This window comes from Terriglobales bacterium (genome assembly GCA_035561515.1).
Taxonomy (GTDB): Bacteria; Acidobacteriota; Terriglobia; order Terriglobales; family Acidobacteriaceae; genus DATMXP01.
The window spans coordinates 1-57,671 of sequence record DATMXP010000058.1 but is presented as its reverse complement, the minus strand read 5'-3'; the positions used below and the strand labels follow the sequence as shown (position 1 = coordinate 57,671).

General features: G+C 56.7%; 49 protein-coding genes and 1 tRNA gene (1 of these 50 running past the window's edge). 33 read left to right on the top strand and 17 right to left on the bottom strand.

The features are described from left to right. On the bottom strand, positions 1–1,373 hold the 5' portion of the coding sequence (locus VN577_24110) for a PLP-dependent aminotransferase family protein (protein HWR17935.1). The gene continues 184 nt to the left of window position 1, outside the view; 1,373 of the gene's 1,557 nt are visible here — the first part of the coding sequence; its start codon is at positions 1,371–1,373; its stop codon lies off the left edge, out of view. On the opposite strand from VN577_24110, the gene VN577_24105 reads away from it, so the two are divergent. The 4 genes from VN577_24105 to VN577_24090 all read left to right on the top strand — a co-directional run bounded on the left by VN577_24105 (position 1,372) and on the right by VN577_24090 (position 5,360). Beyond that, positions 1,372–2,505 (top strand): hypothetical protein, encoded by a 1,134-nt coding sequence (locus VN577_24105; GenBank protein HWR17934.1) that lies wholly within the window; start codon positions 1,372–1,374, stop codon positions 2,503–2,505. The two genes, VN577_24110 and VN577_24105, sit on opposite strands and share 2 nt — an antisense overlap. Beyond that, positions 2,502–2,816 (top strand): NIPSNAP family protein, encoded by a 315-nt coding sequence (locus VN577_24100; GenBank protein HWR17933.1) that lies wholly within the window; start codon positions 2,502–2,504, stop codon positions 2,814–2,816. Before VN577_24105 ends, VN577_24100 begins: the two co-directional genes overlap by 4 nt. Positions 2,817–3,036: 220 nt before the next feature. Further along, positions 3,037–3,561 carry a hypothetical protein gene (locus VN577_24095; protein ID HWR17932.1) on the top strand — a complete coding sequence of 175 codons (525 nt, stop codon included), beginning with the start codon at positions 3,037–3,039 and terminating at the stop codon, positions 3,559–3,561. 275 nt (positions 3,562–3,836) lie between these two features. Then, positions 3,837–5,360, top strand: a complete 1,524-nt coding sequence (locus tag VN577_24090; protein ID HWR17931.1) for a PQQ-dependent sugar dehydrogenase — start codon at positions 3,837–3,839, stop codon at positions 5,358–5,360. 184 nt (positions 5,361–5,544) lie between these two features. Here the strand turns inward: VN577_24090 and lon (VN577_24085) are convergent, their stop codons facing one another. Further along, complete coding sequence (lon, locus tag VN577_24085) at positions 5,545–7,992, bottom strand: endopeptidase La (protein HWR17930.1); 2,448 nt, start codon at positions 7,990–7,992, stop codon at positions 5,545–5,547. Positions 7,993–8,345: 353 nt separating this feature from the next. Here lon (VN577_24085) and VN577_24080 point away from each other — a divergent pair, with 353 nt between their 5' ends. Beyond that, positions 8,346–10,040: a hypothetical protein gene (locus VN577_24080; GenBank protein ID HWR17929.1), complete on the top strand. Its 1,695-nt coding sequence runs from the start codon at positions 8,346–8,348 to the stop codon at positions 10,038–10,040. Here VN577_24080 and pheA read toward each other — a convergent pair whose 3' ends face one another. After that, positions 10,041–10,850 (bottom strand): prephenate dehydratase, encoded by an 810-nt coding sequence (gene pheA, locus VN577_24075; protein ID HWR17928.1) that lies wholly within the window; start codon positions 10,848–10,850, stop codon positions 10,041–10,043. Between the two features lie 175 nt (positions 10,851–11,025). On the opposite strand from pheA, the gene VN577_24070 reads away from it, so the two are divergent. Both VN577_24070 and VN577_24065 read left to right on the top strand, forming a co-directional pair. Then, entirely contained in the window at positions 11,026–11,178 is a 153-nt protein-coding gene (locus tag VN577_24070; GenBank protein ID HWR17927.1) for a lmo0937 family membrane protein, read from the top strand. A gap of 49 nt (positions 11,179–11,227) precedes the next feature. Continuing rightward, positions 11,228–11,464 carry a CsbD family protein gene (locus VN577_24065; protein ID HWR17926.1) on the top strand — a complete coding sequence of 79 codons (237 nt, stop codon included), beginning with the start codon at positions 11,228–11,230 and terminating at the stop codon, positions 11,462–11,464. A 67-nt stretch (positions 11,465–11,531) separates the two neighbouring features. Here the strand turns inward: VN577_24065 and VN577_24060 are convergent, their stop codons facing one another. From VN577_24060 to VN577_24040, 5 genes are all read right to left on the bottom strand, one after another. Further along, positions 11,532–13,007: an ATP-binding protein gene (locus VN577_24060; GenBank protein ID HWR17925.1), complete on the bottom strand. Its 1,476-nt coding sequence runs from the start codon at positions 13,005–13,007 to the stop codon at positions 11,532–11,534. A 121-nt stretch (positions 13,008–13,128) separates the two neighbouring features. After that, positions 13,129–13,884, bottom strand: coding sequence for a hypothetical protein (locus VN577_24055; protein HWR17924.1), 756 nt, complete (start codon positions 13,882–13,884; stop codon positions 13,129–13,131). Positions 13,885–13,896: 12 nt separating this feature from the next. After that, on the bottom strand, positions 13,897–14,379 hold the full coding sequence (locus VN577_24050) for an N-acetyltransferase (protein HWR17923.1): 483 nt from the start codon (positions 14,377–14,379) through the stop codon (positions 13,897–13,899). A 34-nt stretch (positions 14,380–14,413) separates the two neighbouring features. Then, positions 14,414–14,983: a type 1 glutamine amidotransferase domain-containing protein gene (locus tag VN577_24045; GenBank protein HWR17922.1), complete on the bottom strand. Its 570-nt coding sequence runs from the start codon at positions 14,981–14,983 to the stop codon at positions 14,414–14,416. A 68-nt stretch (positions 14,984–15,051) separates the two neighbouring features. Beyond that, positions 15,052–17,340, bottom strand: coding sequence for a tetratricopeptide repeat protein (locus tag VN577_24040; protein ID HWR17921.1), 2,289 nt, complete (start codon positions 17,338–17,340; stop codon positions 15,052–15,054). A gap of 138 nt (positions 17,341–17,478) precedes the next feature. Here VN577_24040 and VN577_24035 point away from each other — a divergent pair, with 138 nt between their 5' ends. Together VN577_24035 and VN577_24030 are read left to right on the top strand one after the other, a co-directional pair. Then, entirely contained in the window at positions 17,479–17,721 is a 243-nt protein-coding gene (locus VN577_24035) for a hypothetical protein (GenBank protein ID HWR17920.1), read from the top strand. A 191-nt stretch (positions 17,722–17,912) separates the two neighbouring features. Next, entirely contained in the window at positions 17,913–19,016 is a 1,104-nt protein-coding gene (locus tag VN577_24030; protein ID HWR17919.1) for a TIGR03118 family protein, read from the top strand. A gap of 12 nt (positions 19,017–19,028) precedes the next feature. Here the strand turns inward: VN577_24030 and VN577_24025 are convergent, their stop codons facing one another. Both VN577_24025 and rlmN read right to left on the bottom strand, forming a co-directional pair. After that, on the bottom strand, positions 19,029–19,991 hold the full coding sequence (locus VN577_24025; GenBank protein ID HWR17918.1) for an aldo/keto reductase: 963 nt from the start codon (positions 19,989–19,991) through the stop codon (positions 19,029–19,031). A 41-nt stretch (positions 19,992–20,032) separates the two neighbouring features. Beyond that, positions 20,033–21,160 (bottom strand): 23S rRNA (adenine(2503)-C(2))-methyltransferase RlmN, encoded by a 1,128-nt coding sequence (gene rlmN / locus VN577_24020; protein HWR17917.1) that lies wholly within the window; start codon positions 21,158–21,160, stop codon positions 20,033–20,035. A gap of 122 nt (positions 21,161–21,282) precedes the next feature. Here rlmN and VN577_24015 point away from each other — a divergent pair, with 122 nt between their 5' ends. From VN577_24015 to rimO, 4 genes are all read left to right on the top strand, one after another. Then, a complete protein-coding gene (locus VN577_24015; protein HWR17916.1) occupies positions 21,283–22,617 on the top strand; it encodes a pitrilysin family protein in 1,335 nt (444 codons plus the stop codon). A 309-nt stretch (positions 22,618–22,926) separates the two neighbouring features. Further along, entirely contained in the window at positions 22,927–23,418 is a 492-nt protein-coding gene (locus VN577_24010; protein HWR17915.1) for a prepilin-type N-terminal cleavage/methylation domain-containing protein, read from the top strand. 193 nt (positions 23,419–23,611) lie between these two features. Further along, positions 23,612–25,243 carry a tetratricopeptide repeat protein gene (locus tag VN577_24005; GenBank protein HWR17914.1) on the top strand — a complete coding sequence of 544 codons (1,632 nt, stop codon included), beginning with the start codon at positions 23,612–23,614 and terminating at the stop codon, positions 25,241–25,243. A gap of 43 nt (positions 25,244–25,286) precedes the next feature. Further along, positions 25,287–26,798, top strand: a complete 1,512-nt coding sequence (gene rimO / locus VN577_24000) for a 30S ribosomal protein S12 methylthiotransferase RimO (GenBank protein HWR17913.1) — start codon at positions 25,287–25,289, stop codon at positions 26,796–26,798. A 58-nt stretch (positions 26,799–26,856) separates the two neighbouring features. On the opposite strand, the gene VN577_23995 is transcribed toward rimO, so the two are convergent. After that, the gene (locus tag VN577_23995) at positions 26,857–27,222 is read right to left on the bottom strand and encodes an iron-sulfur cluster assembly accessory protein (protein HWR17912.1); all 366 of its coding nucleotides are present in this window, start codon (positions 27,220–27,222) and stop codon (positions 26,857–26,859) included. A gap of 266 nt (positions 27,223–27,488) precedes the next feature. Here VN577_23995 and VN577_23990 point away from each other — a divergent pair, with 266 nt between their 5' ends. The 5 genes from VN577_23990 to VN577_23970 all read left to right on the top strand — a co-directional run bounded on the left by VN577_23990 (position 27,489) and on the right by VN577_23970 (position 33,644). Then, on the top strand, positions 27,489–27,764 hold the full coding sequence (locus VN577_23990) for a hypothetical protein (protein ID HWR17911.1): 276 nt from the start codon (positions 27,489–27,491) through the stop codon (positions 27,762–27,764). Between the two features lie 251 nt (positions 27,765–28,015). Beyond that, positions 28,016–28,771, top strand: a complete 756-nt coding sequence (locus VN577_23985; protein ID HWR17910.1) for a lipid-binding SYLF domain-containing protein — start codon at positions 28,016–28,018, stop codon at positions 28,769–28,771. Positions 28,772–29,094: 323 nt separating this feature from the next. Beyond that, on the top strand, positions 29,095–29,976 hold the full coding sequence (locus tag VN577_23980) for a universal stress protein (protein ID HWR17909.1): 882 nt from the start codon (positions 29,095–29,097) through the stop codon (positions 29,974–29,976). Between the two features lie 130 nt (positions 29,977–30,106). Further along, entirely contained in the window at positions 30,107–32,920 is a 2,814-nt protein-coding gene (locus tag VN577_23975; GenBank protein ID HWR17908.1) for a cation-translocating P-type ATPase, read from the top strand. Positions 32,921–32,945: 25 nt separating this feature from the next. After that, on the top strand, positions 32,946–33,644 hold the full coding sequence (locus VN577_23970; protein HWR17907.1) for a VIT family protein: 699 nt from the start codon (positions 32,946–32,948) through the stop codon (positions 33,642–33,644). A 31-nt stretch (positions 33,645–33,675) separates the two neighbouring features. Here the strand turns inward: VN577_23970 and VN577_23965 are convergent. After that, positions 33,676–33,760, bottom strand: a tRNA-Leu gene (locus tag VN577_23965). A 221-nt stretch (positions 33,761–33,981) separates the two neighbouring features. Between VN577_23965 and VN577_23960 the strand changes: the two genes are divergently transcribed. From VN577_23960 to VN577_23950, 3 genes are read left to right on the top strand one after another with little or no spacing between them, the layout of a single operon-like run. Beyond that, on the top strand, positions 33,982–34,281 hold the full coding sequence (locus VN577_23960; GenBank protein ID HWR17906.1) for a DUF3467 domain-containing protein: 300 nt from the start codon (positions 33,982–33,984) through the stop codon (positions 34,279–34,281). A 6-nt stretch (positions 34,282–34,287) separates the two neighbouring features. After that, a complete protein-coding gene (locus VN577_23955; protein ID HWR17905.1) occupies positions 34,288–35,934 on the top strand; it encodes a glycosyltransferase family 39 protein in 1,647 nt (548 codons plus the stop codon). Positions 35,935–35,994: 60 nt separating this feature from the next. After that, the gene (locus VN577_23950; GenBank protein HWR17904.1) at positions 35,995–36,138 is read left to right on the top strand and encodes a hypothetical protein; all 144 of its coding nucleotides are present in this window, start codon (positions 35,995–35,997) and stop codon (positions 36,136–36,138) included. 1 nt (position 36,139) lies between these two features. On the opposite strand, the gene VN577_23945 is transcribed toward VN577_23950, so the two are convergent. Next, the gene (locus VN577_23945; protein HWR17903.1) at positions 36,140–36,826 is read right to left on the bottom strand and encodes a uracil-DNA glycosylase; all 687 of its coding nucleotides are present in this window, start codon (positions 36,824–36,826) and stop codon (positions 36,140–36,142) included. 318 nt (positions 36,827–37,144) lie between these two features. Beyond that, positions 37,145–38,545: a rhomboid family intramembrane serine protease gene (locus VN577_23940; GenBank protein ID HWR17902.1), complete on the bottom strand. Its 1,401-nt coding sequence runs from the start codon at positions 38,543–38,545 to the stop codon at positions 37,145–37,147. A 195-nt stretch (positions 38,546–38,740) separates the two neighbouring features. Here VN577_23940 and VN577_23935 point away from each other — a divergent pair, with 195 nt between their 5' ends. Next, positions 38,741–40,330, top strand: coding sequence for a hypothetical protein (locus VN577_23935; GenBank protein ID HWR17901.1), 1,590 nt, complete (start codon positions 38,741–38,743; stop codon positions 40,328–40,330). A gap of 111 nt (positions 40,331–40,441) precedes the next feature. Here the strand turns inward: VN577_23935 and VN577_23930 are convergent, their stop codons facing one another. Next, entirely contained in the window at positions 40,442–40,741 is a 300-nt protein-coding gene (locus VN577_23930) for an antibiotic biosynthesis monooxygenase (GenBank protein ID HWR17900.1), read from the bottom strand. A 143-nt stretch (positions 40,742–40,884) separates the two neighbouring features. Here VN577_23930 and tig point away from each other — a divergent pair, with 143 nt between their 5' ends. The 6 genes from tig (at position 40,885) to lon (VN577_23900) (ending at position 49,310) form a co-directional block, all read left to right on the top strand. Next, the gene (gene tig, locus VN577_23925; protein ID HWR17899.1) at positions 40,885–42,171 is read left to right on the top strand and encodes a trigger factor; all 1,287 of its coding nucleotides are present in this window, start codon (positions 40,885–40,887) and stop codon (positions 42,169–42,171) included. A 94-nt stretch (positions 42,172–42,265) separates the two neighbouring features. Next, a complete protein-coding gene (clpP, locus tag VN577_23920; GenBank protein ID HWR17898.1) occupies positions 42,266–42,874 on the top strand; it encodes an ATP-dependent Clp endopeptidase proteolytic subunit ClpP in 609 nt (202 codons plus the stop codon). Positions 42,875–42,972: 98 nt separating this feature from the next. Beyond that, complete coding sequence (gene clpX, locus VN577_23915; GenBank protein ID HWR17897.1) at positions 42,973–44,247, top strand: ATP-dependent Clp protease ATP-binding subunit ClpX; 1,275 nt, start codon at positions 42,973–42,975, stop codon at positions 44,245–44,247. 173 nt (positions 44,248–44,420) lie between these two features. After that, entirely contained in the window at positions 44,421–46,064 is a 1,644-nt protein-coding gene (locus VN577_23910; protein HWR17896.1) for a sialidase family protein, read from the top strand. A gap of 71 nt (positions 46,065–46,135) precedes the next feature. Beyond that, positions 46,136–46,663: a YbhB/YbcL family Raf kinase inhibitor-like protein gene (locus VN577_23905; protein HWR17895.1), complete on the top strand. Its 528-nt coding sequence runs from the start codon at positions 46,136–46,138 to the stop codon at positions 46,661–46,663. Between the two features lie 232 nt (positions 46,664–46,895). Beyond that, positions 46,896–49,310, top strand: coding sequence for an endopeptidase La (gene lon / locus VN577_23900; GenBank protein ID HWR17894.1), 2,415 nt, complete (start codon positions 46,896–46,898; stop codon positions 49,308–49,310). Between the two features lie 51 nt (positions 49,311–49,361). Here lon (VN577_23900) and VN577_23895 read toward each other — a convergent pair whose 3' ends face one another. Beyond that, positions 49,362–49,925: a GNAT family N-acetyltransferase gene (locus VN577_23895; protein HWR17893.1), complete on the bottom strand. Its 564-nt coding sequence runs from the start codon at positions 49,923–49,925 to the stop codon at positions 49,362–49,364. 43 nt (positions 49,926–49,968) lie between these two features. Between VN577_23895 and VN577_23890 the strand changes: the two genes are divergently transcribed. From VN577_23890 to VN577_23880, 3 genes are all read left to right on the top strand, one after another. Further along, positions 49,969–50,865 (top strand): LysR substrate-binding domain-containing protein, encoded by an 897-nt coding sequence (locus tag VN577_23890; GenBank protein HWR17892.1) that lies wholly within the window; start codon positions 49,969–49,971, stop codon positions 50,863–50,865. 93 nt (positions 50,866–50,958) lie between these two features. Next, the gene (locus VN577_23885; GenBank protein ID HWR17891.1) at positions 50,959–52,359 is read left to right on the top strand and encodes an IgA Peptidase M64; all 1,401 of its coding nucleotides are present in this window, start codon (positions 50,959–50,961) and stop codon (positions 52,357–52,359) included. A 76-nt stretch (positions 52,360–52,435) separates the two neighbouring features. Then, positions 52,436–52,618 (top strand): hypothetical protein, encoded by a 183-nt coding sequence (locus VN577_23880; GenBank protein HWR17890.1) that lies wholly within the window; start codon positions 52,436–52,438, stop codon positions 52,616–52,618. Here VN577_23880 and VN577_23875 read toward each other — a convergent pair whose 3' ends face one another. After that, complete coding sequence (locus VN577_23875) at positions 52,619–52,948, bottom strand: hypothetical protein (GenBank protein ID HWR17889.1); 330 nt, start codon at positions 52,946–52,948, stop codon at positions 52,619–52,621. Positions 52,949–52,991: 43 nt separating this feature from the next. On the opposite strand from VN577_23875, the gene VN577_23870 reads away from it, so the two are divergent. Together VN577_23870 and smc are read left to right on the top strand one after the other, a co-directional pair. Next, positions 52,992–53,273 (top strand): SemiSWEET transporter, encoded by a 282-nt coding sequence (locus VN577_23870; protein HWR17888.1) that lies wholly within the window; start codon positions 52,992–52,994, stop codon positions 53,271–53,273. 293 nt (positions 53,274–53,566) lie between these two features. Further along, complete coding sequence (gene smc / locus VN577_23865; protein HWR17887.1) at positions 53,567–57,493, top strand: chromosome segregation protein SMC; 3,927 nt, start codon at positions 53,567–53,569, stop codon at positions 57,491–57,493. Positions 57,494–57,671: the final 178 nt, after the last annotated feature.

Here is a 57,671-nt window from a genome sequence, read left to right as displayed (position 1 = left end):
AATGTGACCAGATGCATGCCGGCTTCGGCGCCCACGATCTCGAGCCTGCCGGGAATGTGACTACCAATCGACTTCACCAGAGCCTTGCGGCGCTCCATGTAGAGCATACGCATGCGGCGTATGTGGCGTGCGAAATGTCCGTCGCGAATGAAGTCGGCCATCACGGCCTGGTAAAGCGTGGAGGAGAAGATGTCTGCGGCATCGCGCGCCGCAGAGAAAACCCGGACCAGATCGGCAGGAAGAACGACGTATCCGAGACGCAGCGCCGGAAACATCACCTTGCTGAACGTCCCGATATAGATGACGCGATCGCTGCTGTCGAGTCCTTGCAACGAGGCGACAGGACGGCTTTCGAATCGGTACTCGCTGTCGTAGTCGTCCTCGATGATCCAAGTTCCGCTGCGGACAGCCCAGTCCAGCAGCATCATGCGCCGCGCGGCGCTCATCGTCATCCCCAGCGGATACTGATGCGACGGCGTGACATAGATCGCGCGAACGCTACGTCCTCGGCGCGCAATCGCCCCAACCTCAATTCCCTCCTCGTCAACCGGCACCGGAACGATTCGCGCTCCCACGCTGCTGAACGCCTGCCGAGCGCCCGGATATCCGGGATCTTCCATGAGCACCTGGCTGCCGGGATCGAGAAGCACCTGCGCGCAAAGCTGGAGCGCCTGTTGCGACCCGGTAGTAACGAGAATCTGGGAAGGCCGGCACCGCACGGCGCGCGCCGCCCCGAGATACTCGGCGATGGCCTCGCGGAACGGCAGATAACCCATCGCGTCGCCGTAGGCCATGCTGCTCTTGGATGGACGCCGGGCATGAGCCGCCACCAGCTTCGACCACACCCGACTTGGAAAATTTTCGAGCGCTGGCAGACTGACTCGGAATGCTCCGAGGCTGTTGAGCCAAACTTGCGAAGGCTCGCGAGTCAATGCGTCTCCGCGGCGGGAAAGCCGGCGTTTGGCACGGTCGTCAATCTGCTCCCGTCGATCTTTGCTGGAATCGGCCTTGATCGTCTCATCGGGAATCGCCCGAGCAACGCAGGTGCCTGCGCCAGTGAAGGTTTCGAAATAACCTTCCGCGTGAAGTTGCTCGAAGGCGTTCAGAACCGGAATGCGCGAGATGTTGAGTTCGGTCGCGAGGCTTCGGCTGGAGGGAACGCGTTGTCCTGGGCGCATTTGTCCGGTGGTAATTGCGTTGCGGAACCAGTCGTAGAGCTGCCGATAAATGGGAACATAGCTGCTTCGATCGAGCGCCACAGGCGGCAGAAATGTGGCTGCAATGCGCTTCGTCCCCATAAAGAAGTGGCTATATCGTATCACCGGAAAGTGGCTATTGAGCATAGCCACTGGTGCCCGGTAGCTTTGGCGCATGTGGGTATTCAAGATACGACTCCCGAAGCTCATACTCCTTTGCAGCGCCATTTGCCTGCTGCTTTCCATCAATGCCCTCTCCCAAGCAAAACCGGATAGTGCTCAACCGAAGGCTGAGGCTCTCGACGCGTCGAACAACTTCGACTTCGAGGTTGGCTCGTGGAAGATCCATCTCAAGCGTCTGCTGAAGCCACTGACTGGGTCGAAGCAGTGGGTAGAGTTCGATGGCACATCGAAGACGCGCAGGATTTGGGATGGCCGAGCGTATATCGAGGAGTTCCTGACGGACGGTCCTTCGGGAAAGGTCGAAGGAATCACGCTGCGGCTGTATAACCCGACCTCGCGGCAATGGAACATCTATTGGGCAAACGCGAAGGACGGCAAGTTAGGAGTTCCGACCGTCGGTGAGTTCAAGAATGGACGCGGCGAATTCTACGACCAGGAGGAATTCAACGGACGCACGATCCTGGTGCGATATGTGTGGTCGGACATTACGCCAAACTCGGCGCACTTCGAGCAGTCGTTTTCAGACGACGGCGGCAAAACCTGGGAGGTGAACTGGATCACCGACCAAACACGAGTGCCGGAAAGCGATGCGGCGCTCGCGGGTGGAGCGCCGCAGGATGCCAGCGCAACAGGCGGTCCGCATGACTTCGACTTCGAGTTTGGCACGTGGAAGACGCAACTGAAGCGGCTTGCGAATCCGCTGAGCGGATCAAGCAAGTGGGCGGATTACGAAGGCACCACGACAGTGCAAAAGCTCTGCGGTGGTCGCGCCAACCTGGTTGAGCTGGTAGCGGAAGGTCAAGCAGGACGGTTCGAGGGCCTGAACCTGCGGCTGTATAATCCGCAATCGCGCCAGTGGAGCTTGTACTTTGCCAGCCCGAAAATGGGCGTGTTGGCCAAACCCACCATCGGAGAGTTCAAGAATGGGCGCGGCGAGTTCTATAGCCATGAAGAGTACAACGGACGCATGATCCTGGTCCGGTTCGTGATCTCCCCGATCACGCCCGACTCATACCGGTTCGAGCAGGCTTTCTCCGACGACGGTGGTAAGACATGGGAGGTGAACTGGATCGCGACCGACACACGCGTCCGGAATGGGAGTGCTGCCGGAAACAGTTCCCGATGATTATTGAAATGCGGACGTACAAGACGAAGTCCGGAAAACGCGCTGAATTTCTAGATGTTTTCCGGACGAAGTCTCGGCCTGCGCACGATGAGATCGGTATGAAGATCCTGGGTCCGTTTCTCTCCGTGGAAGATCCCGATGTCTTCTTTTTTATGCGTGGCTTTCCGGACCTTTCTTCGCGCGAACCGATGAAGGCCAAGTTTTATGAAGGCGAACTCTGGAAGAACGAACTGGAACAAGTCCTGATGCCGATGCTGGAAAAATACGAGGTAGTCTTGGTGGACGATCCGGACGGGATGGTGCGATGGTAGAACGGCTCGCCTGTGGCGCACATGCCGCATGGTGTATATCTGCTCGTAGAAGAGTAACTCGACTTGCTTTAACCCGCCGCTTTTCAAGGACTTGCTAACGCAACGGGGCTCAGTCCCTTCGTAATCTCCCACATTCTTCGTCCAACATGTTAAAAAAGAGCTGCTGGAAGCCACTTTTCGTCATTGTTCATTCAGCGCTCGGTTCGTTGGAGGTTTCAGGGTGAAATTAACTGGAGTAATCGGGACAGCAATCCTCGTTTCAAGCCTTGCCATCGCAATCCCTGCGTTTGGCCAGCATGGTAAGCGGGGCGGTGACCACCATAAGCATGAAAAATTCGACAAGAAGCACGGTAAGTCCGTAAGAGTCGTTGAGCGTCGTGATGCGCACCGCGGACAACGGGTGGTTTGGGTAGACCATCGCGCGACTCGCTGGGAGCACGAACATCGTGGATGGAAGCAGCGTGGCGGATATCACGGATATCGAGTCCCGCGCGAGCGTTACGTTGTGTATTTCGGGCGAGAGCACAGATTCCGCGTCCATTCGTACCCTGTGGTGATTGTGGAAGGGCGCCCGCGTTTCCGCTATCACGACTGCTGGGTAACAATGGTGGACCCGTGGCCGGAATACTGGTCAGAGAGATGGTATGAAACCGACGACGTTTACGTAGAGTACGCTGATGACGGGTACTATCTCTATAACGAGCGGCATCCGGGCGTGAGAATTGCGGTGAACATCTCGATGTAAATCCAGCGACACGAATCAATCAAAGGCGTGGCTCAGGCCGCGCCTTTCGTTATTCTGGAGATGATTTGGGAACCGAGGCGGGTGGGAGTGTTCGCCGTCGTGGACCCTCATCCGATCACGCGACAGGGGTTACAGACCGTCGGGTGGGTTGCCAAATCAAATGCAAAATCTTCGTTACAAAGTGTTGACAATCTTGTGACACGGTTAGCGTGGGTAATGGGTAGCTTCTCTTGGAACGGGAGGAACATCCCGTTGAAATCAGCACTGGAGAACCAATGCGATCCCCATTCCCTCCCCTCCTCCTCGTGGTGTTCCTTTTTGTTGGTGTGGCGGTTGCGCAAACGCCTGCGCCCGAAGTTCTCGACAAGAATCTTGCAGTACGAACCGTAGTCTCCGGCCTTAACCAACCGACGTCGATAGCGTTCCTCGGGACGAACGAATTCTTTGTAATCGAAAAGGCGAGTGGCCGTGTGCAGCATGTGTTGAATGGAACTGTTGCGGGCACAGCGCTCGATTTGGCGGTGAACAACAACTCGGAACGCGGCCTGCTGGGGATCGCGCTCGATCCGCAATTCGCAACCAATCACTTTGTGTATCTGTACTGGACGTGCAACGCTCCTGTGCCGAGCGATCCGTTCTTTCCGAGCCAAACACGGTGCTCCGATACTCCGCAAATGGGAGCAGATTCGACGAATGTGCTCGGCGTGCCCCTGCTTGGAAATCGGGTGGACCGCTTTGTGTGGAACGGCACATCCCTAACGTTCGATCGCAACCTGATCATGCTGCATTCCTTCCAGGCAGATGGTGCACCTCAGCCGCCGAACCAAGGTGACGAAACCCAACCCGCACGAGGGAATCACAATGCGGGCGTGATCCGCTTCGGGCCGGATGGAAAGCTGTACATCATTATTGGTGACAACGGCCGCCGAGGCGCACTGCAAAACCTGCCGAATGGGCCCTTGGGAGATGGAAGCCCGGATGATCAGTTCGGCGGCCCGGCACCCGACGATGCTCATGTCACCGGAGCTGTGTTCCGCCTGAATTCAGACGGAAGTACTCCGACGGACAATCCTTTCTTTGCTGCCGGAGGAGCAATCGGAGGTGAAGTTGGAGCTAACATCCAAAAGCTGTTTGCATACGGCATTCGCAACGGCTTCGGCATGGCCTTCGACCCGATATCGGGAAGTCTGTGGGTTGAGTTGAACGGCGACGATACTTACGACGAAATCGAGATGGTGGATGCAGGCCACAATGGTGGTTGGGTACAGATTATGGGACCGGCATCGCGAGTACCGGATTTCAAGGCAATCGAGGTGTCGCTTCCGGGTGGACTGCAGCAGTTGAGGTGGCCGCCAGCGAATATTGCCGACACCCCGCAAGAGGCGCTGTCGCGGCTTTATATGTTGCCAGGAGCGAAATATAGCGATCCTGAATTTAGCTGGCGATTTGCAGTGGCTCCGGCCGCCATTGGGTTCCTTAACAGCCGTGCGCTCGGTCCTCAGTACGAAGGGGACATGTTCGTAGGAGCATCGAGGCTTACTCTTGAAAACGGATATCTATTTCGACTGCAGTTGACGGGTAACCGTCGGAAAATTGCGGTAGACGATCCGAGACTCGAAGACCGTGTCGCAGACAATACGGCTAAGTTCGACATCACGGAGAGCGAGTCGTTGTTGTTCGGCCGGAACTTCGGTATTGGTACGGACATTGTGACCGGTCCGAACGGAAATTTGTATGTGGTGTCGCTTTCGAACGGCGCGGTGTACGAGATATATCGAAAGAAAGTAGCGTCGTCTTAGGTAGAGTGCCGTTCCTCTTCAACTCCTTTGTGATCGTCCTGACCAAGAACTGAACTCGAAACATAACGGCGTGGCCGAAGCCACGCCGTTTGCTATCTTGAGAGACTTCTCGCTTATGGAAATGAAAACGGCGGGCGAGTCGCCCGCCGTCCTAGCCGGCAAGTTGCCGGGCTTCAAACACAGTTCACACAGTTGCTCCGGTCAGCACCTGTTCTCGGAGTTGGTCGTCCTGCTTCTTTTCCGCTTCGGTGGAAGGAAGTGCCAGGTTCAGCACATCCTCGATCACCGTGACGTAGTGAACGTTGACGCCGGAGAGTTGCTCTTCTGTGAGATCTTCTTCCACGTTCGTCTTGTTCTCGGCCGGGAAGATTACGTCTTTCACTCCCGCCCGCTTGGCAGCAAGGAACTTCTCTTTCACGCCCCCGATGGGCAGCACGTTTCCACTCAGCGTGATCTCACCGGTCATGGCCGTCAGCGGACGGGCTTGTTTTCCCGTGAGCAACGACACCAGCGCGGTCACGATGGTGATGCCGGCGGAAGGTCCATCTTTCGGGATGGCTCCGGCCGGAACGTGGATGTGCAGGTCGTGCTTCTCGAAATATTCCTCGTCGATGCCAAGGAACTTCGCGTTCGACCGCACCCAACTCAGACCGGCGTGCATGGATTCCTTCATCACGTCCTGAATCTGGCCGGTGATGGTGAATCCGCCCTTCCCTTTCATGGCCGTGGCTTCGACGAACAAGATGTCGCCGCCAGCAGGAGTCCAAGCGAGTCCGACGACGACGCCGGGACGCTTCGTGCGCTCCGCAATTTCGCTGTCGGTGCGGATCTTCATACCGCCAAGAAACTCCTTGGTCTGAATTAGATCCGGGGTAACCGTGAGCTTCACGTTCTTGCCCTCGGCGATACGACGTACCTGCTTGCGACACACGGTTCCGATCAGGCGCTCGAGGTTACGGACGCCCGCTTCCCTCGTGTAGTGCCGGATGATGAAGCGGATGGCTTCTTCCGGGAACTCAATCATGTCCGTCGGCAAGCCGTTCTCGTCGATTTGCCGGGGGATAAGGTAGCGCTGCGCGATGTGGAGCTTGTCGTCTTCGGTGTAACCCTGAAGCTCGATGATCTCCATGCGGTCGCGAAGCGGTTCGCTGATCGTCTCCAGCATGTTCGCCGTGGTGATGAACAACACCTTCGAGAGGTCGAACGGGACATCGAGGTAGTTGTCGCGGAACGTGTTGTTCTGCTCGGGGTCGAGCGTTTCGAGCAGAGCGGAGCCGGGGTCACCACGCCAGTCGCGACCGACCTTGTCGATTTCGTCGAGCATGAAGACAGGGTCGTTGGACTCGGCACGGCGGATACCCTGGATGATTTGTCCGGGGAGTGCGCCGATGTAGGTGCGACGGTGTCCGCGGATTTCAGCTTCGTCGTGCATACCGCCGAGCGAGATGCGGACGAACTTGCGTCCGAGCGCGCGGGCGATGGACTTGCCGAGCGAGGTCTTACCGACGCCCGGAGGTCCGGCGAAGCAGAGGATGGGACCCTTCATGTTCGGCTTTAACTTTCTTACCGAAAGATAATCAAGAATGCGGTCTTTCACCTTCTGCAAGTCGTAGTGGTCTTCGTCGAGAACTTCGCGCGCCTTGGTGATGTCTACGTCCGCAACACCGGCGGACTTGGTCCACGGAAGCACCGCGAGCCATTCGATGTAGTTGCGGGTGACGCCGTAGTCGGCAGCCATCGGCGACATCCGTGAGAGACGGTTGAGCTCCTTGAGAGCTTCCTTCTTCACCTCGTCGGGCATGCCAGCCTTCTCGATCTTCTCGCGAAGATCTTCGACGTCACGGGTGGTCTCGTCGGATTCGCCCAGTTCCTTTTGAATGGCCTTCATCTGCTCGCGCAGATAGAACTCGCGCTGCGTCTGCTGGACGCGGTCCTGAACCTCGCTCTGGATCTTGTTGCGAAGCTGCTGGACTTCGAGTTCCTTCGCCAGGTGCTGGTTGATCTTGTCGAGGCGCAAACGGACGTCGGCGGTCTCGAGGATCTCCTGCTTATCCTTCGTGGAAAGCGTCGGCAAGGAACTGGCGATGAAGTCCACGAGTCGGCCGGGCTCTTCGATGTTCATGGCGACCGTGGCAAGTTCGTCGGAAAGAGTCGGCGAACCGGCAACGATCTGCTGGAACAGGGTCAGCACATTGCGCTGGAGGGCTTCTTCTTCCGCGGACTTGGGCGGAACGATTTCGGCGATGCCGGTGACCTTGGCCGTCATATACGGCGCAAGTTGCGTGTATTCGTCCACGTGGATGCGCTCAAGGCCTTCCGCGAAAACGAAAAGGCTTTGGTTGGGCATCTTGACGACTTTGTGGACGACGGCAAGGGTACCGATACTGAAAAGATCGCTGGGTTGGGGCGAGTCCACGCGGGCTTCGCGCTGAGCGACGACCACGATGGTTTTGTCTTCCCCGAGAGAATTAATTAATTGGACCGAACTTTCCCGCCCGACGGTAAGTGGCAAAACCGCGTGGGGGAACAAAACGGTATCCCGGACCGGAAGGACTGGATAGCTGCGATTAGGCTGGCTGGTTTCCTTCTCGACGGATTCCGTTGGCGCTAAGTTGCGCGTTGTATTAGCCATAGCGTTCTCTTGAGTCATTTATACTCAACTTTTGATGACCCTGACTAGTGAAAGGATTCAGGGTGGGCTCCGGCCCCCAAAACGGGGAGGACGGATTGTAAATCGGCAAATTTTCATTCGCAATGACATGAAACAGTGCGAGCGCGTTGCACCGACGCCAACAGTCGTTGTGATGCGGCTGTATTAAGAAGACGACGACCGGTTGTGATGATTTTTCCTTAACTCTCGAAAGATTCGTAAGCCATCAGCGCATTTCCATCCCCTTCATTTGAAAAAACTTCAGATATTCGCAGTCAGGGTAGCAACCAGCAACGCCGGATTTGTCTCGTAAGTGTTGTTGGGAACTGATGAATATGAAGAAGAAATACTCGGCCAGTATTGTCTTGGGTGTGGTCGCGCTACTTTTTGCATGCGCGAGGGGCTTCAACGGAACAGATGGGAACTCACAGGTTTCACCGGGCTCGTCGTCGCAAACGGGTAAGCAAGGTCTGTCGGGCGTCCTGATGTGGAAGGGGGACACGACAGGAACCGGGCTTTATGCGAATGAGACGGTCCTCACGACACAGAATGTAAATCCGCAACAATTTGGAAAGATTCAGCAGAAAGCACTGGACGGAATGATCATCGCCCAGCCTTTGTTTGTTTCGCAGTTGAACATGGGTGACAAGGGCGTTCACGACGTGGTGATCGTAGTTACCGAGCACAACAGCGTTTACGCATTTGACGCCAAGGATCCCGAGGCGCCGCTGTTGTGGGAGCGCCATTACTCGGTGGATGGGGCAACACCTGCGGCAGACAATTTCGGTGGACGCACGACGATCGGCGGCGAGATCGGGATCACGGGAACGCCCGCCATCGACCCAGCCACGGGTGCGATGTACTTCGTAACGATGCTCCAGAAGGACGGCAAGGTAGACCAGTGGCTGCGAGCCATCGATATCAAGACGGGAAATGACTTCGGTCCGGGCAGCGTAAAGATCCAAGGCAGCGTGCAGGGAGACGGAAGAGGAAGCGACGGCGGGACAATCCACTTCGATCCCACGAACCACAATCAGCGCGCAGGGCTGGTCATTACAAATGGAGCGGTGATCATCTGCTGGGGTTCGTTCTCCGACTGGGGCGTTTACCACGGCTGGGTGATGGCTTATGGACTCGCGGACCTGCAGCAGAAAGCGGTATTGAACCTTTCGCCGCAGCATCAGGACCAGGATTACGCATTTGGACCGGCGGATTTCGGCGGCGGAGCGTCGGTGTGGCAGGCAGGCGCGGCGCCTTCGGTGGACGCTTCGGGCAACATCTATATGGTCGCTGCGGATGGCAGCTTCAACGCCGACAAGGGCGGACTTAACTTCGGCGATACGGTGGTGAAAGTCCGCTTCAGCGGGACTGGCTTCGAGGTGACGGACTGGTTCGGACCATCGAATCATCCTTGCGTTGATGCCGCGGACATGGAAATTGGCTCTGGCGGACTGGTGCTGCTGCCGAGCGGTGGCCTAGGGGTCACCATCAACAAGGAAGGGCGCGTGTACCTGCTGAACCTGAGCAACCTGGGGAAAGTCGCACCCGGAGACACGCAGATTCCGCAGCAATTCATGGCCGGCAATCAAGAGTGCTACGAAGGGCTCGGGCCGGATCACGCAGAGGGAACGGACTGGCAGCGTCTGTACGGAAACCCTTCGTATTGGAACGGCAATCTCTACCTGGCTCCTTCGAACACATCTTTAATTCAGTACTCCGTTCAAAACAACCGAATCAATACCACGCCGGCAGCAAGGACGACAGTCGCGACGGGACTGCGCGGGGGCAATACGGTCGTTTCAGCGAACGGCACCAACAACGCGATTGTCTGGATGTATCAAAAAGCGGCGAGCGGCCAGGCGATCCTGCACGCTTTTGACGCAACGAACGTCTCCAAGGAACTGTGGAACAGCAATATGACGGGCGGAGACGAGATGGGAATTGGCATCGGCTTTGGAACGCCAGTGGTGGCAAACGGACGAGTGTTCACGACGTTCAACAAATCCCTCGTGATCTACGGGCCGCGTTAGTCAATCGCCGGCTGGGTAGACACCGAGCACCTTCACGAAGTCGCTGATCTCGCGAAGATGATCGAGAGCACGGCGTACGGGTTCGGTGTCTCCCTGCAACAGGTCGGCGTAGAAGACGTATTCCCACGGACGTCCGCGACGGGGGCGAGATTCTATCTTCGACAGATCAATGTTGCGGAGCGCAAAGACACTCAGTGCTTTGAAGAGCGCTCCGGGTTCGTTTTTCAGCGAGAAGCATACCGACGTCTTGTTCGCACCAGCGATCTTCGTCTGTTTCCTTCCGATCAGGACGAAGCGGGTGAAGTTCTGCTTGTCGTCTTCGAGCCCTTGCCTCAGTATCTTTGCCCCGTACTCGATGGCAGCCTGTTCCGCGGCGATGGCGGCAGTGTCGCGCAAGCCCTCCTGCATTACGTGCTTCACGCTGCCGGCGGTGTCGTAAAACGGCACGGCTTGTATAGCGGGATGGGCGCGGAAAAACTCGCGGCACTGGTCCAAAGCAACAGGATGCGACAACACGCGCGTGATCTTCTTCAGTGTAACTCCGGGGGCAGCAATGAGGTTATGTCGAATGCGGAGCCGATATTCGTGCTGAATAAACACGTCATACGCGAGCAGCAGATCGTAGTGCTCCGCCACGGTACCGGCGAGCGAGTTCTCTACGGGAATAAGAGCAGCATCGGCTTTGTGTGATTCAAGCCGGTCGAAGACCTGCGCTGAGAGGGCACAAGGCAAGAGCTTTTTCGTGCCAAGAAATTTGAGCACGGCTTCGTGGCTGAAAGACCCAAGTTCCCCCTGAATGGCTACGATCATCAGTTCAATCCCTGTAGTTCAATTCTGTGGCGGAGTACGAGTGAGACCCGCAATTCAGCAAGAGCATTGGAATCGAGCGGGTGCATAGGAATGTTAGCAACTAATCCCAGCAAACAGGCACCTTATCTTACAAAGGGCAAGATAAGAGAGAAAATCGAAATCCAGAGGTAAGGCGATGCTATGGACGCTATTTGTGATCCTGCTCGTCTTATGGCTAGTCGGCATCGTGAGTAGTTTTACGCTCGGTGGGTTCATCCACGTGCTACTGGTGCTTGCCGTAGTCGCGCTCGTGTTCCAGCTGATGACTGCGCGCGACTCAGTAGCGTGATCCGAAACGCCGGGAGACAGCAGGAAAATCCAAGAAATGGAGTGTTGATATGGATTCTGATCGTATCAAGGGAAAGATCGACGATATTAAAGGACGCGTGAAGCGCCAGGCAGGTGAGTGGACTGGCGATGAACAAGCCCAGAGCGAGGGCATGATGGACCAGGCGAAAGGCAAAGTCCAGAATGCATTTGGCAAAATGAAAGACGCAGGACGGGATGTCGCAGACGATATCAAAGACCGTGATCGTGACGAGGTCCGTCGCCGAGAGAAAGACGAAGCGGCTTAGAGTTGGAAACTGGTCGAAAGCGAGCGGGCGCCTGCGGGCGCCCCGTTTTATTTCTGCAGAACCCGACTTAACCAGCGCTCCGGACCGCCTTCGCTTCGGATTCAGGGAGACTGACGATGAAGGTGGTGCCGCTGGCGCCTGAACTGGTGTCGCTCCTGACAGAGATCTCCCCGCCGTGATCTTCGACGATTCGCTTGGTGATCCAGAGACCGAGTCCGGTGCCGACGTGCGCCTTGGTGGTGAAGAATGGCTCGAAGATGCGCCTCAGGTGATCCGGTGCGATTCCCTGCCCGGTATCGCTGAATGACAGTTGCATCAACGAACTGCCGTCCCGCTGGATGCGTTCGGCAGAGGCGCGGAACTGGCCTCCGTCAGGCATGGCGTCAATCGCGTTGGTAACCAGATTACTGACGAGTTGACGAAGTTGTCCGGCGATACCGAAGACGGTGGTGTCTTCGGAGAGATCGTTGCGCAACTCGACGCCGCGATTTGCTGCTCGAGAGCGGTAGAGCACAAACACAGACTGGATCAGGTCGCGCACGGGTATGTTGGCAAGCTTAGTTTCGCCGCGGTGGAAAGACAGAGTCTGTTTCGCCATGTCGGATACGCGAGCAAGTTCCGATTCTGCAAGCGACACCCAATGACGCGTCTCGTGCGAAAGACTCTCATCGTGGGCAACAAGGAACAACAGATTGGAAACTGCTTCGAGCGGATTGTTGATCTCGTGGGCGATGGTGGAAGCGAGTTTGCCGACAGTCGCAAGCTTCTCCGCGTGAACAAGCGCAGCCTGACTTACCTTGGATTCGGTGATGTCGCGGAAGACGAGGATCACCCCTACGATGGCATCGTTACTGCGAATGGGCGCCGCACTGTCGTCGATGGGGATCTCAGTACTGTCCTTCCGAATAAGTACAGTATGGTTCGCGAGGCCAATGATGCGGCCCTCCGCCAGCACGCGGCGGACGGGATTGGCAGCAGTGAGGCGCGTTGACTCGTTGACGATACGGAAGACGTTTTCCAGAGGAAGGCCGCTGGCTTCGGTGAGTTTCCAGCCGGTCGCCTGCTCGGCGATGGGATTCATGAAGGTGATACAGCCTTCGACATCAGTCGCGATCACAGCATCGCCGATACTTTGGAGCGTGACGGAAAGACGCGTACGTTCGAGCAGGAGTCGGCGTTCAAGTTCCCCGGTCGCGCCAACGAATAGAGCTATCAAGAACCCGGCCAGGCCGAACACCAGTACACGGACAAAGTCTTGTCCCTGAGCCAACCGGATGGAATCGAACGGAGGTGCGGAGAAGAGATTAACCAGACATGCGATGACCGTCGCCACGAAGCCAGGACGCATTCCTCCGAAGATGCTACTGATAACTACAGCAAGCGAAAATAGTGAAAAGAAAGGATAGTGGCTGAGTTGGAGGACCCGCCCGGTTAGGAACGCAGCGAGCAGTGGCGCGAGAAGGGCTATGCAGTAACGCTGCCAAGCCGGCCGGGCCGAAGCCTCTGCGACGAAGGTTCCGACGATTCGGGTAATGTCGGGCATAAGCCAAGGACAGCTACAAAGGCGACAGTGTATCTCAAAACATCGCTGCGCAACTTATCCGGAAAACAGAATTTCAGGGGGGTAAGCAGGGTGTCGACGGCTAAACGGTTACACCTGCACGCTAGCCGAGGAGTCGGTCGGAGATCGTCATCATGCCGGCGACGATACAGAATCCCGCGAGCAGATAGGACGAGGCTTTCATAAAAGCCGGCGCATAGCCGATGCGATTGGCGCGGTCGGCCAGGCGTCCGAAGACGTGTTGCGTGATGAAAGCGTAAGCGACCATCGAAAGGACGATGCCGACGACGAAGACCGCGACACGAAGGAGGGTCTGCGTGAACGTGGGAGCCACCGCAATGGGTACGACGGCAATGAGGCTTCGCGTACCACCCAGCGCGAAGAGAATGCCAAGCGTGGCGGCGATTCCGCCGTGGTGTATGTGCTCAGGAGCGCGATGGGCAGTCTCGTGATCCCAGGTTTCGTTTGCCGAGGGGACCATGTGCACGTGCAGGTGCTTGTGCGGATGGTGATGGTGCTTGTGGATGTGCTCGTGGACCTTGATCTTGCCGCTGAGAAGGCCAATGACGGCGGCGACTCCGGTGAGGACGAGTAGTCCGCCAGCGCCAAGCTCAAACGCGTTTTCCCATGACTGCGGTAGAAGCCCACGGCCGAAGTATCCGGCAATTCCGGCAACTGCAATGACCAGTGCATGCGCGCCCGCGAACCGAACGGCAAACCACAAGACACGGCGGAAATCGTGCTCGACGGCGACCCCGAATGCAGTAATGGCGGCAAGGTGATCGGGGCCGATTCCGTGCAGCAGCCCGGCGGCGAAGATGGCCAAAAGCAGGAGCATGAGATCAATGGATTTTAGCATCCGCCAAAACAGCTACTTTGTGATTCCCGTCACGCCCTGTTCTTCTGAAAAGCGGCGGATCATGAGGAAGCCATCCAGCTTGCCCTGGTAATAGCCCATGAGGGTCTTGAGAATGGAGTACCCCAGCTTTTTGTAGAACTTAATAGCCGGGGTGTTGTTCACTGCAACTTCAAGGAATACAACCTCACAGCCGATCTCCCGGAGACGCGTTTCTGCGGCATTCATCAGTAATGTGCCCAGCCCGGAGCGGCGGAGTTTCCGGTCAGTGTCAATGGTGATGATGTGCCCCATCTTCTTCGGATGGCTGCTGGCAACGATAAAACCGGCAATGGCCTTGTTCTTCTCTTCGGCAACAAGAGTAAAGGCGTGCGGACGCTTGATGTAGTAGGCGAGTTCGCGGCGCGAATAGGCGATGCCCGGAGGAAAGCATTCCTGGTCGAGCGTGTGCAGACGGTCGAAGTCTTCCGGTTTGTAGTCGCGGATGCGGTAGCGCACGCTCGAATTGTAGTTCGAGCGTGCGTGATCGTGATTACGCGGCGCGATTCACGGGTTGGCGGAGCTCTGAAAAGACGTTCACCATTTCACGGTTAAACGCCTGCAGATCCGAGGGTTGACGGCTGGTGACCCAGTTGCCGTCGCGAACGACTTCGCGATCGACCCAATTGCCGCCGGCGTTACGGATGTCGTCTTGAATGGTGTGATAGCTCGTGAGAGTGCGTCCTTTGACGAGTCCAGCCGACACGAGCAGCCACGGGCCGTGGCAGATGATCGCCATCGGCTTGCCAGCCGAGTTGACCTTCTTAACGAAATCCTGCGCTTTGGGGATGACGCGGAGGAAGTCGGAATTCAATGCACCCCCGGGAATCATCACGGCGTCGAACTGGTCGGGATTGACTTGGTCGAGAGTGAAATCGACGTTGAAGTTATCCTTCTTTTCGTCGTGCTTCATACCGGTGATTTTGCCTTGCGTGGGCGAGACGATACGGCAATCCGCACCGGCTTGCGCCAGCGCCTCCATGGGTTCTTCGAGTTCCACCTGCTCAAAATTTGTCGAAACGAGAATGGCTACACGCATGCCATCAAGATTGCGCTCAGGCATCGAGATACTCCTAATGTTCAGATTGATTTAACGGGTGGGATGCTGGGGCGGCTTTAAGAGCCGCCCGCTTATTTCAGCGCGGAAAAACGGCGGTTCTGGGTCAACTGGAATGCAGCTTCAGTCTGCCCCGCGGAGTAGTAGGCATCAGCCAGATGCCTGCGAATTTGCGTGAGAGTTTCCGGATTCACGGCAACTTCGCTGACACTTGCCAGACGTGTTGCTGTTTCCAGGATTTTCACGGCAGAACTGTATTCGCGTCGTTGAAGGAGAACATATCCCATCGTATCGAGCACGGCCGGGTTGTTCGGCATCGCCTTAGCGGCGATTCCTGCAAGTTCCAGCGCACGATCAAGATGCTGCTTCTGCGAGGCATAAATCCAGGCGAGATTGTTGGCCGCGACTCCTGTTTGGTCACCATCGTGGATCGCGCGTTCGTAGTAATCGATCGCCTGCTGACGTGATCCAGCTTGTTCCGCGCGATACGCGTTCAATAACGACTCCGATCTGCCTCCCGGCTGCGATGCTGCCGCCGTGGCCGCGGAGACGTTCCCCGTCGAAAGTTGAAGCTGCGCGAGAAGTCGAGCAGCGGTGGCGCGCGAGGGATCTGCCTTGACCGACGCCTGAAGTGACCGGATGGCTTCGTTGTACCAACCACGCTCGGCGAACAGCCTGCCGGTGATCTCGAGGAGCGTGCTCGAAACCGGAGGCTGCGCCGCAACCTTTTCCATTTTGGCGAGCGATGAATACGACAGTGTTCCGCGACGGTAGACGCGCAGCAGTCCGTCAATGGCCTCGTCGGAATCCGGATGCGTCACGACAGCGCGCTGAAACGCCATGAGGGCTTCCGGTAGGCGGTTCTGCATGAGGGCGGATTCGCCCATCACAATCAGTGCCTCGACGGAATTCGGGTTCAACGCTCCTGCGCGTTGTGCCATCACCATGGCTGAGGTGGGCTTGCCCTGCAACAGCAATGCACGGGAAAACAGAAGCAGTCCACGAATGCTACCGGGATCATCGCGAACCGCAAAACGAGCCTGGAGGTCGGCCTGTTGTGCGTCTCCTCGCGAGAGGGCTTTGGAGGCGATTGCGAGTCTCGCCGGCGTGTAGTGCTGATCGATGTCGAGAGCGGCCTCCCACTCTTTCACAGCACGGTCGTCGTTGCCACTCGCCGACTCTACGCAGCCGGAAATGTAGTGGGCGGCCGCCGACTCGGGCGCCAGATCGAGTGCCGCCGTTGAGAATACCTGCGCGAGAACAAAGTTATTGTCGGCCAACGCCACCTCGGATTCGAGGATCGCAGCCGTAGCGGGATCCAGTTGCTGACGGACACTCTCAAGCCGCTTGCGGAGTAACTTCAAACGCGGTCCTCGGATTCTGGGATCCGCGCCGGCAACATCCGAGATTTCGGCTTCCATCACACGCGCGAGCAAACCGCTGTTGTCCGTCGGTTTGGTGGCATTCTGCTTCCCTGCCTGTGACACGTTCAGGCGTTCCGCTGCGCCGAGATATTGATCAAGTGCTTCGCTGGTTCGCCCGGAAGAAAGCTGAAAGTCTCCCAAAGCTACCGGAGTGCGGGGCTGTTGTGCGTCCACGCGTCTGAGCACCTGCTCGGCTTCGGTCACGCGGGCGCTACGCATCAGAAACTCCGCCAGGCGTTCGTTGGTTTCGGGTGAGTCCTGTACGGAAACGGCCCGGCGGTAGGCCCCTTCCGCTGCACTGCCATTGCCCTGTTGTTCTTCTAGTCGAGCAAGCGCAAGGAGGGCCATGGGGCTTCCCGGCAGGGCTTTCGCCGAGTGTTCGAGAACTTCGCGGGCCTTCTCGATCCTGTCTTCGCGGTTGTAGATATCGGCCAATGCGATCGCCACATCAACCCGCTTCGGATCGGATCGCAGCACCTGCTCATACGATTGCTTCGCGAGACCCGGTTGTTCTACCTCGAGCGACGCGGTACCGAATAGCGTCATGGCATCGACATTGGTCGCTGCCCTGCTCAGCACGAGGAGGGCCAACTCCCGCGCGCGTTCGGGAGCGCCCGCTGCAAGGTACATTTCGCCGAGCCGGATGTTCGCCTCATTGTTGTTTCTGTCGGTTTCGGCTGCTTTCTGGAAGGTGGAAAAAGCCTCGGAAAGACGTCCCATCTGATAGAGGCATTTCCCCATGCGCATCAGGATTTCGGCACGCTTCGCTGAATTCCGCTCGGGTGTCTTGGCGAGCGCTTCGCGGTAAACCAACAGGGCGTTCCCTGGTTTGCCCTGTAGCTCAAATTGCTGTGCGCGGTTCAGAAGACTTCGGGAACATCCGGTAGAAAAGATAAGTGCCGACATCGCGGCGATGAAGAGGAAGCGGAGAGCGCGCATGTACTGGACCCCGCTCGCAGGTTCGCGAGCTACTCTTCCAAGATGAATCCGCCGGAAATGCAGTTGGCTGAACCACTTCCGGCAATTTTGCAGAGCCGATGCAACCTTTCGCTACAATGAGTGCGGAGGTCTCACCGAATGTCCGAACCGAGTTATGAAGAACTGAAAGCGCGATTGGCGGATTTGGAAAAGCAGGTGGCAAGCAAGAGATCCGGCAACCTGGACTTTCGGGTCAGCGAAAAGGGCGCAGTCAGCGTGTACGGGCTCGGGCGTTTTCCGGTGACTTTGTATTACGAGCAGTGGGTCCGGTTGCTCGACCGCGCTGAAGATCTGCGCACCTTCCTGGAAGAAAACAAAAGTCGGCTGAAGCTGAAGGAATAAGTCTCTCGTCCGCGCAACTGACCCACCTTCATCTGCCCGATGCCGGCGCTGCGTGAGGAATAAGACAAGAAATTTACCTTTTAGTGACAATTCACTTCTTCGGAAAGATCACGCTAGTTCTTGAAGCATAAGGCCTTCGTGGGGACGGCCTCGTGTCTATCCAATCAAGATTTTCGCGTCGAGGTGAAATTATGTTCGCTCGCTTTTCACGGATCGCGTTCCACAAATTCGCCGTTGTGATGATCGTGTTTTGCCTGGTCGGAATAAGTGCAGCCCAGCATTACACCCGGACTGATCTAACGGCTGATGTTGCCGCGACATCTCCTACTGCTCCGAATCTCGACCCGAACCTCGTGAATGCCTGGGGATTGGCTCGCAGTTCTTCGTCGCCATGGTGGGTGGCGGACAACGGTACTGGCCTTGCCAGCCTGTACAACGCGACCGGCGTGCCGCAAGCGCTGGTGGTGAAAATACCGACGGCCGACGGGACCGGAACATCAGTTCCAACTGGCACCGTGTGGAACTACAGCACCGGATTCGAGGTCGCACCTGGCAGACCAGCAGTTTTTCTTTTCTGCACCGAAGACGGCACGATTGCAGCCTGGAACCCGAACGTGGATCGGAACAATGCAATCTTGAAAGTACTGCGCGGTGGCAAGGCGATTTACAAAGGCTGTGCCCTGGCGCAGACCGACGCCGGAGTCTTCCTGTATGCGACCAACTTCGAGTCCAAACGCGTTGAAGTATTCGACAGCAATTTTCAACTGGTAGCCAGCAAAGAGCCTGATTTTAAGGATCATGGGCGGGCACAGAATTATGCACCCTTCGGAATTCAGAACGTTGGCGGGAACCTGGTGGTGACATTTGCTAAGCGCGAATCCGGCAGCAATGACGAAGAGCATGGTCCCGGTCTAGGCTTTGTGGCGATATTCGATCCCACCGGCCAACTGCTACTGCGGTTGGAACATGGAGATTTCCTGAACGCGCCCTGGGGAGTAGCACTGGCGCCCGGAGACTTCGGGCGGTTTAGCCACCGCCTCTTGATCGGAAACTTCGGCGACGGAACGATTCACGCATTCAACGTTGTGTCGGGAAAACACGAAGGCATGATGCTAACTTCGGCAGGCGCACCGCTGGCGGTTGACGGGCTGTGGTCGATTTCGTTCGGAGCCAACTCGGCCAACAGCGGGTTGGCGACGGAACTGTATTACACCGCGGGCCCAAATGATGAGCAGAATGGCCTTTTTGGAAAAATTACCGCTGTAGCATCAGAGAATCGAGGCACGTCAGAATAGAGGAAGGCCGGTTCATGCCGGCCTCTCAATTCCACTCGCCTGGTTGAGCTTCTGCAGCGAGGCATCATCAAGACGGATTCGTGTCGCAGTAATCAGTTCGTTTAACTGATCTACGGACGTTGCGCTCGCAATTGGTGCGGTGATGCTCGGGCGTGCAATCAACCATGCAATCGCGATTTGCGCGGGAGTTGCGTTGCTTGCCTTCGCAACTTCATCCAACGCATCGAGAATACGATAGCCGCGTTCGTTCAAGTATTTCTTCACAAACGCGCCACGAGCGCGAGCCTTCAGGTCCTCTTCCGAACGGTACTTTCCTGCCAAGAATCCGCTGGCCAGAGAAAAGTACGGAATCACACCAAGACCATGCTTCTGCGCGATGGACTCGTACTTCGATTCATAGTCCGCACGATCGTAGAGGTTGTAATTGGGTTGAAGCGTTTGGTAAACCGGCCAACCGTTCTTTTTGCTGGCTTCCAGAGATGCAATCAGGCGATCCGGTCCGAGATTCGAAGCACCGATTGTGCGCACCTTTCCCTGCTTGACGAGTTCGTCATAGGCCTCGAGCGTCTCTTCGACTGGGGTTTCGAGATCATCCCAGTGAGACTGGTAGAGATCGATGTAGTCCGTCTGAAGGCGACGGAGCGAGTCTTCGGCGGCCTGTAAGATCCACTTCTTTGAAAGGTCCTTCTTCCCTTGCCCCATATCGGAGCCGACCTTCGTGGCAACGACGACTTTGCCCCGATTGCCGCGGGCCTTCATCCATTTGCCAATGATGATTTCCGACTCGCCACCTTTGTGCCCGGGCACCCAGCGCGAGTAAGAGTCGGCGGTATCAATCAGGCTGAAGCCGTTGTCGAGGAAAGCGTCCATGAGCTTGAAGGAGGTCGATTCGTCGGCCGTCCAGCCGAAAACATTGCCGCCGAAGACGAGGGGAGCGATCTGATACGGAGTGCTGCCGAGCTTACGTTTTTGCATGACTAGTTAAGTATTGCTCTTTGGATGCAGCGTGTCATGTCTCAGGCGAGACTGACTAGTTCCTCGGTTCGCTTCAACTGGCCGCAGGCGGCGAAGATGTCGCGCCCGCGAGGACGACGAATGAAGGCGGGGATGTCGGCATCAATCAGGATGCTCTGGAATTCCTGTACGCGGTGGTCGTCCGGCGTGCCGAAGGCGATGTCCGGTCCGGGATTCAGCGCGATGAGGTTGACCTTGGCACGAATGCCGTTGAGGAGTCGAGCGACCTCGCGTGCGTTTTCGCGGGAATCGTTTACGTCTTTTAGCAGCACGTACTCAAAAGTTAACCGCTCCCGGCTGCGAAGCGGGAATGTCTTGGCCGCATCGAGCAATTGCTTCAAGTTCCACTTTCGGTTTAGCGGCATAACTTCTTCACGGGTCAGGTCGTTGGAGGCGTTCAACGAGATTGCCAGTTTGGGGCGAATGGGCTCACGACCGAAGTCCTCGATACGAGGAACGATGCCGGCCGTGGAGACGGTCATGCGCGATTCGGAAATGCCGACCTCCTGAACGAGAAGACGCACGGCGCTCATGAAATTGTCGTAATTGAGAAAGGGTTCACCCATCCCCATGAAGACCAAGTTTATGCGTTCGGTATCGAGGTCTACCTGGTGATCGCGCAAAACGACGAGCACTTGTCCAACGATTTCCCCAGCGCTGAGGTTGCGCTTCACGCCCAGTTTGGCTGTCAGGCAAAACTGACAGTTCACTGCACAACCGACCTGGCTCGAAATACAGATCGTGGCCCGGTGCCATTCGTGGGAGTGGCGTTCAGAGGTGTCTTCGTATGCGTCGGTGCCGTCGCCGGCTTCGCCGCCATCGCCTTCAGGCATCCAGACGGTCTCCACGCTCTCTCCATCGCGGAAGCCAATCAGGTAACGCACGGTGCCGTCGCGCGAAGTGAACCGCTTCAAGATCTCTGGCCACCCGATGTTCACGCCTTCTTCTACAAGCGACGTGCGAAAACTCTGCGGAAGCGTTGAGATATCCGCAACATTCGCCACACGCTGACGGTAGATGGCGTCGACCAACTGTTTGCCCCGGAACGGCGGTTGGCCACTTTCCACAACAGCAGCCGTAAGTTCTTGAAGATTAAGGCCTAATAAGTCGGATTGTGGGGGCAGCCTCATGCATCCAATTACCTGTCTTTACTATAGATTCCTTCTGGGTGGATGCGCGCTTTTTCGCCAGAAAATCCGTAAGTTGTTGAAAATAAAAGCCTCTAATCTGCTATGACGAGTACCGCAAGGTTATGAAAGAATTGTTTTTGCACAACGAGGGGTTAACCGTAGCCGCTACCAGTGAACTCGTCATGGAAGGGTTGCGCAACGTTCGCCGTGAAGTGCTGCCTAATGGGCTGACGATTCTCACGGAGGAGATGCCGCACATACGATCGGTGTCGATCGGCATATGGATCAAGACCGGCTCCCGCCATGAGATGCCGGAACTGAACGGCATTTCGCACTTCGTCGAGCACATGGTGTTCAAGGGCACCCAGAATCGCAATGCGGAGCAGATCGCCCGTGAGGTCGATTCGGTCGGCGGTAACATGGACGCGTTCACCGCCAAGGAATGCATCTGCTTCGATGTGAAAGTCCTTGATGAGCACCTCCCTACGGCGCTCGATATCCTTAGCGACCTCGTGTTGAATCCGACCTTCGATCCCAAGGAACTGTCGCGCGAACGCGGCGTGATTCTCGAAGAGATCAAGATGGACGAGGACAACCCGGATTACCTGGTCCATGAGATCTTCACGCAGAACTTCTGGAAAGATCATCCGCTGGGCAAGCCGATCCTGGGCACGAAGGAAACAGTGAAGCGGTTCGAGCAGGAGCTGCTGTTCGAGTATTACAGGCGGTTCTTCATTCCTAACAACATGATTATCTCGGTTGCAGGGAATGTGAGACACGACCGCTTTGTCGAACTGGTTAAGGAAAAATTCAACCAGTTGAAGCCGGGGCCAAACGGCTTCCAGCAGGAACAGCCGAAGATTCAAGCGCGCATCAACATGCGGAACAAGAAGGCCCTGGAGCAGGTGCAGATCTGTATCGGCGTGCCTTCACTCTCGATCGGCGACAGCCGGCGTTTCATTTCCTACATCCTCAACACCTTGCTTGGCGGCGGCATGAGCTCGCGGTTGTTCCAGAGCGTGCGGGAGCGCCAAGGCCTGGCCTATGCGATCTACAGTGAACTGAACCCGTATCGTGACACCGGATGCATGTGCGTATATGCCGGCACCTCGCGCGAAAACGCGCCGAAGGTGGTGCAGTCCATTGTGAGCGAGTTCAAGAAGCTGAAATCGGAACCGGTTTCCGCCGAGGAATTGCGCCGTGCCAAGGACCAACTGAAAGGCAGCCTGATGCTCAGTCTGGAGAGCTCGACCGCCCGGATGTCGAACCTGGCTCGCCAGGAACTCTACTTTGACCGCTTCTATTCCATGGATGAGATCATCGAGCGGGTGGAAAACGTCACTGCCGAGGACGTCACCCATCTTTCTCAGGAGTATTTCCAGACGGGAGCTATAGCCGTGACCGTGCTTGGGAACCTGAATGGGTTGAAGATCTCCCGGGAATCTCTGGCCTGCTAGTCTCAGATCCCTACTGTCTCACAACCACTTTTTGAGACGAACAATGAAACGCCGGAATCCCGGTTTTGACACAATCTGTCATCGAAAATGGCGGAAAGTGTCAAAGTGCGGCGAGCAGAGTAGTTTCCCGGTGTGCGTCGCAAAATCCAGCAGCAGCTAACCTCAACAAAACAAGCAAGTTTCGATTTCCACCACGTTCTGAACAAAGGTAACCAGCAAGTCATGACTTTTGGCTGGCCACGTGCCGTTATACACGGCGAGTTTGGGAACTCAGGGATTTCAAAACGAAAGCAAGGGGATGTGTTCGAGATGACAAAGAAGAATCAAAAAGGTTTTTCGCTGATTGAGTTGCTGATCGTTGTAGCGATCATTCTAATTATCGCCGCGATCGCGATTCCTAACCTGCTCCGTTCGCGTATTGCTGCTAACGAAGCGTCGGCTGTCGGTTCGCTCCGTACGATCAACACCGCTGAAGTTACTTATGCCTCCACGTATCCAGGCTGCGGCTTTACAACCCTGACCAACATGGGTGGTACCGGCGGAGCCCCGACGGGCGCAGGCTTGATCGACTCCGTTCTGGCGTCCGGTGTGAAGAGCGGTTACAGCTTCACGGTGACCCCTTCAGGCGGACAGGGAACGGCCTGCGATCCCACGGTTAACAACCCGAACACCAACTACACAGCGACTGGTGAGCGCCTGTCGCCGCAAACCGGGCAGCGTTACTTCTTCACCGACCAGTCGGGCGTCATCCGCTACAACACCACTGGTCCGGCGACCGACACCTCTGCCCCGCTGCAGTAACATTGACTTTGGCGAGGTACCTCTCGGGGGAGGGTACGAGCCAATAACAGGAAGCAGGCTGCGGCCTGCTTCCTTCGTTTTATAGCACCCCATTGTGCAATACTCCTCACGAATGGCATCACCTGGAACCTCCATCTCACGGCCCGACGAAACAGCCCGACAACAATGGCTAATTCCTTTGCTGGTATGCCTCGTGCCGGCACTGCTCTACATGGCTACCCTGCGTTTCGAGTTCGTTTTCGACGACCACAACCAGATCGTCGGCAATCCGCTGATTAAATCCTGGCATAACCTGCCATGGCTTTTTCGGACCGACGTATGGAGCTTCTCGAATCCCCTGGTGCTCGGCAACTATTGGCGGCCGTTCTTTACCATGTGGCTGCTCGTGAATCACTCATTATTCGGGTTGAATCCCGCGGGATGGCACGCGGCAGCCGTGCTGGTCCACGTCGCAGCGACCTTCCTCGTTTTTCGACTGGTGCGCAAGCTTAGCGGGGACCTTCTTCTCAGCGCATTCGCTGCCCTGATCTTCACAGTGCATCCGTCACATCTCGAAACGGTTGCGTGGATATCGGGCGCTACCGATTCTCTGATGACCGTTTTCGTTGTGTCGTCGTTGCTGTGCTTTGTAAATGCATTCAGTCAAACTTCACTGAAATGGAAGTGGCTCGCCGCTTCGCTATTGCTTTACGCGGGAGGCCTGCTCGTCAAAGAAACGGCAATGATGACGCCGATGATGGTGCTCGCCTATTTCGTCTTCGCCCATCGAACTTCCCTGCGTGGACACATTAGCCCGGTGGCGCTTTCGATCGTGCTCTTGGCTCTTGTCACAATCGCATATGCAACCATGCGCGCAGCGGTGCTGGGAGGCATGAGTCATCCGATCATCCATATGACGCTCGCGGAGATCATTCTCAACGCGCCTCTCCTCCTTTGGTTTTATGTGAAGCACCTTGTTTATCCAATTGGACTCGGCCTTTATTACGACATTCCTCCGGTCCTGCAAATGACCTGGGCGAATTTTTGGTTTCCTGTTTTCGCGCTGCTGGCTGTAACGGCAGGGGTACTCTACTGGGCGTATCGCGCCAAAGAGCGATTGGCAATCTTCGGCTTTGTAGTGATGATGGTTCCGCTGCTGCCGGTGCTCTACATACCGGGACTTGCAGTTGATGACATCGCACATGACCGCTACCTCTATGTGCCGTCGATTGGATTCGCGATTATTGTGGCGAGCCTCATTCGGCGCATCCGGTGGGGTTCGCGCGAGCTATTCTCCGCTTCGGCGTCGCAGTTCGCGGTCGCAGTTGTTGTTGTCCTCGGCTTAAGCGCCGCAACTTCAGCACAACAGATCTACTGGGCTAACGACGTGCTGTTATTCAGCAGGGCAATCGAAGTTGCGCCTGGCAAGGCAGTCGCTTACAACAATCTCGGTACCGCTCTGACGGCGAAGAATCGCTACAAAGAAGCCCGCTTCGCCTACCAGCAGGTTGTGATGCGAAATCCGCGGGCGTGGTCCGCATACTATAACTTGGGTCTCGGATATTTCATCGACGGCCAATACGCCGAAGCCGAAGAGAACTTGAAACGTGCACTCTCGATCATGCAGTTGGAATCCGACCCATATGCCGTCCTTGCTGAATCACAGATCAAACTGGGCAAGTACGCGGAAGCCGAGCAGGCCGTCCGAACGGCGATTCGCCTGAAGCCCTACAAACCCGGTTACCGGCAGGTTCTGGCTCTCGCGCTGGAGAAACAGGGTAGGATCCAGGAAGCGCAGGAGGCCGCTAAAGAGGAACAGCAACTGCAGGCTCGCCAAGCTCATTGAACTTACCGCAATCCCCAGAACTGCTTTAAAATAGAAGGATTGCATGTCTGATCCAACGCTCACCGTAGTGCCTCAGCCCAAAACTGAGCCGCAGGACGAAACATCGCAGGGCGCTTCCCTGCCAGCGCGTCCGAAAGTCGGCTTTGTAAGCCTGGGGTGTCCCAAAAACCTCGTGGACAGCGAGGTCATGATGGGATTATTGTCGCGCGCCGGAGCCGAGCTGACGCCTCGCGCCGACGAAGCCGACGTCATCGTCGTAAACACCTGCTCCTTTATCGACTCGGCCCAGCAGGAGTCCGTGAACACCATCCTGGAGATGGCGCAGCACAAGACTGAAGGCCGCGCCAAGCGCCTTGTCGTTGCCGGTTGCCTCGTTGAACGCTATCGCAACGACATCCAGAAGGACATTCCCGAGGTCGACGCAGTGGTCGGCACAGGTGAGCTTGAACAAGTGTTGCAGGCTGCGGGAATTCAGCCTCGGAAACAACAGCAGAGTAATTCCCCGTTCGTGATCCTCTCCGGACGCGAAGAAGGTAACGCCCGCGAAGCCGCCGGACGATTCTCACGCGAGTCGTGGGATGGCGCCGTCGCCGACTTGCCAAACTACCTCTACGACGAAGAGACGCCACGTGTGCTGGCCACTCCGAAATATTCGGCGTACATCAAGATTGCCGAGGGATGCGATCATCCCTGCACGTTCTGCATTATCCCGCAGTTGCGCGGCAAGTTCCGGTCGCGCCGTTTTGAATCGGTGATCGCCGAAGCTGAACGGCTGGCGAAGTCAGGCGTGCGCGAAATTACGCTCATCGGACAGGACACCACCTGCTACGGCGAAGATCTCGGCCTGAAGGATGGCCTCGCGCTGCTGCTGGAGAAGCTGGCTGATATCGAAGACTTGCGCTGGGTGCGGTTTCTCTACGCTTATCCAAACAAGATTACGGGCAAGCTGCTGGAGACAATCGCGAAGCACGAGAAGATCTGCTCGTACATCGATGTGCCGCTTCAGCACGCTTCGGGTAACGTCCTGAAGTTGATGAAGCGCGGCGCGAACGCCGACATATTTCTGAACACGATTGAAAAGATGCGCGCCACCATTCCCAACGTCACGCTAAGAAGTTCGTTCATCGTCGGATTTCCCGGCGAAACCGAGCAGGACTTCACTGATCTTTGCGACTTTGTGAAGGCCGCGAGGTTCGACTGGCTGGGCGCGTTCTCCTATTCAGACCAGGACGGCGCCAAGGCTTTTCACCTCGCAGACAAGCTCCCGCAGCGTGAGATTGAACGTCGTCGGAAGAAGCTGATGTCCATCCAAAAGCAGATCAGTAAGAAAGCGAAGCGCGCACTGGTCGGGCGCGAGTTCGACATCCTTGTTGAAGGGCCGTCCGGCGAAAGCGAACTGCTTTGGGAAGGACGCACGGCTATGCACGCGCCGGAGATTGACGGCAAGGTGTACATCAACGACTTCGGCGATCACGAAGACGTTCAGCCCGGACAGTTCTATCGTTGCGAAATTACCGAAGCACACGATTACGATCTCGTGGCTCGACTGTTGTAGAGCTCTGCGCGTAAACGAAAAGCCCCGCTCGCAAGCGGGGCATCTGAAATCTGAAACGTTACACGTTGAAGGACGAACCGCAGCCGCAAGTGTTCTTCACGTTGGGATTTTCGAACTTGAATCCCGCGCCTTCGAGCGTTTCGACGTAGTCAACGGTCACGCCATTGAGGTACATCATCGACGTGGCATCGACGTAAATCTTCAGGCCGTCGACATCGAGCACCTTGTCCATCATGCCGGCGCCGTTCTCGAACGACATCGAATACGAGAAGCCGGAGCAGCCGCCGCCGACTACACCCACGCGCAGCCCAGCGGGAACCGGATTCTGCTGCGCCATAATTTCCTTTACCTTGGCGACCGCAGTCGAAGTCATGTTAATCGGGGTAGTCTTGGTGCCGATGGTCGGCGTGGTGGTAGTTGCCATTCCTCTCTCCTTCGAATCGTTGCTGCTGAATTATAGCAGAATCTGCCGGATACACCCGGCTCAATCCCGGTACTACGTCCAATGTTTAGATGGGTTTACCCCCGATTTCGTCGCACAAAAGAATTTTGCCTTAGGGTAAACACCGGGTACTTGCAAACCGTCATATAATTTAGGCCAAGGCCCCCCTACCCGGTCCCCGCACGAAGTGGGGAATAAGCGGGGAAGCGAGTATCGGGACCGGTCCATTGAGTCACGCGAGGTGGCGCATGTCGTCAATGCTGACGATGCTGCTCGTCGTTTGGGCCGTCCTGACTGCCCTCCTGCTGATCCTCCTGATCTACCGCAGCACTTTGTCCTTGCACGAGGAAGACCAGCTTTATCTGGATGAAGCTGAATCGCACATGGCCAAAGAGCAAGAGGAGATCCATGCCCGCATGGATAAAACTCTAATGCCCATGCGAATACTTGGGGCCGCTTCCGGCACACTGATACTGGTGATTGCCGGAATGTGGGTCTACGAAGGGCTGTTCAAGCTCCAGTAGCAGCCCTCACAACTTGAACGTTTCAGCGGCTCCAGGGACTTGGCTGGCGGGCGAACGCATTACGTACGCTGGTGGGGTTCTCTGGTTGGCCCTGATTTGTTTGTTGCATACCTGCCTTAAGCAAAATTCCGCATTAGGAGCTCCACCTTAAACAACACGTACTCGTCCGCTCGAATCGCATATGCAGGCGACCGGCATCAGCAAGAACAAGGCTTGGTCGCGACCTTTTGGGTTCACAGGTGGAGCTTGGTATGAAATTTGGAGCGGTGATTCTCTTTTCCCTTTCCCTGGTGTTTGCGACGGGGTGTGCACAACGCCAGAACAGTGCTTCTTCGGGCGGTGCTGCCGCGCGGTCGAATGTTGAAGGTATTAAGGCTGAAGCCGTGGATCGCATGAACGATTCCGCGAACATTTTGCGCGAGCTCGTGAATGCACCCGATGACGGTATTCCTGAGTTCGTATTGAAAGACGCCAAATGCGTTGCCGTAGTGCCTTCCATGATCAAGGGCGGATTTGTGATCGGCGGAAAGCACGGTCGCGGCGTGGCCACTTGCCGTACCAACAACGGCTGGAGCGCGCCGGCGTTTTTCACGATCAGTGGCGGCAGTTGGGGCGCGCAGATCGGTGCACAGGCTGTTGATGTCGTCATGATGATCATGAATGCGCAGGGCATGCAAGATCTACTTAGCTCGAAGTTCCAGCTCGGTGGAGAAGGCTCCGTAGCAGCCGGACCGGTTGGACGCCAGGCGTCCGCCAATACCGACTACAAGCTTCAGGCCCAGGTGCTTACGTATTCAAGAGCCCGGGGTCTTTTCGCGGGTCTCGACCTGAGCGGCGCAGCCATTCGGCCGGATGAGGAAACCACGGTGGCGTTCTACGGCAAGGACGTGCCATTCCGCCTCGCGCTGAGCGGCGAACTCAATCCGCCGCGGCTTTCGCAGGAATTTTTGGCTTCGGTCCGCCAAAGCTTCCAGGAAGCCCGCGCAGCGAGCAACAATCCCCAGTAAAGTAATCGCAGTAACTCGAAATGTGAATGCCGGACACGTCCTAAAACTGTCCGGCATTTTTTTGTCTTGATGCCGCTACATCGCCGCGAATGCAGCTCGCTGGTGTGCCGCTGAGAACCATGGCACAATTGGCGAGACACACAGATCCAAGTACGAAGATGGCGGAATCGGCAGACGCACCAGTGCGTTTTTGAGGTTCTAGCAAAAGGGGTCTGTATCGCGTTTGCCCTCCTTTACCAGGCGTTGTAGTTGTACCTGCGACACAGTAGACGCCGTTACCCATTCTCAGGGAATTGATTGCGTCAGTGGAGGAGAAGCACGTCATGTCTACGGCGGCAAGCGTACCAGCAATCAGCTTCAAGCACATTCTCGTGGCGACAGATCTTTCACCGGCATCGTTGTGGTCTTTGCCCTATGTGACGGAAATTGCTCTGCAATACGGCTCAACCGTGTATGTGGGACACGTGATCCCGTTCGGCACCTATGTGGCGGTAAGACCACAAACATTCGACGCCGTGGAAGAGGAGGTTCGGCAGGGCGCACAGAAGAAGCTCGACTCCTTCGCAACCGAACTCAAGGACCATGGTGTTGCGGCAAAGACGTTGTTGCACGAAGGCGATGTCGGAGTAGTCATGCCCAGTTGGATCAAAGAGCATGACATCGGCCTGGTTGCCCTGGGCACAACCGGACGAAGCGGAATTCGCAAGCTGACCGTTGGATCAATTGCGGAAGAGATTGTTCGTGATGCCGAATGTCCAGTTTTAACTGTAGGCCCGGCATCGTCCGCCAGGAAGCAGGTCGCGATACGCAACATTCTGTACGCCAGCGATTTTTCGGAAGATTCGCGGCGAGCAGGTGCTTACGCCATGTCATTAGCGGGACGCCATAAAGCTCGGCTGATTCTGCTTCATGTTCGAAACGAAGAAGACCTTAAGTTGTCACACGCGTCGCTCGCCGAGAGACTGGAAAAAGTTATTCCGCACCAGGCCACTCCGAGCGCCAGCACAGAGGTGCTCATCGCCGAAGGAAGGCCTGCGACGAAGGTTTTGGAGATTGCCGGCGAACACTCGGTGGACTTGATCGTCATCGGGGTGAGAGGAAGTGGCTGGTCGCGGGTGGCTAGTCACTTCGGATCCACGGCCCACGCCATCATCGTGGGAGCTTCATGTCCCGTACTTACAGTGCGGGCACCGAACCAACAGTAGTCAGTACGGTTTTTATGCGGACAGATCAGCTGCCGTTTTAACGCTGACCGCACGATTTCGACCGAGCACCTGCTGTGTCGAGCCACGGCCTCGGAGTAACATGCGAACCGCGCCGACAGCGAGGAAAAGAATGTCCGTCGACACTGACCCACGTAGCGCCCGGGCTGCGTACCAACTGCCGTTCAGCGACGTCATTGCGCAGTTCAAGACCGACGTGAGGTTGGGGCTGAGCGAAACGGAAGCTCAACAAAGGCTGGCTGTCTACGGAAAGAACGAGGTAGCGGCTGAAAAGCCGGTGCCGGCATGGCGGAAGTTTCTCGCACAATTTCAGGACTTGCTCGTTGTACTTCTTCTGATCGCGACCGCTGTTTCGGCAATTCTTTGGGTGTATGAGCGCGAATCAGAATGGCCGTACGAGGCAATCACCATCTTCGCGGTTGTGCTCCTTAACGCCGCCATGGGTTACATCCAGGAGCAGCGAGCGGAATCTGCCGTAGCTGCTCTTCGGAAAATGGCGACAGCCCACGCACACGTGGTGCGGGACGGCATACAGCGCGAGCTCCCGGCCACGGAGATCGTCCCCGGCGACATACTCCTGGTGGAAGAAGGCGACACAATTCCCGCCGACGCCCGTCTCATCAAATCCACCGCACTGCAAACGACAGAAGCACCTTTGACCGGCGAAAGCCTGCCTGTCTCAAAAGATGTGGGAGCCATTACCGAAGAGGCTGGTGTCGGCGATCGCAGCAATATGATTTTCAGCGGGACATCGGTGTCGTACGGGCACGGACGCGGTGTGGTCATTGCGACCGGTATGAATTCCGAAATGGGACGCATCGCGGACATGCTGAAGGAAGTTCCAGACGAGACCACACCATTGCGAAAGGAACTCGACCGAGTCGGCAAGCTGCTGGGTTCCATCGTGGTAGTGATTGCGGTGGTGATGATTGGGACCATCGTTCTCGTTGAAGATGTAAGAGGGTTTTCAGCAATTTTCGAAGTGCTCATCCTGGGGGTAGCGCTGGCAGTCGCAGCAGTTCCCGAGGGACTGCCCGCTGTGGTGACAGTGGTCCTCTCAGTTGGTGTTCAGAGAATGGCCCGCAAGAATGCCATCGTTCGTCACCTCTCTGCGGTGGAGACGCTCGGTTCAGCCAGTGTGATCGCCTCGGACAAGACGGGTACCCTGACGAAGAATGAAATGACCGTTCGAGTCGTGGTTACTGCTTCCGGCCGAGTGGAGATGCAGGGCACCGGCTATGCCCCGGAAGGCGAGGTGAGGCGAGAAGGTGGGGCGGATGTTGAAGGCGACCTTCGCCTCGAATTGAGTCGAACACTTTCGGCGGCAGACCGCGCTAACAATGCCGTTCTTCAACAGCAGCAGGATGGTCGCTGGACCATCCAAGGCGATCCTACAGAAGGTGCGCTTCTGGTTGCGGCTCGAAAAGCAGGATTGAAAGCTGAAACGTTGGCTGCGCGTTTCGAACGCATTGGCGAGGTTCCCTTTTCAGCCGAGCGCAAACTGATGAGCACGATCCATACGGATGCCGAAAGACAGGAGCGCCTCCTGGTTTTCACGAAAGGTGCACCCGACATACTTCTCGCGCGTTGCTCACAGGAACTTGTAGGAGAAAACCGCAGAGCCTTAACCGACGCCCGGCGCAAGGAGATCCTGGCTACGAATGAACTGTTGGCGAGCCAGGCATTGCGGACACTCGGAATCGCTTTCCGAACCGTGCCCAGCGATACGGAAAGTGAACTGCTCGACAGCAGTGTTGAACGCGACCTTGTGTTTGCCGGAATCGTCGGAATGATCGATCCTCCGCGGGAGGAGGCAAAACAGGCCGTTGCTCGCGCTCAAGGCGCCGGGATTCGTCTAGTGATGATCACCGGAGATCATCCTAAAACTGCGCAAGCGATCGCTTTTGAGTTGGGCGCGGGTAGCGGTGAGCGAGCGGTTACAGGAGCTCAACTTGGGGCAATGTCGGAAGAGACGCTGCTCAGAACGGCCACAGAATCCTCCGTCTACGCACGCGTGAACCCTGAGCACAAGCTGCGAATCGTGAAGGCGTTGCGCCAGGGCGGCGCGGTTGTGGCTATGACGGGAGACGGCGTCAACGACGCGCCAGCTTTGAAAACGGCCGACATCGGCATTGCCATGGGGATCACCGGAACCGATGTCTCGAAGGAAGCGTCCGACATCATTTTAGGCGATGACAACTTTGCAACCATCGTCGCGGCGGTCGAAGAAGGACGCTCCATTTTTTCGAATATCAGAAAATTTCTGCGGTACTTGCTGTCGTCAAATATCGGCGAAGTGATGACGATGTTTTTCGGCGTTCTGCTCGCCAAGGTCATCGGCTTGCGAGCGGATAACAATGCCGTCGTCTTGCCGCTGCTGGCAACACAACTCCTCTGGATCAATCTCGTCTCCGACGGGGCACCCGCCCTTGCGCTAGGCGTGGATCCCTCTGATCCCGGTGTGATGAACCGGCCACCCCGTCCGATCGGCGAAAAGGTGATCACAAGACAAATGTGGCTGGGAATTTTCTTTGTAGGCGCCGTGATGGCTACGGGCACGTTGTTCGTCCTGGATGCTTGTCTTCCAGGAGGGCTGATCGATGGCTCAGGAAGCATGACTTATGCCCAAACTATGGCGTTTACGACATTGGTCTTATTCCAGATGTTCAACGTCCTAAATGCTCGTTCTGATAACGAGAGCGCGTTTCACGGCATCTTCCGCAATCATTGGGTATGGCTTGCAATCTTCTTGTCACTCGCGATGCAGGCCGCCGCGGTATACATGCCTGTATTACAGCGTGCTTTTTCCACGTCGAGCTTGAGTTTTCGTGATTGGGTGTTTTGCCTCACTGTAGCTAGCTCAGTATTGTGGCTTCGTGAATTGAGCAAAGTCATCACCCCAAGTACACCCAGGAGAGTGGCGTAATCCCAAATAGAAAGGCACTGCGACCATGCGTCGAATACATCGTGAACAACATCGGTCAGAACGAATTGGCTGGCTGCGCGCCGCTGTCCTAGGAGCAAATGATGGGATCGTCTCAACGGCAAGCCTGGTTATGGGCGTCGCAGCGGCGAATTCACAGCGATCCGAAATCATGCTTGCCGGTGTAGCGGGTCTCGTCTCGGGCGCACTTTCCATGGCGGCTGGTGAATACGTTTCCGTCAGTTCGCAGGCCGACACGGAACGCGCGGATATGGCTTTAGAACGCACTGAGCTGACCACGCAACGGACTGCTGAAGAAAATGAGCTTGCCACAATCTACGTTCAGAGGGGCCTGGAGCCGGAACTCGCCAGGACGGTCGCCCTGCAATTGATGGCGCATGACGCTCTTGGAGCGCATGCTCGTGACGAGCTTGGACTTTCAGAACACCTTCTCGCACGTCCTATTCAGGCTGCATTGGCGTCCGCAGCGACTTTCTCGGTGGGTGCGGCATTACCACTTTTAGTTGTGGTGTCGGTTGCACAAGCCAGAATCGTTTTCGCAGTGCCCGCTGCATCACTGATTTGCCTGTTTGGAATGGGTGCGCTCGCTGCGCGTTCAGGAGGCGCTTCTCCATGGATTGGCGCCGGACGAGTCACCTTCTGGGGAGCTTTGGCGATGGCTGCAACGGCAGGGATTGGAGCACTGTTCGGTACCACGGTGTCATGAGCAACTCAATCGAACAGGCCTCGGAAGACTTTGGTGCGAAAGGGGGGACTCGAACCCCCACGCCTTGCGGCGCCAGATCCTAAGTCTGGTGCGTCTGCCAATTCCGCCACTTTCGCACTTGGATCTGTGTGTCTCGTTAATTGTGCCATGGTTCGGAGGTCCACACCAGCCATGACGAGTTCCCTGACTTTTCAATCATCTTCGAATGCACATGACCTTCCGACCTCGTTAGCGCTGCTGGCCTGCGATTCTCGTTTTTCCTCGGGTGTCGCTTTCAGGCTCAGCAATTTCCGGTAATATCTTCTTTTCTATTCAAAGCGAGAGAGACGCCTGACTTATGCCAAATCCACCGAATCAACCTAATATCAAGCTGGTCAATGAACCGGGATACCGCGAGAGCTATGCCAATAGTGTCCAGGTCCGTGTCAATGTCTGGGACTTTTTCCTCGTTTTCGGGACCATGCAACAGCAGGTCGAGAACGAAGTCGAGATCCGCAATTTCCAGGGAATCTATCTAAGTCCGCAACAGGCCAAGGCCTTGATGACCATCCTTCAGCAGAACGTGACCAACTACGAGCAAACCTTTGGCGAGATCAAACTTGATCCGCGCATGGCAGTAGGCGGCCCGATCAACTAACCAAAAATGCAGCGCACGGCGAAGATTCTGCGCTTTCCCAAGCCGCTGACAAGCGCTCCCACACGATTGTGGTGGGAGCGACTGCCGGTCATCGCCGGACTGATCTTTGTTTCCATCCTTTTGCTGCATATTCCGTTGTTACGGCTACCCTATTTTTGGGATGAAGCGGGATATTACATTCCGGCAGGCCGCGACATCTGGCAGCACTTTCAGTTCATTCCAACTTCCACGCTGACGAACGCGCATCCGCCACTCGTAATGGCCTGGCTTGCGGCTGCATGGAAGATCTTCGGTTACCACGCGGCGGTGACGCGCGTTGCGATGCTGCTCGTGGCGACGTTCACGCTCACCGGCGTTTTTCATCTAGCACGGCAGGTCGCGAACTCCACGGTCGCGCTTGCTTCCGTAGTTGTTACTGCGATCTTTCCGGTCTTCTTCGCGCAGAGCACGATGGCGCATCTCGACATGGCGGCCGCGGGTTTCACGCTTTGGGGACTCGCAGCGTATGTTCGCGACCGTTATCCGGCGACGGCGTTCTGGTTTGCGCTTGCCGGACTCGCGAAAGAGACGGCGATCCTTGCGCCGCTCGCGCTGTGCGCCTGGGAACTTCTTGGGATTGCCACGCGCGAGTCGCGCTGGAGCAAGCTGTTCCTGTTTCGATCGAGCCTGATCCGCGCAGCGTGGTTGCTGGTTGGCGTTTGCCCGCTCGCAATCTGGTTTGCATATCACCATCACGAGACGGGTGTCATCTTCGGCAATCCCGAGTTCGTGCGATACAACGTTGCAACGACGTTACATCCGGTGCGCTTCCTTGCGGCGCTGGCACAACGGTTGTGGCAGGCGTTCGGCTACATGAACATGTTCGTGTTGACGATCGCGACGCTGCTGGCGATGACGCGGCGACCGATTTCACTCGAATCACCTGAGCGCAACGGTGGCGGATCATTCACCACGGAGCGCCAGCGGATCACGATTCCGAAGCAGATGGTTTTTCTCGTCGTTCTGCTTTCGTATTTAGTTGCACTTTCGGTTGTCGGCGGAGCAGTGCTTGCGCGCTATTTGTTGCCGGTTTATCCGCTGGTGGTCATTGTTTTTGTTTCAACTCTGTGGCGAAGGCTGCCGTGGTGGCCAGCGTTCGTCGGTGTCGTTTGCCTGGCGTTTGCGCTTGGGCTGGTCATTAACCCGCCGTATCAGTTCGCACCGGAGGACAACCTCAACTACGCCGACTTCGTTCGACTGCACCAGCAGGCCGCTCAATATCTTGAACAACATCCGCCGGCGGGACGCGTGCTCACGGCATGGCCAGGTTCAGACGAACTGACGAAACCGTATCTCGGATATGTCAAGAAGCCGATCCAAATTGTCGCGATCGAGAACTTCTCAATGACGCAGATCATGGCGGCACGTGAGGCGGCCAACACCTACGATGCGGCGTTTCTCTTCTCGACCAAGTACGAACCACACGGTCTTCTGATTCGACTTCCCTTCTGGGAAACCCTGCAAAAACGCTATTTCGGATACCACGTCGATCTGCCGCCGCAGGTCACCGCTGAGATGCTTCAGGGGCACGTTGTGTTCCACCGGAGCCAGGGTGGGCAATGGGTGGCAGTGCTGACCATGGACCGAGCCTTTAACGCCAGATTACGGCGCTGACAGCCCCAAGTCACAGGGACGCATCCCATTCAGTGTGGTAGGGCCCCGATGTTGATTTTCATGTTTCTACTCTTCTATTTCGCTTCGCTTGGCTTGCTGTTGCTGTTTCTGGCCGGCGCTGCCCGCGTGAATGACCGGGCAGATGAATGGGCCGACAGCCTGTTCGAGTACCTGCAATGGCGAGAGTCCAGCCGCGCCGCGTAGGTCAGAGCCGGACGAGCAGTTTTTTCACTTCTCGGAATACGTCCGTAAACATTGCCTCAGTCAGCTTACCCGTCGCGGTGTTCTGATTCGACGGGTGATAAGACGCGTATAGGACTCGTCCATCGGGCATGGTGTAGTTCAGGCCATGGCCGAATACGTAGCCCGTTTTTCGCTGAATCACCCCTTGGCGCCTGGCGTAGTTTAGATACGCATCGAAGCCGATCCGGCCGAGGACGACCACGACCTTCAAGTTCTTCAACGCGGCGATTTCGCGATCGAGGTAGGGAGCGCAGTTAGCAATTTCGTCGGGGGTGGGCTTGTTGTCCGGCGGGGCGCAACGGACCGGCGCCGTGATGTAGACGTCGATCAGTTTCAGGCCGTCGTCGACGTGAGTGGCGTTGGGTTGGGACGCAAACCCGGTCCGATACAGAATCGGATACATGAAGTAGCCGGACTGATCTCCGGTGAATGGACGACCGGTACGATTGGAGCCGTGGGCGCCAGGGGCGAGTCCGAGGATGAGCATCCGGGCGTTGGGGTCGCCGAAGCCAGGGACAGGCTTGGCCCAATAGTCCCAATCCATATAGGCACGACGTTTTTCGCGTCCGATGCGCTCACGGTACTCGACTAGGCGCGGACAGAGCCGGCAGCCAATCACTTCCTTGTTTAGAACATTCAAGACAGACAACGACTACCCCCCTCCCCCTATGACTCTTTTGGAATCAATAGCTTAACTGGTGTGATCTCTCTATTTGCGATGAAAACAAAAGAGTTAAATGAAAAGATCACAAAAATTGTCATCTAAGCATTGTTCCGGGTTTCACGGCTAACAAGAAAGGTGGTGAGACGGGTTCGTCTTCACCACCTACTTATTCAGCATAGCAGGTTCGTTCGGGTGAAGATGCCACGGCAGTGACCTTTTTATTTTGCTTGTTCTCTATATTTTGAGGGAAAAGGAATCACGTGACCCCCTTGACGACCAGATTCCCGAATCGGGAGAAGCAGATCAGTTGGTGACTCGTGACTCGGCTTCGCGAAGCGTTTTGCGGTAAACCTCGTCGTTCGGAGCCAGGCGGACGGCTTCTTGAAGCGCCCCCATCGCCTGTTGGTTCTCGCCGGTCTTGAGGAGGAGTCTCCCGAGAGTGAATTGGGCACGGGCGGAGGCTGGGTCGATCTGAACGGACTTGCGTACCTGTTGAAGCGCCTCGTCGGTGCGATTGGTGGCGGCCAGCGTGATACCCAGATTCAGCAGGACCTCGGCGTCGTTGGGCTGCTGCTTTAGCGCCTCGCGCAGAGGCGGTTCGGCCTCGCTCCATTGATTCAGGGCGACATAAGAGGCCCCGAGTTGGGCGAGCGAATATCCGTTGCCGGGCTTGAGGTCGAGGGCAGCGCGGTATTCGCGGGCGGCGTCGGCGAACTGCGACTTGCGGAAATACACCTCGGCCAGGGCGATGTGGGGCACTGGGTCCTTGGGCCGGGTCTCGATGGCCCGCCTCGCCCGCCTGGTGGCCGAGTCAAGATCGCCACGTTCCAAGTCGAACAGAGCCTGTTCAGCCAGAAGACGGTCGGCGTGTAAGCGTTGGAGTCCAACGAAGGCAACGCCGCAAAGAATGAGGCCAACGGCCGTGACCTTGAGGACCGTGGAGTTGAGTTCCTGAGGAGCTACTCGCAGCCAAGTCCAGAGCGCGCCGAGGGCGAGTCCGAAGAGAAGGCCGCCGATGTGGGCGGAGTTGTCGATAACCGGAACCGCTGCCCCGATAAACAAGTTAATGACGATGAAGGTGCCGAGACTGCGAAGCATGGCCTTCATGGCAGGCGCGGGCAGTTGCAGACGCTTGCTGTAGAAAGGAAGTACAAGCGCGCCAGCTACTCCGAAGATCGCGCCCGACGCTCCCACGCTGACATTACTCGGGTGGATGGCAAGGCTCGCCAGGCTGGCGGCGATCCCAGTCAGGACATAGATCGACAGGTAACGAAGCTCCCCGTAAACGCGTTCGGCAATCCGGCCGAAATCCCAGAAGCAATACATGTTGGCGGCGATGTGGATGAGACCGCCGTGCAGGAAGCAGGAACTGAGCACCCGCCAGTACTGGCCTCCGAAGGTCAGCGGCCCATAATCGGCACCCCAGCGAACCAGCATTTCGGTGTCGAAGTCCATGGGGCTGCCACGCCCCGTTTTCAAGCTGATGGCAGCGCAGACGAGGTAAACGGCGGTGTTGAGCGCAACTATCGCGGAAGTGACGGGGAACATACGCGCCATTGAAAGGAAGCCCTTCGGCGGACCCTGGGCATCCACTTCGGCGGGCTTTTCTGGGCTGCTATCGCGATGCACCTCAGCTTCGGACTGCGCCTGAGCGCGGCATTCGCGGCAGACATCCGTCTGATCGCCGAAGGAGAAGGACGGCAATTCCCTTCCACATTGAACGCAATTCGCCATCGCTGAAGAGAATACATGATTCGCGGGACAGAGATGTCCGAGCAAAAAGGCAAGTGAAAGTTCAAAGACTCCATGGATTACTCAAGTGCATAGTCATCCGGAACTTTTGCAGGTAACTAAGGACTCTTATCATTCGATTTCGCAGCATTTCCCCGGAGTCCAGCAATGCGTACGATTCTCAACTTCGTGGCAGGTATCGCGCTCCTATTCGCGGCCGCCGTTATAGCAGATGCACAAGAAACGCCGGAACCCAGCCCAGATGCCCAACAGAGTCTCGCCGATTATGCGCGAACGCTAAAGGCAAAGAAGAAGCCGGACATCATGGTGAATGAAGAGGACGCGAAGGTCCTGTTTCAGGAGATTGAGAACATCCTGAAATTCGCGAGCGAGGACTCCGAACTTCCCCGCCGTGAGCCAGTGAAATACAAACTGATTGGTAAGGCGGAGGCCGAGAAGTTTTTCGCCGACGGACTGCGCAACAGCGATCATGCACGAAAAGTCCAGCACGCTGAAATGGTGCTGAAGAAGTTCGGAATGCTACCTGCGGACTTCCGGATGTCGAAGTTCCTGGCCGAAGACATCATGAGCGACCTTGCCGGATTTTACGATCCGCGGGAAAAGGTGATGTACCTGCTGAACTGGGTGGATTACCGGAAGCAACGCCCAGTCATGGCACACGAACTGACTCACGCGCTACAGGACCAGAATTACAACCTGCTGAAGTGGAAGGACCCGGGCAGGACCGAAAACCTGGAGTTCAATACAGCACCTGAGAACATCGCGATTGAGCCCGAGGCGAGAACCGCCGCCGTTGAAGGACAGGCGATGATCGTCTACTACGATTATCTGGTCCGTGGAACGGGCAGAAGGTTGGGAACTTCCAGTGACCGTATCGATGCAATCAGGGCGGAATTGACGTCGGAACTCGAGTCGCCACTGAAATTTCAGAACGCTCCGCAGATCCTGAAGGATCTGGCAATGTTTCCGTATTACGACGGCTTTGCCTTCGAACTGGAAGTTCTGAAAAAAGAAGGAACCGCAGCGGCATTTGCGGGAGTTTTCGATCGTCCGCCGCGCGACACGCACGAAATCCTTCAGCCGGAGGCATACCTGGCACGAACGCGCACGGAACCGTACCGGCTACCGAATATCACGGATGTCCTCGAACCGGCTTACAAGGTGTATGACTCGGGTTCGATCGGAGAACTGGACGTCCGATTGATGTCGACGGAATACGGGCGCGAAAACGATGGATTTGCGATTTCTCCACAGTGGGACGGTGGTACCTACGTCGCGGTGAAGAAGCCATCGGCAGCGAATAAAGCGGACGCTGATGTGGTTCCGTCGGACCTGGCAGTACTGTACGTGTCTCGCTGGAAGACGTATTCGGCAGCTAAACGGTTCGCCGAACTTTACAAGGCCGCTCTGCTGAAACGGACAAAGTTACTGGATTCGGCAATCCCACAAGGCAGCGAGTGCGAGACGGATTCGAACTGCCGGGTTCGTTACGCCATGCGCTTCAATACGAGCGACGGGCTGGTGGTTATCGAGATTGGAGCGAACGACGTGTTGATGATCTCGCAAGGCATCGACAACGCGACCGTCGCTGATGTGAAGCACGCATTGGGACGCACCCCGCAGGAAGACACCTCCGCGCATCAGGGCGAATTAAGCCTTAGGCTGGCGATCACGCCAGCGGTGCGAGCGATGCGAATGAGCGTTCACGAGAGAATGCTTCAAATTGTCGGAGAGTAGGTCCAGCCACGCCGGAACAAGATGGGGTGAATTGGCATATTCGGAACACAAATTGTGTTCTGAAACGAGGAGCCCCCAACCAGGAAAACTCGTCCATTCCCCAAATGGACGTCACGCCGGTTCAAATACTCCCAATTTCGTCTCAGATTCAGTCATGTGTTCCATGCTTGCATCGATTTCGGCGTAGGCCTGAGCGAAGCTCTGCCGGAAGCTGTCGTAAGACTGGGAGTTCTCCCAATGGTCGAGGGTGAGATAGCGCCCGGGGACCACGGGATCACGCAATAGAGTGGTTCCCTGATATGCGGGATCGAGACGAAAGAGCTGCGCCCATGTTCCGTCATGCCGATAATGCAGTTCGAATTCTGCCTCACATCCGGTGCGAACGCGGAACTCCCACACAATGACAAACATACGTTGGTCCTTTCCAGTAATTCGGCAGATTGAATGGTCGACACAGGGGCGTTGCGCGGTTTGACCGTTCCTCTCTTAGTCTCTTATATTCGATAGGTTGCAGCATATTCCAGTGCTGCTGAATCGAATAGTAAGGACACTCAGTGGCAGAAACCGAAACTCCCGAAAAAACAAGTTCAACACAACGCGAAATCAGCGTAGAAATTCCCGTCGAAGTCGTTAACCGTGAAACCGAAGCCGTGATCCAGAAATTCCAGAAGATGGCTCGGTTGCCCGGTTTCCGCAAGGGTAAGGTGCCGGCGACCGTGGTGCGCCAGCGCTTCGCGGAAGACATCAAGACCGAAGTGGTGGAACAACTGGTTCCCCGATATTTCCGCGAAGAAACGGAAAAACAGGGCTTACACCCGGTGTCGCAGCCGCGGGTTACCGACCTGCACCTGCACGAAGGCGAACCGCTGAAGTTCAAGGCTAAGTTCGAGGTCCTGCCGGACTTCGAAGTGCAGGGCTATCACGAGATCAAGATTGAAAAGCCAAACGTCAGCGTGACTGACGAAGAAGTTGAAAAAACGCTCAATCATCTGCGCGAACAGAACGCATCTTATAACCCTGTGGAGGGACGTCCGATCCAGGATGGCGACTTCGCTTCGGTAGCGTTTAAAGGTACGCCGCAGGGCGAAGCCGAAGGGCAACCCGTCACCATGGACGATGTGATGGTGGAAGTGGGCGGGTCAAACACGATCCCGGAATTTTCGGAGAACCTGCGCGGAGCCAACGCCGGAGACGAGCGTACATTCGTGGTGAAGTATGCGGACGATTTTTCGGACCAGCGGCTGGCCGGCAAGAGCTTCGATTATTGGGTAAAGGTGAACGGAATCAAGACGAAGTCGATGCCGGAACTGAGCGATGACTTCGCTAAAGAGCTTGGAGCGGAGTTCACCAGCATCGATGACGTCCGGAAACGTATTCGCGAGGGGATGGAGTCGGAGAAACAGCACCAGGCGGAGCACGAATCCAAGGACAAACTGGTGGAAGAGCTGTTGAGCCGGAATCCGATCGACGTGCCGGAAGCACTGGTGGAGCACCAAATTGACCTACGACTGGAACGCGGACTTCGGGCGCTGGCTCAACAAGGCATGAAGACCGAAGACATGCGGAAGATGGATTTCGCTCGCTTGCGGGCCGGCCAGAGAGACGCGGCGAAGAAGGAAGTACAGGTCGCGTTGTTGCTGGAGAAGATCGCCGACAAGGAAAATATCGAAGTCACGGACGAAGACGTGGAGAAGGAAGTGCAGATCCTGGCGGCACAGTCGCAGCAGGCGGTGGAAGCGCTTCGTCAGAAGCTGATTAAGGACGGGACCATCGACCGTATGCGTAACCGTATCCGTACTGACAAGGCTATGGATCTGGTGTACAACCGGGCCACTCAGTAACACGAGAGTACTGAGTAGCTCACCTTATTGTGTTTCTGGTGGAACACGCTAAGGTGGAACAAAATCACCGAACAGCAGTGGAAAAGACAGGCAGGTGCAAATGTTAGTACCAATGGTGATTGAAACAACGGGGCGGGGGGAGCGCGCGTACGACATTTACTCCCGGTTGTTGCGCGACCACATTATCTTCCTGGGGACGCCGATCGATGATAACGTTGCGAACCTGATCATCGCGCAGATGCTGTTCCTGGCGGCGGAAGACCCGGAGAAAGATATCCAGCTTTACATCAACTCGCCGGGTGGCTCGATAACGGCGGGCATGGCAATTTACGACACGATGCAATACATCAAACCGGACGTGATGACGATCTGCATCGGGCAGGCAGCCAGTATGGCGGCAACGCTGCTGGCCTCGGGGGCTCCGAAGAAGCGGTTTGGATTGCCGAACTCGCGGATCCTGATTCACCAACCGTTGATGAGCGGACTGTCAGGACAGGCTACGGATATCGACATTCATGCGCGCGAGATCCTTCGCATGCGTGAGCTGACGAACCAGATACTGTCGCGGCATACGGGCCAAATGCTGGATAAAATAGAAAAAGATGTCGAGCGTGATTTCATCATGAATGCCCAGCAAGGGAAGGAATACGGCATCATCGACGACATCATCTTTCAGCCGATGGCCGCGAAGGCCGGAAGCTAGTTCGAACAGGTGAACTAAGCGCCACCTGCCCGGTCTTCAAAGGGCTAGAGCAGCGGAAGACCGGGAAACAGCGTTAGGGGTGAGATTGAAGGAGCGGCATGAAATCCCGATCTGGATCTGACGAACTGTTGCGCTGCTCGTTTTGCCACAAGTCTCAGGACGCAGTAGCCAAATTGATCTCTTCGCCCAGCGACTATCCGCGGGCATACATCTGCGATGAGTGCGTCGCAGTCTGCAATTCCATTCTCGAAGACGACAGAAGCGAAACGCACGCCGCTGCCGCCCCCGATCATCTGCCCAAGCCGCAGGAAGTGAAAGCGTTCCTGGATCAGTATGTGATTGGGCAGGACCAGACCAAGAAGAAGCTCGCTGTCGCCGTTTACAACCACTACAAGCGTATTCACATGAACCGGCAGCGGAACGACGGCGTGGAACTGGCGAAGTCGAACATCATGCTGATCGGTCCGACGGGTACCGGCAAGACCCTGCTCGCCCAGACGCTGGCGAAGATGCTGGATGTTCCCTTTGCGATTGTGGACGCGACGACGCTCACCGAAGCCGGCTACGTCGGTGAGGATGTGGAGAACATCATCCTGAAGCTGCTGCAGGCGGCCAATGGCGATGTGGGGCGCGCACAGACCGGCATTATCTACATCGATGAAATCGACAAGATCGGCCGCAAGGACGAGAACCCTTCCATTACTCGCGACGTGAGCGGTGAAGGCGTGCAACAGGCACTGCTGAAGATCCTGGAAGGAACGATCGCGAATGTGCCGCCGCAAGGTGGACGGAAACATCCTCACCAGGAATTCACCCCAGTGGATACGACAAACATCCTGTTCATCTGCGGTGGAGCGTTCGTCGGGTTAGAGAAGATTGTTGGACGCCGCGTCGGAAAGAAGACCTTGGGCTTCCGAACGGGGGGAGACGAAAAAGCTCCAGTGCCCACAACGAACCGGCGCGATACCGAATTGCTCCAGCAATCGGAACCGCAGGACCTGATCAAGTTCGGATTGATCCCGGAATTTGTTGGACGGTTGCCGGTGGTCGGGATTTTGAACGATCTCGACGAGAACGCGTTAGTGGAAATCCTGACGCGTCCGCGGAATGCGATCATTAAGCAGTACCAGCGGCTGTTCGAGTTCGAGAACGTACGCCTGAAGTTTACGGATGACGCGCTTCATGCCATCGCGCGCGAGGCACTGAACCGGAAGGTCGGCGCCCGCGGACTGCGTATGATCCTGGAAGAGTTGATGCTCGACCTGATGTATCACCTCCCGAGCCAGAAGAAAGTCAAAGACTTTGAGGTTACGCAGGAAATGGTTGAAAAACGCGACATCTCACTGGCAACTGCTGAAAAACAAGCAAGTTAGCAATCGGCTAGACCGTTGAAAAGCCCCTAAATCAGGGGCTTTTTTCATTTTCGGCAGGTCAAAGCGCTTGAGAATCATTGTGTAGTGGTGTAGAAGTGACCTCCTCTTTGCCGTTCGGCAAACCGTTGTTCGACCCCACGAACGTGAATCAACAACTTACCCAGGGGGAACCCATGTTTAGAAAGTTAGCCATACTCATTTTCGTGATCGCATTCGCAGCCTTGGCGATCGCGGCTGACCGGTACCCGTCCGAGAAACCCGGCCCCCGTCCATCTGGCTTCTACGACTTCTGGCAACTAGGAACCGATGTCGAGGGCGGAGTGGGAGCGATTCCCAATTTCAATTGCATCACTTCCCTTTTCACCCAGCCTTCGATCTACACCGGCGACATGCTGTTGGATTGTGATGGCGAGGTCCCGCATAACGAAACGACGATTGCAGTAAATCCGAACGATCCGAACCATGCTGTCGGCGGATATCACTCGTACCTGATCCAATACCGGGGAGCGACGACGGTGTCCCATGTAGTGGGCGCGACGTCGGTCACCTTTGATGGTGGGAATACCTGGCGCGAGGTGCTGCCCCCGATCACTCCGTACCAGTTCACGGGTGACCCGGCGCTCGCATTCGATGCAGACGGCCGAATTTACTTTGCGAATATCGCTGACCATGAAGGCCCCGGCGGGAGCTACACCGGACCCAGCGTGGTAGTCGCGTATTCGGACGATGGCGGATTGACCTACACGAAGCCGATCACGGTTGCCAGAGGTCAAACTGCTATTACGCCATCGGTCGGCTATGGCCCAAACCTCTTCAACGACAAGGAATTCATTGCCGCAGATGCCGGGGCGGCTAGTCCATTTCGCAATCGCGTTTACATTTCGTGGACGCGATTCAACCAGTTCTTCAGTCCAACAGCCGGTTTCATTCAATATCCGATCGTGCTGTCGTATTCCGATGACGGGAACAACTGGACGAAGCCGATGGCCATAAGCGGATTCAGCCCGTATTGCTCCGCTGCATACTTCGGACAACCGAACGAGTGTGACCTGAACCAGGATTCCTATCCGGCGACGGCTGCTAACGGAACCGTGTACGTGAGCTTCGAGAACTTCAACACGTCGGACCAGAACCAGGCAATGATCGTGAAGTCCACGGATGGCGGGAAGACTTGGAGTAATCCGGTGCGGATCGACACGCTGTATGACTACGCGGTGTTCCCGGAGAACGTGGATGGGCGCGATACCCTGACTGGTTGCCAGCTCCGCTACAGCGTAAAGGGCAATACGGCGACTGATCCCAGCGACCCGACCGGCAACACGGTGTACGTAGTATGGGCCGACAATCGCAATGGCAGTGCTGCTGCCACGAATACAGACGTGTTTCTCGGACGTTCCACCGATGGCGGAGCAACGTGGTCGGTCGTCACCGTGGATAATGCCGGAAATGACCAGTTCTATCCGTGGGTAGCTGTTGCCCCAACAGGGCGGGTAGATGTGGGCTACATGGATCGCGCGTACTCCGCGGGACAGAATGAATGCAAATACGGGTTTTCGGTCTCGCACGTGACGTTTGCTTCCAACGGAACACCGACGATCAACAAGGTTCGCGTTGACTCGGGTTTGTCGGATGTGGGCAATTCGCGATGGTTCGCGGCCAACCCAGCTGCAGGCAATTACCAGTCCCGGTTCATTGGCGACTATAACGGGGTGGCGGTGGGCTCGAACGGCGCGACGTGGAGCCTGTGGACGGACCAGCGTGCTCCGGTACAAGGCAGCACGCGCACCGGACAACATGCCGTCGGATCAAAAGATTAGCGCCGACAGTTCCTAATTCTGGCCGACGGCAACCGCCGTCGGCCGTTTTGTTTTGGGAGTAGCATTTAGGGATGCAGAAAGTACTCCTGATCGCGTTGCTATCGTTGGCAGTTCCATTGTTCGCGCAGCAACATGGAGGAAGTATGAAGATTGAGAGTTCCGCCTTCGCTAATGGGCAGGGGATCCCGCAGAAATATACATGCCAGGGCACCGATGTTTCTCCGGCCCTGAAGTGGTCGGAAGCGCCCCAAAACGTGAAGACCTTCGCGTTGATTGCGGATGATCCCGACGCACCGATAGGTACATGGGTGCATTGGGTGGTTTACGATCTGCCCGCGAATGCACATGACCTACCGGAAGGCGTCGCGAAAACCGATCATGCCAACGGCGGCACGCAGGGAATAAATGATTTCAAGAAGATCGGGTACGGAGGCCCGTGCCCACCACCGGGAAAGACCCACCGGTACTTCTTCAAGCTCTACGCGCTGGACACGGCACTTGGACTGAGGCCGGGTGCGACGAAGCAGCAGGTGGAGCAGGCAATGAAGGGTCACATACTCGCGCAGGCTGAGGTGATGGGCACGTATCAAAGAAGGTAGATTGTGCACTTCAGCGAGTTCCCCGCGTGCTATGTACTCAGGCGTTTCCTCGCTTGATATCCACACTGACCTGCACTAGCCTGCGATGGGCGGTAACATCCGAATGTGCAGGTCCGAATGTTACCGTTGGGCCGTTGCACTTCCTTTCCGGCCTATATAATGGAAACAGATCGAATGACCGGTGAGGTTTGCTTTTTCGCAGCACCTTTCGCCGCAGTTTCATAGGTGAAAATTGACCCAAGGCAAAGAGAAATTCGATACCAAGCGGCTTCCGATGATGCCCATTCGCGATGTCGTCATCTTCCCGTACATGATGACGCCGTTCGTGGTGGGCCGCGAGTCCAGCGTACGCGCTCTTGAAGAGGCGCTCGCGGGGGACAAGAAAATTTTCCTGGCGACGCAGCATGACGCCAGCATCGATGAACCGAAGCCGAACGAAATCTATCAGGTTGGCACGATCGTCAATATCGTGCAGAGCCTGAAGCTCCCCGACGGCAACATCAAGGTGCTCGTGGAGGGAGTGGAGCGCGGCAAGATACTGCAACTGGTGGACACCGACGGCTACTTCGAAGCGACCGTCCGCACGGTGAAGTACACCACTGAAGTGACGCAGCCGATCGAGACGGCAATGCAGCGGGTGACATCGCTGTTCGAGCAGTACGTGAAGCTCTGCCAGTCACTGAACTACGAGACGATGATTGCCGCCGTCAGGATGGAAGATCCGTCGCGTTTGACGGACACCATCGCGGCGAACCTTCAGCTTTCGATCGAAGAGAAGCAGGAACTCTTGGAGATCTTCGATCCGGCTGAGCGACTGAACCGTATCGCCGATGTACTGGATATCGAAATCGAGAAGCTGAACATGGATCGCGCCATCCAGACCCGCGTGAAGCGGCAGATGGAGCGTGCTCAGAAAGAGTATTACCTCAACGAGAAGATCAAGGCCATCCAGAAGGAACTGGGCCGCGGCGAAAAGAGCGAGTGGGACGAACTCAAGAAGAAGGTAGACAACGCCGGCATGCCGAAGGAAGTACATGAGAAGGCATTGCAGGAGTTGAAGAAGCTGGAAGCCATGCCGCCGATGTCGGCTGAGAGCACCGTTTCCCGCAACTACCTCGACTGGCTGCTCGCGGTTCCGTGGAAGAAGAAATCGAAAGAAATCCGCAATATCGAACACGCGGAAAAAATCCTGAACGAAGATCACTATGGCCTGGAGAAGATCAAGGAACGCATCCTTGAATTCCTCGCTGTGCGCCAGTTGGTAAAGAACCCGAAGGGTTCGATCCTGTGCTTCGTTGGACCTCCGGGCGTGGGAAAAACTTCGCTCGGCATGTCGATTGCCAAGGCGACGGGCCGCAAATTCGTGCGCATGTCACTGGGCGGCGTGCGGGATGAAGCGGAAATTCGCGGACACCGGCGCACCTACATCGGTGCGTTGCCCGGCCAGATCATCCAGATGATGAAGAAGGCCGGCACCAAGAACCCGGTCTTCATGCTCGATGAAGTCGACAAGATGTCGATGGACTTCCGCGGCGACCCGTCGGCCGCGCTGCTCGAGGTCCTCGATCCCGAACAGAACTTCATGTTCGTCGACCACTATCTCGACGTCGAGTACGACTTGTCGCAGATCTTCTTCATCGCCACCGCGAACGTGATGCACACGATTCCGCCGGCACTTCAGGACCGCATGGAGGTGCTGCGGCTGCACGGCTATACCGAACCAGAAAAGCTGGAGATCGCCAAACAGTTCCTCGTCCGCAAGCAACGCGAACAGGCCGGACTGGAAGAAAAATCGGCTGTGTTCACGGACGATGCCCTGCTGACTATCATCCGCAGCTACACGCGGGAAGCTGGCGTCCGTAACCTCGAACGCGAAATCGGCAACGTATGCCGGAAGATCGCGCGTCGCGTGGTGAAAGACGCGAAGTACACCGTCACGGTCACGGCGGAGATGGTGGAAGAATTCCTCGGCGTGGCAAAGTTCCGCGACACGCTGGCGAATGAGAAGAGCGAAATTGGCCTGGTCACCGGACTCGCCTGGACGGAAGTAGGCGGCTCGATTCTTACGACCGAAGCCTCGGTCGTAGAAGGAAAGGGCGGCAAGCCGATCCTGACTGGAAAGCTCGGCGACGTGATGCAGGAATCGGCGCAGGCCGCTATGACCTACGTACGCTCACGCTGGAAATCGCTGGGACTTCCGCGCGACTTCTACAGGAGCTGCGACATCCACGTGCACGTGCCGGAAGGCGCGATTCCGAAGGACGGCCCATCGGCCGGCATCACCATGGCCACCGCAATTTCGAGCGCTCTCAGCAAGATTCCGGTGCGCCGCGAGGTTGCGATGACGGGCGAGATCACGCTGCGCGGAAAGATTCTTCCAATCGGCGGATTGAAGGAAAAGCTGCTGGCAGCAATGCGGGCAGGCATCAAGGAAGTGATAATCCCGAAGGAGAACGAGAAGGATCTGACCGAGGTACCGGAAAACCTGCGTACCGCAATGAAGATCCATCCGGTGGACACCATGGACCAGGTGCTGGCTATCGCGCTGGAGCAGCCGTTGCCGGAGATCGTGGAAGATCTGCCCGAAGGTCAGGCGCTACCAGCAATTCCGCCCGCGGCCACAGAAGGGCCAACGGCACATCAGTAATACAACACGACACTCCAAAAAGGCCCGGTCGCAAGATCGGGTCTTTTTGTTTTAGATGTATTGCACCCACTCCGGCTCAAGGCACATTTCCATCTGCACGTCGGAGCGGACGTAAGGCGAGGGCTTCTGGCGCTCCTTCGGGATGTAGCGGAATCCGCAGGACTCGTACAATTTCATAGCCGGCGTAAGCACGTGGTTCGTCTCCAGGTAGAGCCTGCGGGCTTTCTGCTGGCGGGCCCAGGCGATAGCGGCATTCATAAGGGCTCGCCCGATGCCGCGACGCCGAAAACACTCGTCGGTGGCCATCTTCGCGAGCTCATAAGTTCGACCGTCCATTTTCAGAAGGGCCACACAGCCCACCGCAACACCGTCGAGCATTGCCATGAATATCTGGCCGCCGCCGTCGATGATCTTGTGCTGCGGGTCGTCAAAGGACGCGAGATCCTTTTCTTCGATCTTGAAATCGCGGCGAATCCACTCTTCGTTGAGACGGCGGAAATCCGCTTCATCTCCGGGCCGAAAAAGGCGAACCGTTGGCTCGGCAGATGGTTCTTCGCGCATTAGCGGTTGTGCTCCCACATCGTCCTCCTCACCGTTGTAGGTAACGATAGACAAAAGCAGAGAACACGTCCAATATATTGATTGCTTTGATTGATATATGGATCATATTGATCTTCGACATCTCCGATACTTTGTAGCCGTCGCCGAGGAACTTCATTTCGGGCGCGCAGCGGCACGGCTCGGCATCCAGCAGCCTCCGTTGTCGCAGCAGATCAAGTACCTGGAATCAACCTTAGGGCACCCATTGTTCGAGCGCACTTCCCGATCGGTGGCGCTGACGGCTGCGGGACGCGAGTTGCTCGAGCGCGCGCGGCGAACGCTTGCCCGAGTACAAGAGGATTTGAATGCGGTCCGCCGGGTGGGCCGGGGAGAGATTGGCAACCTGACAGTTGGGTTTGCGGGTTCAGCGATGCTCACGTCATTGCCTGATGTGATCAGGTCGTACCGGCGCGAATATCCTGCGGTCCAGCTTCGACTGATGGAGATGGTTACGGCAGAGGTTATCGAGCATTTGCGGGACGGAACGGTGGACCTGGGTTTCCTGCGAGATCCGGGCGAAGTGGAAGGCCTGGTAATCCAAAGCCTTATGCGAGAGCCATTTGTCGCAATTCTGCCGGCACGACATCGGCTGGCGAGCCAACAGAGTATCTCGATCGCGAAGCTGAAGGGAGAACCGTTCGTCTTTCATCCGCGAAGCATGGGGCCGGTCGCTTATGACAGGACGATGGGCGTGTGCGAGCGCGCAGGATTCCGTCCGCAGGTGGTGCAGGAAGCGCCTCAATGGCCGACGGCAATAAGGTTGATCGGCGCGGGACTGGGTGTGTCGATCGCCCCGGCCTGCGTGGCGAAGTTGGGAACACCGGGCGTGGTGTTTCGAAGAATCGTGGCGAAAGATGCATTCACGGAAATAGCGCTCGGTAGAAGAGATGAGCCGATGACGCCTACCGCAGAAGCGTTTGTGGGAATGGCGAAGGTGGCGTTTGCAGCAAACTGAAGGAGATAACGGCAACGGCACGCCACTCGTTCTCAATTCACTCATCCCTCCCCACTTAGCTTCCGAGTCTTTGCCTAGTACAATTCCTTCGCCATGATCCGCAAACTTGCGTTGTTCGTTCTATTTACTACGGTCGCGATGTCTGCCGCCACCAATGTTCCGCGCACGATGCGCCTCGACTACTTTCACACCGGCAACGCCAACCAGGAGATGTTCAGCTTCGACCAAGTTGTGCTTGAGCCGTTGCCTTTCCCGGGCAATCCGGCAAAACCGATCGACGAGAGCAATCTCGGCAAGTACATCTTCGAGGTGCGCGACCGCGCTTCCAATAAGCTGCTTTACTCGCGGGGGTTCGCTTCGATCTATGGCGAGTGGGAGACCACCGACGAAGCCAAGACTCTGAACCGCACGTTCTCCGAGTCACTGCGCTTCCCTGCTCCAGAGAAGCCGGTACAGGTGGTACTGAAGAAGCGAGACGAACTCATGGCCTTTCACGAGGTATGGTCGGTGAACATCGATCCGAAGGACAAGTTCATTGATCGCTCGACGATGAAGGCTCCGGCGAACCTGATCGAGTTGCAGAAGTCGGGAGATCCAACGGTGAAGGTTGACTTCCTCATTCTCGGCGACGGCTACACTGCGGCGGAAATGCCGAAGTTCGAGAAAGACGCACGCCGACTGATGGACATTCTCTTCTCGACGTCGCCATTCAAGGAACATCGCGCCGACTTCAATGTATGGGGACTTTGTCCTCCGGCGGAACAGTCGGGCATTTCGCGGCCTTCCACGGGCATTTACCGGAAGTCGCCGGTGGGAGCGACATATGATGCGTTCGATTCGGAGCGTTACGTACTGACGTTCGACAACAAGGCGTTCCGCACGATCGCGCAGTTCGCGCCGTATGACGTGGTCGAGATCCTCACGAACACGAACACCTATGGTGGGGGCGGAATCTTCAACTTGTACTCGACTGTAGCGGCCGATAGCGGATGGTCGCCGTACGTATTCGTGCACGAGTTTGGACACCACTTCGCCGGACTCGGGGACGAGTATTACACCTCGGACGTTTCCTATGCTCCGGCGACTAAAAGGATCGAGCCCTGGGACCCGAACGTGACTGCCCTGTTGGATAAGAAGGACTTCAAATGGGCCGACATGGTTTCGCCCGGCACTCCGCTACCTACACCGTGGAACAAAGAGGCGTTCTCGCAGTACTCGCATTCCATCCAGAAGCGCCGGCGCGAGATCAGGGCGCAGAACCGTCCCGAAGCGGAGATGGACGCCTTGTTTGCCGAGGAACTGAAGCACGAAGACGAGATGCTAGGCGCTGAAAAGTATGCCGGAAAGGTGGGAGCTTTCGAGGGTGCATTGTACGAAGCGAAGGGGTACTACCGTCCGGAGGTGAACTGCATTATGTTCACGCGGCACAACCAGTTCTGTTCCGTGTGCAAGCGGGCGATTGAGCGAGTGATCGCGATGTACACGGGAAGCTAGAACCGTCCTCCCAATTCGGAACTACGGAGAAGCCCGGGGTTCAATCCGGGCCTTTCCGTTCTAGAATATAACCAGCATGTTTGCGCTGTTCATTGCCGCCAAGAACTTCAACCTTGTTGCAGCGATCATTGGGATTCTGCTGCTTCTGGTGGCGAGTATCCCGCTTGGCTTTCTGATCGCGTTCGGACTGCGCAAATGGCACGAGCGTCATCCCATCGAAGAAGCCGAGGACGAGAAGCATCCTCTTGGGCTCGAATAGTTATTTCTGCGTAGCCTCCACGGCAAACCTGCCCAGGTAAATCGGGTGGGAGGTTGTCGGCGCTGGATTCGTTGTATCCATCGGATAAGGCGCGCTGCTCCCGGTCGGAAATCCCCAAACTTTTCCGGAACAAGTGTCGTATGCCACTTTGCCGAACGCCTGGCGTTCGCCTCCGGGTGCGCGCAATGTGGTTACGCCCGGTTCGAAATACAGTCCGCAGGCACGGGGAGCGTCCTGTGCCTTAACGGGCTCGGGCGAGGTCATCGGACGAAAGGCCAAGATGGCCAACAATAAGATCAACAACAAGGCAAAGTAACGTTCAGTTCTCACAAGACGCCTCCGGGATTGCTGTTAACATCGAATCTTAGCCCCTATGGACATCGCACTCTTCGGATATATCGCAGGATTTTTGACCACATTGTCGTTTGTTCCGCAGGTTGTTCGGGCGTTCCGGACCAAACATTGCGAAGATCTGTCGTGGGCCTGGCTGTTCGTGTTCCAGACGGGCCTGTGCTTGTGGTTCATTTACGGGCTAATCCTGGACAACTGGCCGATGATTCTGTCGAACTCGATCACGATGTTGCTTTGCTTCGCGCTGATGACGATGAAGGCCCGGTACAAGCGCGAGCGGGCGAAGTCGACCGCCCGGGCATAGACCTGAATTTGGCCGTTATTTCTCCGGTGTGACCTTGTATTTCTGCACCAGCGGCGCTACAGTTTAGCTAGCTCTGTTGCCTCTCCTCTTCCTCCTTTTTTCTCCCGTGAATGAGCGTGTGTTCGTGTATACCGGCGTTTTGCTGCAAAGAGGGTGCAACATACTGCGTTTTCAACAGATAAGCCCCAATATATGGTGTTTATCTGCTTGACCCATGCAAACATGGTGGCTAGATTTGTTGCGAACCCTGGGTTACGACCCCGGTACCGAGGAACGGCGCGAAGGAGTATCAGTTGCTTAAGCTGAAGAAGCTTCAAATCCTGGGATTCAAGTCTTTCTGTGATCGCACCGAACTCAAGTTCCATGGCGAAGGTGTGGCCGGAATCATTGGCCCCAACGGCTGCGGAAAGTCGAACATCTCAGACGCAATCACCTGGGTCTTAGGTGAGCAGTCGGCCAAGTCGCTGCGCGGCGCGCGCATGGAAGACGTGATCTTTGCGGGCACTCGCGACCGCAAGCCCATGGGCATGGCCGAGGTTTCTCTTACGCTGATCGATCCGGACGCCTACGACGGCGGCAATGTCGTTGAACCCGAAATCGAGGTGGTGGACGACCTTCCGCAGGAAGACTGGGACGAGGCGACTCTCCGTACGAAATCGGAGCAGGACGCGGACGAGTACATCGAAGAAGTCCGGCCTGGGCAGGTCGAAGAAGTAGAAGGAGCGGTTCCCCAACAGGCTGATGCCGCGCAAACGGCGGCAGAACCTGGAACTCCCTCGGCTGAGGCTGGAACCGCCGAAGTGGATGCCGAGCCAAAGAGCGAAGCCGCTCAAACAGCACCCACCGGAGTGGTGCTGAAGATCCGGCGGCGCAAGTTCCATCGCAACAATTTCAAGAAGGGCGAGATCGTCGTCACGCGTCGCCTGTTCCGGTCGGGCGAGAGTGAGTACCTGCTCAACGGCAAACTGTGCCGTCTCCGCGATATCCAGGAAATCTTCATGGGCACGGGTCTTGGGCCGGAGTCGTACGCCATCATCGAGCAGGGGCGTATCGGGCAGATCCTGAGCAGCAAACCGACCGACCGACGGGCGATCATCGAAGAAGCTGCCGGTATCACCAAGTTCAAGACGAAGAAACGTCTGGCCGAGGCGCGGCTGGAAGAAGCCAAGTTGAATCTGAGCCGCCTGAATGACATCTTCGACGAAGTCACCCGCCAGATGAATTCGTTGAAGCGGCAGGCCGCGAAAGCCGAGCGTTACGCCAAGCTGCGCGACGAAATGCGCGCAAAGCTCCGCGTGGTGCTGGCAAGCAAATGGGTAGCGTTGCAGGGCGACCGCGCCAGCCTGGAAGAAGAACTTACGAAGCTCTCGGAAGAGATCAAGATTCAGACCGAAGCGGTGCAGGTACTTGAAGCCGAGCACACCGAGCGAACGCAGCGGGGTTATGACATCGAGTCTGAGGCGACGACCACCCGCGAGCGTCTCGCGACGATCACCCGCGACAGCGACCGCGCCCAGTCGCGACAGAAGACAAACGAAGAACGCTGCGTGGAACTTGCCACTCGCATGGAGACCGCAGATCGCGACATTGCGGCCGCGATCGATCGCAAAGGACAGTTAGAGCAGGAAGTAGAAGCCAGCCGCCAGACTCTTGCGACAGCGGCCAGTGATGTAGCGGCAGCCCAGCAGGATGCGGCAGCACGCCAGCAAGAAGCGCGAGAGGCGGCGTCGGCACTGCAGCAGGTTGAGCGCGAACAGGAACAGCGTCGCGTGCAGGTGATGCAGGCTGTCGCGAATGAGAGTGCGGTTCGTAACGAGATCGCGAAGGCCACCGAACAGATTGCGGGACACGACCGCGAAGCAGCCCGTCTGCATGCAGAAGTTGCAAGCGCAAATTCACAGATAGAAGCTTTTGGCGGCCAGCGTGGACAACTGGGCATGGAATTTGAATCGGCGTCGGAGCGGGTCAACTCGCTGACGTCGCAGATTCAGTCCACGCGCGAAACGCTGGAACAGAAGCGTCGGGAAGAAGTGGAATGCAAACGCCATCTCGACGGCCTCCGCGCGGAATACGCCACGGCCCTGGGCAGAAAAGCATCGTTGGAAGCGGTTATCAACGAGCATGGTTACTCGACGGACTCTGTGCGTCGGTTGTTCCAGTCAGGTGCGCTCGACGGCAGCCGCGCTCCCGTGGGTGTGCTCGCCGACTTCCTTGAAGTAGAAGGCCAGTACGAGCACGTGGTGGACGACTTCCTGCGCGACGAACTGAATTTCGTTGTCGTGAAATCCTGGGACGCCGCCGATTACGGCATGAACTTGTTGCGCGGCGACGTGGACGGCCGTGCCACGTTCCTGGTCCATCCCAGCGACGCGCAGGCAAAGTTTTCGTTCAGTGTTGACGAATCGGCGCATGCGGCTGCCGCTGCGCGCCACGACACTATCGTGCCACTGAAGAACTGCATTCGCGTACTCGACGGTTTCGGCAAGTCGCTGGAAGTGATTTTGCCGAAGCTGGGTAACGGCTACATCGTTCCCGATCCTAACGTCGCGCGTGAACTGGCGCTCGAGAACCCGGACGCGTTCTTTCTTGCGAAGAACGGCGAATCGTTCCACAACGTAACCGTCACCGGCGGCAAGCAGCGTGCCGAAGGCCCTCTGGCCATGAAGCGCGAGTTGCGCGTGATCGCCAAGCAGGTCGAGGACCTGGAAATGGCGTTGCGGGAGCAGGAGCGCCGGGCCGGATTACTGGCGAAGGAAATCGCCGAGCTTACATCCCTGCTGGAACGTCTCGAAGCGGACAAGCGCGAAGCAGATAAGCAGGCGATGACCAGCGGCCATATGCTGCGCCAGCTCGACAGTGAGATGGAGCGTACGCGGCAGCGTCTGTCGCAGTACGAACGCGAACTGCAGCAGGTGGCAACCGCGAGGTCGGCACGCGAACAGTTCATCGCGGAGAAGCAGACTGATCTTTCCGCGAAAGAGCAGCAACGCACCGAAATTGAACAGCAGATCGCAGCGGCACAGGAGAATCTCGCAACGCTGCGTGCGGCCCGCGATACCGCAGCCCAGAATGCTTCCGAGATGATGGCCAAGGTCGCTGGACTTGAAGAGCGCAGGCGTTCGGCGGCAGCGACTCTGCAGCGCGTCGAATCGATCATCACCGAAGTAAGCACACGACTGGAGTCGCTCAAGGCCCAGGCGGAATCTGCTTCGGCCGAGAAATCGCATCGTGAAGCCGAGAACGTCCAGATCGCCGAACAACTAGTTGCACTGGCGGGTGAGCGCGAGGGTCTGGATGCGCGCGTAACCGAGCTGCAGACGGAATCGGAGTCGGTTCGCTCCCGTCTGACACAGATCGAAGAAGAACTGAAGGCATCTAGAAGCACCCTCGACCAGATTCGTGATCGCCGCGGTGAAGTCTCCGCGCTGGCTGCCAAACTGGAATCCGACGCGACCCACATGTCGGAATCGTCGGTCGCAGAGCTTGGCGTAATCCCGACCGAACTGCTCGCTGACGAGTCTCTCCAGATCGTCACCGGCGAAAACCTCACGCTCGAAGACGAAACCGTTAAGGAGATGAAGGCTAAGCTGGAAGCGATGGGTCCGGTGAACATGATGGCGCTGGACGAATACAAGGAAACCAGCGAGCGCCATACCTTTCTGGAAACGCAGCGCAAGGACCTGTTCGACTCTATTGAGAACACCCAAAAGACCATTAAGGAAATCGAACAGATCTCGAAGGAGAAGTTCACCGAGGCCTTTGCGAAGATCAACGAAAACTTCCAGGTCACCTTCCGCAAGTTGTTCGGCGGCGGACAAGGCTTCATGAAGCTGACGGACGAAGAGAATGCGATGGAAAGCGGCATCGATGTGGTGGCCTCGCCCCCGGGCAAGAAGCTTCAGAACGTGCTCCTGCTCTCCGGCGGTGAAAAGGCTTTGACGGCATTCTCGCTGCTGGTCGGCATCTTCCAATACACGCCGAGCCCGTTCTGCATTCTGGACGAAGTGGATGCGCCGCTTGATGAGGCGAATATCGGCCGCTTCACTGAATTGGTGAAGGAGATGTCCTCGGATACGCAGTTCATCATCATCACCCACAGCAAGAAGACGATGGGCATTGCACCTGTACTCTATGGCGTCACAATGCAGGAACCCGGCGTCTCCAAACTGGTGAGTGTTCGTTTCCATCATCTTGAGGAAACGAAAGCAATGTCAGCTTAACTGCAAAATTTTGCAGGTCGCCCGATGCTTCGGCATCGGGCATTTGTTTTTTGGGAAGGCACTTGACGAAATGGGCAGTGAAATTGTTGGAACGAAGTTGAAAATGAAAAGCTTAACGGGAAATTAACCGCCAGTTTTGATCTCGCGAAAATGGGCATTTGGCGTGATGTTTTCGCTC

Coding starts and splice junctions, on each gene's coding strand:
- VN577_23995 (HWR17912.1), bottom strand. CDS start 27,222: ATGGCAACTACCACCACGCCGACCATCGGCACCAAGACTACCCCGATT.
- VN577_23955 (HWR17905.1), top strand. CDS start 34,288: ATGCAGCGCACGGCGAAGATTCTGCGCTTTCCCAAGCCGCTGACAAGC.
- rimO (HWR17913.1), top strand. CDS start 25,287: ATGTCTGATCCAACGCTCACCGTAGTGCCTCAGCCCAAAACTGAGCCG.
- VN577_23950 (HWR17904.1), top strand. CDS start 35,995: ATGTTTCTACTCTTCTATTTCGCTTCGCTTGGCTTGCTGTTGCTGTTT.
- VN577_24045 (HWR17922.1), bottom strand. CDS start 14,983: ATGCCTGAGCGCAATCTTGATGGCATGCGTGTAGCCATTCTCGTTTCG.
- VN577_23960 (HWR17906.1), top strand. CDS start 33,982: ATGCCAAATCCACCGAATCAACCTAATATCAAGCTGGTCAATGAACCG.
- VN577_24010 (HWR17915.1), top strand. CDS start 22,927: ATGACAAAGAAGAATCAAAAAGGTTTTTCGCTGATTGAGTTGCTGATC.
- pheA (HWR17928.1), bottom strand. CDS start 10,850: ATGATCGTAGCCATTCAGGGGGAACTTGGGTCTTTCAGCCACGAAGCC.
- VN577_24055 (HWR17924.1), bottom strand. CDS start 13,884: ATGCTAAAATCCATTGATCTCATGCTCCTGCTTTTGGCCATCTTCGCC.
- VN577_23935 (HWR17901.1), top strand. CDS start 38,741: ATGCGTACGATTCTCAACTTCGTGGCAGGTATCGCGCTCCTATTCGCG.
- VN577_23890 (HWR17892.1), top strand. CDS start 49,969: ATGGATCATATTGATCTTCGACATCTCCGATACTTTGTAGCCGTCGCC.
- VN577_24090 (HWR17931.1), top strand. CDS start 3,837: ATGCGATCCCCATTCCCTCCCCTCCTCCTCGTGGTGTTCCTTTTTGTT.
- VN577_24065 (HWR17926.1), top strand. CDS start 11,228: ATGGATTCTGATCGTATCAAGGGAAAGATCGACGATATTAAAGGACGC.
- VN577_23930 (HWR17900.1), bottom strand. CDS start 40,741: ATGTTTGTCATTGTGTGGGAGTTCCGCGTTCGCACCGGATGTGAGGCA.
- VN577_24105 (HWR17934.1), top strand. CDS start 1,372: ATGTGGGTATTCAAGATACGACTCCCGAAGCTCATACTCCTTTGCAGC.
- VN577_24035 (HWR17920.1), top strand. CDS start 17,479: ATGTCCGAACCGAGTTATGAAGAACTGAAAGCGCGATTGGCGGATTTG.
- rlmN (HWR17917.1), bottom strand. CDS start 21,160: ATGAGGCTGCCCCCACAATCCGACTTATTAGGCCTTAATCTTCAAGAA.
- VN577_24030 (HWR17919.1), top strand. CDS start 17,913: ATGTTCGCTCGCTTTTCACGGATCGCGTTCCACAAATTCGCCGTTGTG.
- clpX (HWR17897.1), top strand. CDS start 42,973: ATGAAATCCCGATCTGGATCTGACGAACTGTTGCGCTGCTCGTTTTGC.
- VN577_23880 (HWR17890.1), top strand. CDS start 52,436: ATGTTTGCGCTGTTCATTGCCGCCAAGAACTTCAACCTTGTTGCAGCG.
- VN577_23870 (HWR17888.1), top strand. CDS start 52,992: ATGGACATCGCACTCTTCGGATATATCGCAGGATTTTTGACCACATTG.
- VN577_23885 (HWR17891.1), top strand. CDS start 50,959: ATGATCCGCAAACTTGCGTTGTTCGTTCTATTTACTACGGTCGCGATG.
- VN577_24100 (HWR17933.1), top strand. CDS start 2,502: ATGATTATTGAAATGCGGACGTACAAGACGAAGTCCGGAAAACGCGCT.
- VN577_23970 (HWR17907.1), top strand. CDS start 32,946: ATGCGTCGAATACATCGTGAACAACATCGGTCAGAACGAATTGGCTGG.
- lon (HWR17930.1), bottom strand. CDS start 7,992: ATGGCTAATACAACGCGCAACTTAGCGCCAACGGAATCCGTCGAGAAG.
- VN577_23990 (HWR17911.1), top strand. CDS start 27,489: ATGTCGTCAATGCTGACGATGCTGCTCGTCGTTTGGGCCGTCCTGACT.
- VN577_23985 (HWR17910.1), top strand. CDS start 28,016: ATGAAATTTGGAGCGGTGATTCTCTTTTCCCTTTCCCTGGTGTTTGCG.
- VN577_23905 (HWR17895.1), top strand. CDS start 46,136: ATGCAGAAAGTACTCCTGATCGCGTTGCTATCGTTGGCAGTTCCATTG.
- VN577_23910 (HWR17896.1), top strand. CDS start 44,421: ATGTTTAGAAAGTTAGCCATACTCATTTTCGTGATCGCATTCGCAGCC.
- VN577_24015 (HWR17916.1), top strand. CDS start 21,283: ATGAAAGAATTGTTTTTGCACAACGAGGGGTTAACCGTAGCCGCTACC.
- VN577_24025 (HWR17918.1), bottom strand. CDS start 19,991: ATGCAAAAACGTAAGCTCGGCAGCACTCCGTATCAGATCGCTCCCCTC.
- VN577_24070 (HWR17927.1), top strand. CDS start 11,026: ATGCTATGGACGCTATTTGTGATCCTGCTCGTCTTATGGCTAGTCGGC.
- VN577_23975 (HWR17908.1), top strand. CDS start 30,107: ATGTCCGTCGACACTGACCCACGTAGCGCCCGGGCTGCGTACCAACTG.
- VN577_23980 (HWR17909.1), top strand. CDS start 29,095: ATGTCTACGGCGGCAAGCGTACCAGCAATCAGCTTCAAGCACATTCTC.
- VN577_24060 (HWR17925.1), bottom strand. CDS start 13,007: ATGCCCGACATTACCCGAATCGTCGGAACCTTCGTCGCAGAGGCTTCG.
- VN577_24040 (HWR17921.1), bottom strand. CDS start 17,340: ATGCGCGCTCTCCGCTTCCTCTTCATCGCCGCGATGTCGGCACTTATC.
- VN577_24080 (HWR17929.1), top strand. CDS start 8,346: ATGAAGAAGAAATACTCGGCCAGTATTGTCTTGGGTGTGGTCGCGCTA.